A 54,530-nucleotide genomic window follows, 5' to 3' on the forward strand; every position below is an offset into this window, starting at 1 on the left:
GACCTGCCGAGGGCGCTGGCGGAGATCAAGCGGGTCCTGCGGCCCGGCGCGGAGCTGCGGTTCTTCGAGCACGGGCGGGCGGAGGGCCGGGGCCTGGCGACCACTCAGCGGGTCCTGGACCGCACGGTGTGGCCGCTGCTGTTCGGCGGGTGCCACACGGCGCGGGACACGATCGCCGCGATCGAGGAGGCGGGCTTCGAGCTCGGGCCCTACCGGCGGTTCCGGGTGCCGGACCACGGACCGCAGTTGCCGACGTCGCCGTGCGTGCTGGGCGTCGCCCGCCGCCCGGTCATGGACGGGTAGCCGCCACGACGGGGTCCGGTTCTCGCTCCGGGCGCCCGGTCGCGCCGGGGCCGGGTGGCCGGCCCCTCCGGGAGTCGGAGAGCCGCACCGCTCACTCGCTCCAGCTCCGCAGTTCCTCCGCGATGCGCCCGATGTCCGCGCTGCCGTCCTTCACCAGGCGGGCCAGATCGCGTACCTGCTCGGGCGAGGTGACGACCTTCAGTCCGCAGGCGACGAGGTAGCCGTAGGCGACGGCCGAGGCGAACATGGCGTTGGAACGCTCCAGCGCCGGTACGTGCAGCAGCAGTTGCAGCAACGCGGCGGCCCGGGAGGCCGGGTCGCTGTATACGGGGACACCGAATATCTCCGCCTCGTGACGGCTGACGGCGGCGACGAGCGCGCCCCAGTCGGTGACCTGGGGGTCGCCGGGCATCTTGTGCTCCGCGACCATGAGCAGCCAGGCAAGGTCGATCCGCAGGCTCAACGCTTGTCGCCGAACTCCTCGGCGAAGACCGACTCGTACTGCTTCATGAAGTCGGCCGCCGCGTCGACGAACGTGCGTCCCGCTTCGCCGGCGTCCTGTTTGACGAGCTCCTCGATGTAGCGGTTCACGCTCACGCCGCGCTGCATCGCGCGCTGGCGGGCGGTCTCCGCGGTGGACTCGTCCACGCGTACGTTCAACTGTGTCTTCGCCACACCTCGAAGCTAGCGCGAAGGTGCTAGCAGTGCAAGGGCGGCCCGGCCGTATCCCGTCTCACAGCGCGGAAAGACGGTGGCGGTGCCGGTCGCGGGCGTGCTTGGCTCACCGCCATGACCGACCTGCTCATACGCAACGCCGCTCCCGACGAGGCCGAGGCCGTGCTGGCCTTCTGGAAGGAGGCCGCGGAGGGCACGAGCATCACGGACGACGTGGACGGCGTCACGCGGCTCATCGACCGTGACCCCGAGGCGCTCATCCTCGCCGAGTCGGACGGCGTGCTCGTGGGCTCCGTCATCGCAGGCTACGACGGCTGGCGCTGCTCCCTGTACCGGCTGGCCGTGCTGCCCTCCCACCGCCGGCGCGGCATCTCGACCGCCCTGCTCGACGCGGCGGAGAAGCGGTTCGCCGCGGTGGGCGGCCGCCGCGGGGACGCGATGGTCCTCGAGGCCAACGAGCAGGCTCACCGGGCGTGGACGTCCGCCGGGTACGCACGCGAGGACCACTGGCGCCGCTGGGTCAAACCGTTCAGCTGACCCCCACCGCCCGCCTCCACGCTTTTGCCCGTCCTTTACCATGGGCGCACTGTCCACTCCCGTACGAAAGGTGTGAGCGTCCGCCCATGGGCGAGCCTCCTAGTAGCCGACATCGCGCAAACCTTCTCCCCCTGCCGGATCATGGGATGGAGGTGAACCGATGACCGAAGTGCTTCTGCTCGCCGTGGCCGTGCTGCTCTCCGTCGCATGTGGAGCCTTCGTCGCGGCAGAGTTCTCGCTCACGACGGTCGAGCGCAGCGATCTCGAACGAGCGGCGGAGCGCGGGGAACGAGGCGCGGCCGGCGCGCTCAAGGCCGCCCGCAGCCTCACGTTCCAGCTCTCCGGCGCACAGCTCGGCATCACGGTCACCAACCTGGTCGTCGGCATGCTCGCCGAGCCGTCGATCGCCACGCTCATCCGCGGACCGGTCGAGGACCTCGGCCTCTCCCCTGCCGTGGCGTCGTCCGTCGCGCTGGTCATCGGCACGGCCCTGTCGACCGTCGTCCTGATGGTCGTCGGCGAGCTCGTCCCGAAGAACTGGGCCATCTCCTCACCCCTGGCCGTCGCCAAGGTGGTCGCTACGCCGCAGCGGATCTTCACCGCCGCGTTCCGGCCCCTGATCTCCCATCTCAACAACACCGCCAACCGCATGGTGACGCGGCTGGGCATGGAGCCGACGGAGGAGCTGGCCTCCGCCCGCAGCCCCAAGGAGCTCGTCGCCCTGGCCCGCCACTCGGCCAAGGAAGGCGCGCTCGAGGCGGACACCGCGGAGCTGTTCGTCCGTACCCTCGGCCTCGGCGAACTCACCGCGGAGAACGTGATGACCCCCCGGGTGCAGGTCACGGCTCTGGAGGCGCAGGCCACGGCCGAGGACGTCGCCAACGCGACCCGGGCCACCGGCCTGTCCCGCTTCCCCGTCTACCGGGGCAGCCTCGACACCGTGGTCGGCATCGCCCATATCAAGGACGTCCTGGCCGTGCCCGCGGAACACCGCCGGCGGCTGCGCGTCTCGGAACTGCTGCGGGAACCGGTCCTCGTGCCCGAGTCACTGACCGTCGACCGGCTGCTCGACCGGCTCCAGGGCAGGTCCACCATGGCCGTCGTCATCGACGAGTACGGCGGCACGGCCGGTGTCGTGACGATGGAGGACATCGTGGAGGAGGTCGTCGGCGAGGTCCGCGACGAGCACGACCCGCACGAGACGCCCGACCTCGCCCCCGCGGGCGAGGACGCCGACGGACGGATCCTGTGGTCCGCCGACGGCGCCGCGCGCACCGACCAGCTGGCGGCCATCGGCCTCCAGGTGCCCGACGGTCCGTACGAGACGCTCGCCGGAGTCGTCGCCACCGAGCTGGGACGCATCCCGGCCGAAGGCGACCGCATCGACATGGACGGATGGCAGCTCGATGTCGTCGACGCGTCCGGACGGCGAGCGGCGCGGGTGCTGATGCACGCGCCACCGATCGCCGCGGAAGGGGCCGACGAGATCCAGGAGGCCGGACGATGATCGCGATCCAGCTCTTCATCGGCTTCCTGACCCTGGTCGCCAACGCCTTCTTCGTCGGCGCGGAGTTCGCGCTGATCTCCGTCCGCCGCAGTCAGATCGAGCCGGAGGCACAGGCCGGCAACCGCCGGGCCCGCAGCGTCCTGTGGGGTCTCCAGCACGTCTCGGACCTGATGGCCGCCGCCCAGCTGGGCATCACGTTGTGCACGCTGGTCCTCGGCATCGTCGCCGAGCCGGCCATGGCGCACCTGCTCGAGCCGGTCTTCGACGCGGTGGGCGTGCCGCACGGTGCGGTCCACCCGATCTCGTTCGTCATCGCCCTGTCGCTCGCGACGTACCTCCACATGCTGCTCGGCGAGATGGTGCCGAAGAACATCGCGCTCGCGGAGCCGGTGCGCAGCGCGCTGTGGCTGGGCCCGCCGCTGGTCACGCTCGCGCGCGGCCTGCACCCGGTCATCGTCATGGTCAACGCCTTCGCGAACAGCCTGCTCAAGCTGCTGCGTGTCGAGACGAAGAACGAGGTGACCGCCACGTTCTCCGACGACGAGCTGGCGAACCTGGTGCAGGACGCCGGCGAGGCCGGCCTGCTCGACGACCGCTCCGCGGAACGGCTGCGGGACGCGCTCGAACTCGGCCGCCGGCCCGTGCGCGACGTGGTGATGCCCATCGAGCGCGTGGTGTACGCCCAGGCCGGTACGACGCCGGAACAACTGGAGCGGCTGTCCGCGGAGTCGGGCTTCTCACGCTTCCCCGTGGTGGACGCGGGACGGCGCATCCTCGGCTACCTCCATGTGAAGGACGCCCTGGACGCGGCGCCGAGGAACAGGGCGTTCCCCGTGTCGGCGATGCGGCCGATCGCCCGGGTCCGGGCGACGACCCCGCTCGACGACGTCCTCACGGCGATGCGCCGGAGCCGTACGCACCTGGCGGCCGTCCTCGACGAGAACGGCCGGCCGGAGGGCCTGGTCACGATGGAGGACATCCTGCGGGAGCTGGTGGGCAAGCCGGGGTGACGGGCGGGGGCATTTCCAGGCCGCCCGGCGACTGCAGGCCGCGCGCAGCGGGGTACAGGTCCGGGCGGAGCCCAACAAGCCGGGGTGACGGGCGGGGGCATTTCCAGGCCGCCCGGCGACTGCAGGCCGCGCGCAGCGGGGTACAGGTCCGGGCGGAGCCCAACAAGCCGGGGTGACGGGCGGGGGCATTTCCAGGCCGCCCGGCGACTGCAGGCCGCGCGCAGCGGGGTACAGGTCCGGGCGGAGCCCGACAAGCCGGGGTGACGGGCGGGCATTTCCAGGCCGCCCGGCGCTTGAGGGCATCGCGCGGAGCGCGGTACGGGTCCGGGCGGAGCCCGGTTTCGGGAAGGGGCGGGTAGGGGAAACCGCCCCGCGCAGCGGCTACATCGCCATGGCGCCCAGCCATGCGTCCAGCACCGCACCCCCGCCCCGGACCGTGAAACGGTCCTCGTCCGGCCGGCGGCGGCCGTAGACGAGGAGCAGGAGGTCCGCCACGTCCGCCGACACGGTGACGTCGGCCGCCTCCACCGTCGCCGTCCACGAGAAGCCGGCGGCGCTGAACGTGATCGTCCAGGCCGCGCCGGTGTCCCGGGCGAGCAGCCGGACCGAGCCGCCGGCCGACGACGTCAGCCGCTCGGTGATCCAGGTGTAACAGGGCACGTTCTCGAAGAACTCCGCGATGCCGTCCGCCGCCGTCCCCGGCTCGACGCGGGGTTCCTGCCCGAGGGCCAACTGCGCGTCGGCGCAGTGGATCACCGCCTCGAAGAGCAGCCGCCGCGGGTAGAAGGCGACGCGCTGGTCCGCGCCGTGGGACCACATCGGAAGGTCCGGGTCCACCGTGCGCAGGGTGCGCAGGGAGGACTCGGCGGCGTCGGCCATCCACTGCGGGTACGCCGACGGCTCGTCCGGCAGGTCGAGAGGCACTTCACGCGCCCGGACACGCTCGGCGGCCCGGGTGCGTACGACATGCTCCGCCCAGCGGTGCGTCGTGCCGTGGTGCGCGACCAGATCGGCCAGGGTCCAGCCGGGGCAGGTGGGGACGGGCGTCGCCGGGTCCGCGTCCCGTACCGCCGCCGTGAAGTCGGCCACGACGCGCGCGATGGACTCGCAGTACCGCTCGTGCTGGTCGTCGTCGAGGCCGAAGCCGTCCGGCACCCGGAGCAGGCCGTCGCGCCAGCCGCCTTCCGGGTGGCGTCCGGCCGCCGCGCGGACACGTTCCGCGAGCTCGCGGCGGTCCGCGGGAGGGAGCCTGTCCAGCAGGAACGCGGTGGATTCGAGCCACTTCACGGCGGTGTCCGGGTCGAGCACGTCGTCGTCGCAGGTGTCGATCAGGGTCACCACTTCGGCCAGCGCTTCGGCCAGGGTGTTGAGCAGCGCGTCACTCACGAAAGCTCCCCTCCGGGTACGGAACCGACGGACCCTACCGCACGGTAGGATCGCTGCGCCATGGAGATCAGTGCCAACTACACCAGCTACGTCGCGGTCGGTGACTCGTTCACGGAGGGCATGTCCGATCTGCTCCCCGACGGCTCCTACCGCGGCTGGGCGGACGTCCTCGCGGGCCGGCTGGCGGCCCGTACCCCCGGCTTCCGCTACGCGAACCTCGCGGTGCGCGGCAAGCTGATCGGACAGATCGTCGCCGAGCAGGTCGATGTCGCCGCCTCGATGAACGCCGACGTGATCACCCTCGTCGGCGGACTCAACGACACCCTGCGGCCCAAGTGCGACATGGTGCGGGTGCGCGATCTCCTGGAGGAGGCGGTGGAGAAGCTCGCGCCGTCGTGCCGACAGCTGGTGCTGATGCGCAGCCCCGGCCGCCAGGGCCCGGTGATGGAGCGGTTCCGTCCGCGCATGGAGGAACTGTTCGCCCATGTCGACTCGCTCGCGGCACGGCACGGCGCGCTCGTCGTCGACCTCTACGGCTCCGCCGCTCTCGGCGATCAGCGGATGTGGGACGTGGACCGGCTGCACCTGACGGCCGAGGGGCACCGCCGGGTCGCGGAGGCGGTCTGGCAGACGCTCGGCCTGGAGGCCGCGGACGACTGGCAGGCACCATTGCCGCCGGCGCTCCGGGCGAGCTGGGCGGCGCGGCGGGTCGCCGACGCGCAGTTCGCCCGCCGGCACCTGGGGCCGTGGATCGGACGGCGGCTGACCGGGCGGTCCTCCGGCGACGGCAGGCCCGCGAAGCGGCCCGACCTGCTGCCTTACGAGCCCTTCCGCCCGCCGTCGGCCGACGCCTGACGCCCTCGTAGCAAGCTACAACCACGGGCGGGGCGCTGAGCTGCGCAAACCCACAGTAGAATCTGCACACGTGACTGCTGTGTCTGCGAAGCCTCGCATCCCCAATGTTCTTGCCGGCCGCTACGCCTCCGCGCAGCTCGCCGTGCTCTGGTCCCCCGAGCAGAAGGTGAAGCTGGAGCGTCAGCTCTGGCTGGCCGTGCTGCGCGCGCAGAAGGACCTCGGGATCGAGGTACCGGACGCCGCGCTGGCCGACTACGAGCGGGTGCTCGACCAGGTCGACCTGGCGTCGATCGCCGAGCGCGAGAAGGTCACCCGCCACGACGTGAAGGCCCGGATCGAGGAGTTCAACGCCCTCGCCGGCCACGAGCACGTCCACAAGGGCATGACCTCCCGTGACCTCACGGAGAACGTCGAGCAGCTCCAGGTCCGGCTGTCGCTGGAGCTGATGCGCGACCGTACGGTCGCCGTGCTCGCGCGGCTGGGCAAGCTCTCCGGCGAGTACGCGGAGCTGGTCATGGCCGGCCGGTCCCACAATGTCGCCGCCCAGGCCACCACGCTCGGCAAGCGGTTCGCGACGGCCGCCGACGAGCTGCTCGTCGCCCACGGGCGTCTCGAGGACCTGCTGGGCCGCTACCCGCTGCGGGGCATCAAGGGCCCCGTCGGCACCGCGCAGGACATGCTCGACCTGCTGGGCGGCGACGCCGCGAAGCTGGCCGAGCTGGAGCAGCGCATCGCCGCCCACCTGGGCTTCGGCCACGCGTTCACCTCGGTGGGCCAGGTCTACCCCCGTTCGCTGGACTACGACGTCGTGTCCGCCCTGGTGCAGCTGGCGGCGGCGCCTTCTTCGGTGGCCAAGACGATCCGCCTGATGGCCGGGCACGAGCTGGTCACCGAAGGTTTCAAGCCGGGCCAGGTCGGCTCGTCCGCGATGCCGCACAAGATGAACACCCGCTCCTGCGAGCGCGTCAACGGCCTGATGGTCATCCTGCGGGGCTACGCCTCGATGACCGGCGAGCTCGCCGGCGACCAGTGGAACGAGGGCGACGTGTCCTGCTCCGTGGTCCGCCGGGTGGCCCTGCCCGACGCGTTCTTCGCGCTCGACGGGCTGCTGGAGACGTTCCTGACGGTGCTCGACGAGTTCGGCGCGTTCCCGGCGGTCGTCGCCCGTGAGCTGGACCGCTACCTCCCGTTCCTCGCCACCACGAAGGTCCTCATGGGCGCGGTCCGTGCCGGTGTCGGCCGCGAGGTCGCGCACGAGGCGATCAAGGAGAACGCGGTCGCGTCCGCCCTCGCCATGCGGGAGCAGGGTGCGGAGCGCAACGAGCTGCTGGACAAGCTCGCCGCCGACGAGCGGATTCCGCTGGACCGCGCGCAGCTGGACGAACTGATGGCGGACAAGCTGTCGTTCACCGGTGCCGCCGGCGACCAGGTGACCGCCGTGGTCTCCAGGATCGAGGAGATCGCCAAGCAGCACCCGGAGGCCGCCGCCTACACCCCGGGCGCGATCCTCTGACCCGCCCCACCCCGGCAGAGCTGGAGGCCGCCCGCGACCGCGTCATCGACGACGTGGTCGCGGACGGCCTTTCCGTGCTGTTCTGCGGCATCAACCCGGGCCTGATGTCCGGTGCCACCGGACATCACTTCGCCCGCCCCGGCAACCGTTTCTGGCCGGTGCTGCACCTGTCGGGGTTCACGCCGCGGCGACTGCTGCCGTCGGAGCAGCGTGAGCTCCTCGACCACGGGCTCGGCATCACCAACGTGGTGGCACGGACGACCGCCCGGGCCGACGAGGTGAGCGACGAGGAGTTCCGCGAGGGCGGCCGGCTGCTGGCCGCGAAGGTGGAGCGGCTGGAGCCGCGGTGGCTGGCCGTGGTGGGCGTGACCGCTTACCGCACGGCGTTCGGGGAGCGGGCCGCCCGGATCGGGCCGCAGGAACGGACGATCGGCGGCGCGCGGGTGTGGGTGCTGCCCAACCCCAGTGGGCTCAATGCCCATTGGACGCTTCAGGCGATGGCCGAGGAGTACGGCCGGCTGCGGAAGGCCGCCGGCCGGCCCTGAGGGTCGTGTACGCGCGGCAGGCACCGCCCGGCGCTGCGGCAGGGCCCGCCCGGACGGGCTGCCGCTGTCCGTGCCCCGGGGCACGACACCGCCTCGCTTCGCCACTTTCGCGCCACGCGGCGCGAAAGTGGCGCAATCAGATGTTGCCGCTCCGTTTCATGAGGCGCAGCCTGGGAGCTGTGGGAGCGCTCCCACGCCATCATGGGAGCGTCCACGCCGCCGAACCCCCAAGAATCCGGCATTCCCCCACGGAAGAAGGCGATCATGGATTGTCATGCACACCACAAGCGACGCCGTCTGACGCTCGTCCTGACGACCCTCGTCGCGGCGCTGCTCAGCCTGATCCCCTGGAGCGGCACCGCCGTGGCCCATGGATCGGTCGTCGACCCGGCATCGCGCAACTACGGCTGCTGGCTGCGCTGGGGCAGCGACTTCCAGAACCCTGCCATGGCACAGGAGGACCCCATGTGCTGGCAGGCCTGGCAGGCCGACCCGAACGCCATGTGGAACTGGAACGGCCTCTACCGCAACGGCTCCGGCGGCAACTTCCAGGCGGTCGTCCCGGACGGGCAACTGTGCAGCGGCGGCCGGACCGAAGGCGGTCGCTACAACTCGCTGGACACCGTGGGCGCCTGGAAGACCACGGACGTCGGTCCGAACTTCACCGTGAAGCTGTACGACCAGGCCAGCCATGGTGCTGACTACTTCCTCGTCTACGTCACGCGGCAGGGTTTCGACCCCACCACCCAGCCGCTGCGCTGGAGCGACCTCCAGCTGGTCGCCCGCACGGGCAAGTACGCACCCAGCCAGAACTACTCGATCCCCGTCAGTACGTCCGGCTACAGCGGTCGCCATGTCGTCTACACGGTCTGGCAGGCCTCGCACATGGACCAGACCTACTTCCTGTGCAGTGACGTGAACTTCCGCTGATCCACCGGTCACCCGGCCGTCCCGCCGGACGTCGAGCGCCGTCCGGCGGGACCCGCCGCGCCGTCATGTACCGGCGCGGCGCGCCACGCAGCCGGGAGCGCCGCACGGCGACCTGCCCACCGACCGGACCACGCATCCTCGTCACTGGAGCCGACATGCCAAGACGCCGCTGGGCAGGGCCCCTTCTGCTCGCCCTCCTGCTGACCGCTCTCACCCTGCTGCCCGCCGCCACGCCCCCGTCCGCCGCGGCGGCCCTCCCCACCACAGCGGACGCCGCGCGACCCAAGACGGGAGCGGCGGCGGACGCCGCGCCCGTGCCTCTGCCGTCGCTGAGCGCGACCACCACCCAGGTGGCATCCGGGCTGAGACGGCCCACCGCCCTGACCGCACCCGACGACGGCACGGGCAGGCTGTTCATCACCGAGAAGCCCGGTACCGTCCGCGTCTACCACCCGGACACCGGCCTGGACCGTACACCGCTGATCGACATCACGTCGGCCGTGGACCAATCGGGCAACGAACGCGGCCTGCTCGGCATCGCCCTCCCGCCAGACTTCGCCGACAGCCAGGACCTGTACCTGGCGTTCACGGCCCTCCCCGACGGCGCGGTCACGCTCGCCCGCTACCGGCTCAACGAGTCCCGCCTGGAGGTCCTGCTCTCCCAGGAACACGCCGAGTACAGCAACCACAACGGCGGACAGCTTGCGTTCGGCCCCGAAGGCAACCTGTACTGGAGCATCGGAGACGGCGGCGGCTCCGGCGACCCCTTCACGTCCGGCCAGCGGCTGGACACTCTGCTGGGCAAGGTTCTGCGCATCGACGTGAGCCGTGCCTGCGGCGCGCTTCCCTACTGCGTCCCCGCCGACAACCCCTTCGTGGACACGCCCGGCGCCCGTGAGGAGATCTGGCTGTACGGGCTGCGCAACCCGTGGCGGTTCTCCTTCGACGGCGCCGACGGCTCCGTGTGGATCGGCGACGTCGGCCAGGGCCGATGGGAGGAGGTCGACCACCTCCCGCCAGGGCAGGGAGGGCTGAACCTCGGCTGGTCCTGCTACGAGGGCCTGGAGAGATTCGAAGGAGGCCACTGCGCGCCCGGCGGGACATACACGGAACCGGTCTTCACGTACTCGCCCTACACCGGCGGCTGCTCGGTCATCGGCGGGCACGTCTACCGGGGCCGGCAGTACGCCGACCTGGTCGGCGGCACCTACATCGCCACCGACTACTGCTCGTCCACGGTCTGGGCACTGCGCCCCGACGGCAGCGGCGGCTACGAACAGGCCGAGATCGGGGAGATGCCGACCCAGGTGACGTCGATCGGCACGACAGTCGACGGGGAGTTCTACGTGGTCAACGACCTGCCGGGCGGCCTGCACCGCGTGTCGTTCCAGCGGGAGGAACCCACCTGCCGTGTGGACCGCACCGTGAAGACGTGGGGCACCGGAACGACGGTCGACCTCACCGTCACGAACACCGGCAGCACGGCGGTGAGCGGCTGGACGCTCGCGTTCCCGCTGGCCCTCGGGCAGAGAGTCGTCTCCGACTGGAACACCGACCTGACCCAGGGAAGCAACACGATCGCGGCGGCCAATGTCCCGTACAACGCCGACATCGCTCCGGGCGCGAGCATCACCCTGGGGTACCTGGCCGACCACACCGGTGACGCCTCTCCGCCACCTCGGTTCACACTGAACGGCGACGCCTGCGCCGTCGGCCGCTGAGCCGCCGTCACCCCCCGTCTCGCTCAGAGGCGGGGGTGGCGTGCCATGGGAAGTCAGTATCTAGGGCGGGTCGACGTCGGTGACGACGGCGATCAACCGGTGCTCGTCCTCGCCTTCGGCGCGTGAGACGCCCACCGCTATCCAATGGCCCTCGACGCGCCAGAGGTGCAGATCCTCGACGCGGTGGCTCAACTCCCCCCACGGCTGGGGGATCGCCTCTCCGCAGATCGTCCCGATGAACACCGACCACAGAGCGAACCACTGGCCCTCCCCCCAGCGGCTGCTCAACGCGCCCACCAGCGCCTCGCACTCCGCCTCGTACGGCTCGCGCGACCGGCCAGCCGCACGCTCCGCCGCGTCCAGGCCGTCCGCCGGCGTACGCAGCTCCGCCAGGTGGTAGCCGGGACCGCTGTCGCCGAACTCCGACCTGCCGCGCTGTGCCGGGAACGCCCGGCCGCGCAGCAGGTCGATCGCAGCGAGGTGCTGTGCCGTGGTCATGACTCCATTGAACCTGCCGCCACTGACAGTTGGCACACCGTCACCCGCTCCCCGGCTGCCCGTCCCGGTCCCGTGGCGCGACGCGCGCCCGCAGCGAGTACGATCCGGCCAACACGGGCACGAACTGGGAGGACACACGTGGGGCGGCTGACCGGCGGGGACCCGTCGCTGCTGCGGCGCATCAACTCCGCGGTGGTACTGCATTCACTGCGGGGCGCCGACGCCCCCACGCTCACCGACCTGACCAGGATCACCGGACTGTCGCGGCCGACGGTCGAGGGTGTGGTGGAAGGGCTGATCGAGACGGGGCTGGTCGTCGAGTTCGTCCCCGAGGAGGGGGAGGCCCGCAAGCAGGGGCGGCCCGCGCGGCGGTTCAGGTTCCGGGCGGAGGCCGGGCATCTGCTGGGCATCGAGATCGGGGCGCACCGGGTGGCGGCGCTGCTGTCGGGGCTCGACGGGCGCATCATCGGGGCCGGTTCACGGGACGTCTCCGAGCGGGCCGGCGCCGACGACCGGCTGGAGCGGGTCCGGGCGGTCGTCGCCGACCTGCTGCGGCGGACCGGTGTGGCACGGAGCGGTCTGCGTGCGGTGGGCGTCGGCTCACCGGGGATCGTGGAGGCGGACGGGACCGTACGGCTCTCCACGGCGCTGCCGGGCTGGACGGGGCTTCCGCTGGGCGAGCGGCTGCGCAGGTCGTTCCGCTGCCCGGTGCTGGTGGAGAACGACGCGAACGCGGCGGCTGTGGCCGAGCACTGGAAGGGCGCGGCGACGGACTCCGACGACATCGTGTTCGTGCTCGCCGGTCTCAGTCCCGGCGCGGGATCGCTCATCGGCGGGCGGCTGCACCGCGGTTATGGCGGGGCGGCGGGAGAGATCGGCGCGCTGCACCTGCTGGGCCGCGACGAGACGCCCGAGAAGCTGCTGTCGACGACCGGGGAGCCGCTGCACCCGTTGGACGAGCAGGCGGTGGCGGACGTCTTCGCCCTGGCCAAGAGTGGCGACAAGGGCGCGCTGGCGGCCGTCGAGCGGTTCAACAAGCGCCTGGTGCACGATGTGGCGGCGCTGGTGCTGGCGCTCGATCCGGAACTGGTCGTGATCGGCGGCTGGGCCGCCGGCCTGGACGGGGTGCTGCCTCCGCTGCGCGACGAGCTGGCGCGGTACTGCCTCCGGCCGCCGCGGGTGGCGCTGTCCCTGCTGGGCGAGGCCGCGGTGGCGACCGGCGCGCTGCGGCTGGCGCTGGACCACGTGGAGGAGCAGCTCTTCGCCGTCGAGGGCACGGTGACGGCCCGCCGCTGAGTGACGGCGGCGGGGCCGGGGCACTTCAACGTTCGCCCGACCCGCGCCGCCGCGGGTGTCACGGCGGGCCGGTCCGGTGGTCAGGACGCGCGGCGCTGCTGACCGTCGTGGCTGATCTCGACGTCCCCGGTGTCGCCGAAGGTGAGGCGGCAGGTGTCGGCGCGGTACGTCGCGACGGACACCGCGGCGGTGCGCCCTGCGGAGAAGTACCGGGTGGTGACGACGAGGACGGGCGCGCCGGGCAGCCGGTCCAGCTCTCTGGCGTCGACGGCACCGGCGGAGCCGAGCTCGACGGCGCGGTCCTGGCCCTCGAGGTCGAGGCGCTGGAGTTCGCGCAGGACGCTGCGGGCGAGGGCCGGACCGGACGGCGCCTCGATGGCGGGGAGGTCGGGCACCGACGAGGACGGCACGTAGAGCAGTTCGGCGGCGACGGGCTGGCCGTGGTTCACCCTCAGCCGGCGCACGGTGTGCACCGCTTCGTCCGCCTCGGTGTCGAGCAGCCGTGCCACGGCCGCCGACGGCACGGCCACGGTGCACTCGGCCGCCTGCCAGGCGTCGTGTCCGGTGCCCGGCCAGTCCTGGCGCGAGGTGGTCACGTCGACGCCCACGCGCGGCGGGGCGACGGTCGTGCCGACGCCGCGGCGGCGCTGGAGGCGGCCTTCGAGCTCGAGCTGCTCGAGCGCCTGCCTGAGGGTGGCGCGGGCGACACCGAAGCGGGCGGCGAGGTCGCGTTCGTTCGGCAGGATCTCGCCGACGGTGAAGTCGGTGTCGAGCGCCTCGGCAAGCACGGTCTTCAGGTGCCAGTACTTGGGCTCCTGCACCGGTTCCAGCTGCGTGGTCCCCACCCTGATCCTCCGCAATCGCCGTGTCAGCGGCGGCTTTTCCGCGCCCTTGTTTATTAAAGGTTCCTGCACTATCCCTGCGACCATAGGACGGGCCTCCGACTTGGTCAAGACCAATCCTGCGGCTGTCACGCTGCGCAGCGGAACGGATTCGCACAGCGTTCACGCGGCCTTCGTACTGAGAGCCGCGGGGCAGCACAAGACCCCGCGACCGGATAACGGCCACGGGGTCCGACGTGCGAAGAAGAGGTCTCAGTCCGTGTCAGGTCCGGCGAAGGCGGCGAGTTTGTCAGGGTTCCGGACGATGTAGACGCATTGGATGCGCCCGTCCAGCACCTCCATCTGCATGACGGTGTCCGGCTTGCCCCCGGACAGGATGAGGATCGCCGGTGCGCCGTTGGCCTCGACGAAACGGAACTCCGCGTCCGGAACCGGCTGCTGCGAGATCGCGACGACGAAGCGTCCGACCTTGTCCGCGCTCTGCATGACGCGAAGAGGCGCCTTGGTCTTGCCGCCGCTGTCGCCGACCAGCCGCACGTCCGGGGCGAGGATGGAGAGCAGCCCCTCCAGATCACCGCCCGAGGCGGCGGACAGGAACCGCTCCGTGAGGTCACGGCATTCGGCGGGATCCACATCGAACCGGTGCTTGCGCTCGTCCACGTGCTTGCGCGCGCGCCCGGCGAGTTGGCGTACGGCCGCCTCCGACTTCTCGAGCGTGGTGGCGATCTCGGCGTACGGGAAGCCGAACGCCTCGCGGAGCACGAACACCGCCCGCTCCAGCGGGGACAGGGACTCGAGGACCACGAGCACGGCGAGCGACACGGATTCGGCGAGCACCGCCCGTTCCGCCGTGTCGGGGACCGAGGGGCCGAAGTCGGTGACGATCGGCTCCGGCAGCCACGGCCCGACATACGACTCCCGGCGCGACTTGACGTGCCGCAGCCGGTCGATCGCGAGGCGGGTGGTGATCCGCACGAGGTAGCCGCGCGGTTCCTTCACGTCGTCGCGCCGGTCGGACGACCAGCGCAGCCAGGCCTCCTGCACCACGTCCTCCGCGTCGGCGATCCGGCCGAGCATGCGGTAGGCCACGCCGGTCAGCACGGGCCGGTGTTCTTCGAAGAGGTCGGTCACGGTGTCTGTTGCCACCCGTCAATCCCAGCCGACGGCGGGCCCGCTGTCCAGCAGGTTCCTGTGCGGCGCGCGCTACATCGGCGCGTGGGGGCCGGTCCCGTCCCGAACGGCGGCTCGTGGCAGGACCCGGTCATGGGACGGGGCGGCACCACCGATACCCCTCGACCTGAGCCGGCCCCTTGAACTCCAAGCTACTGAACGGTAATTGTTACTGACAGTCTGTCTATCCCAGCGCAGGGAGCGTGCAGTCATGGCCGCAGAGATCTCGTTCTCCGTCGAGACCGCCCGGGGCAGCCGCACGCTGTCCGTCACCTACGAGCGCAGGGGCGCCGGCGAGCCGCTGCTGCTGCTCCACGGCATCGGTCACCACTGGCAGGCCTGGGAGCCGGTGATGGGGATACTCGCCGCCGACCGCGACGTGATCGCGGTCGACCTGCCGGGCTTCGGCGCCTCACCCGCGCTGCCGGACGGCGTCCCGTACGACCTGGCGACGGTCTCCACGATGCTCGGCGCGTTCTGCCGGGCACTCGGGGTCGAGCGGCCCCACGTCGCCGGTAATTCCCTCGGAGGGCTGCTCGCCCTCGAACTGGGCCGCGAGAAGCTGGTCCGCTCGGTGACCGCGCTCTCCCCCGCCGGATTCTGGTCCGAGGCGGAGCGGCGCTACGCCTTCACCACCCTGAGGGCCATGCGGGTGGGCGCACGGTCCCTGCCACTGCCGGTGATCGAGCGGCTGTCCCGGTCGGCGGTGGGGCGTACGGCGCTGGTGAGCACCATCTACGCGCGGCCGGGCCGCCGTTCGCCCGAGGCCGCCGTCGCGGAGACGCGCGCCCTGCGCGGGGCGACCGGCTTCCACGAGACGCTCGCGGCCGGCGGCGGTGTGCTGTTCCGCGACGACATCCGCGACGTTCCCGTCACCATCGGCTGGGGCACCAAGGACCGGCTGCTGCTGCGCCGCCAGGGCCTCCGGGCCAAGTACGTGATCCCCCGCGCCCGCCTCGTCAGGCTGCCCGGCTGCGGGCACGTCCCGATGAGCGACGACCCGGCGCTGGTGGCGCGGGTGCTGCTCGACGGCAGCGCCTGAGCCGGCCGGTGGCGTCGGTCACCGGCACGCCGTATCCGGTCCCGCGCCGCACGGCGGGCCATCGCGGCGACCGGTCCGGCGGACGGCAGCCGGCGGTGAACCGGGCGCTCCCCGCGGCATGGAGAATGACCATGCTCCGCGGCGGCACACCCGCGCGGGAGACGAGTGAATGACCCCGCTCGCCCGACGGCGGCGGGGCGGAAACGGAGCCGTGATGGACCAGCAGCACTTCTCGGAGATCACCTCGTTCCTCGAGGACCGGCTCCGGCCGCTCTTCGATCCGGAGAACGGCAATGACCACGGCTTCGGCATGGACGACACCTCGCGTGCCCTGCGCGCGCTGAGCGGTGCCGTCAAGAGCGCGGCGGCCGTGAAGGGGATCTGCGAGCAACGCGCCGGGGCCGACCCGGAGTTGCGCCGCGTCATCGACCAGACGCTGGCTCACCACTGGGACCAGCTGGTGGGCCTCGCCCGGCACTGGGAGGACCACCCCGACTTCCGGCCCCTGTTCAAGCGCGGTTCGTGGGACTTCGAGCCCGAGCCGGCCGCGGCAGCCGAGGGCTAGAACCGGAGCCGCGGCGCGGCGGACCGACCCGGCGGACGGGGCGGCGGCGCTTCGCGTCAGGGCTGCTGCCGGCGGCGGAGCGCCATGAACAGTCCGACGTACGCGAGCACCCCCGCGCCCGCGGCGATCAGGAAGTAGACCCACCACAGACGGATGTCACCTCCGGGCGTGAGCACCAAGAGGATGACGAGCGTTCCGAGGGCGACCCGGGACGCGCCCGCACCCACCGACATCTGCTTTCGAGGCTCCATGCCGTTGTTCCTGCCCCGTTGTGACGGCCACGACCCCCAGGGGGACGCGGCACGCCGTTCACCCGGAGTTCGCGCAACGGACTCGGCCTGCCGCTAGGCATGGCTCGGCACACCGGCCGTACCGCATGGAGGCGCAGCAATGTCACAGACCCCGCAGAGTTCTCCCCCCGCCCGCCGTTCCGTCCTGCGCGGCACGGTGGCCGCGTCCGCGGCGCTGGCACTGCCCGCCGTGGGCGCGGCTCCGGCGCTTGCGCTTTCCGGACGGCCGCGTGCGGCCTGGGGCGTGCAGACCGGTGACGTCACGGCCACCTCCGGGCTGGTGTGGGTGCGTTCCGACCGGCCCGCGCGGATGATCGTGGAGACGTCCGCCACCGGGTCGTTCCGGCGTGCTCGCAGGTGGCACGGGCCACTGCTCGGCCCCGGGACGGACTTCACGGGGACGACGGCGCTGCGGGGCCTGCCCGCCGGCGAGCAGGTGCACTACCGGGTGACGCTCGCCGACCCGGACGACCACCGGCGTACCGGCGAGGCGGTGTACGGGACGTTCCGTACCGCGCCGGCGAACCGACGGCGCGGCGTGCGGTTCCTGTGGTCGGGGGACATCGCCGGGCAGGGCTGGGGCATCAACCCCGACATCGGCGGCTACCGGGCGTACGAGGAGATGCGCCGGCTGGACCCGGACTTCTTCCTGTGCAGCGGGGACACCGTGTACGCGGACGGCCCGCTCGTGCCGAGCGTGACGCTCCCGGACGGGCGGGTGTGGCGCAACGTGGTCACGGAGGAGAAGTCGAAGGTCGCCGAGACGCTCGACGAGTACCGGGGCAACTTCCGGTACAACCTGCTGGACGAGAACGTCCGCCGGTTCAACGCGCAGGTGCCGACGATCGTGCAGTGGGACGACCACGAGGTGCGCAACAACTGGTACCCGGGGCAGATCCTCGACGACGCCCGGTACAGCGAGAAGGACGTGGACGTCCTCGCCCGGCGTTCGATGCGGGCGTTCGCCGAGTACTTCCCCGTCAGCACGCTCTCCGCCGCCGGGGACGGCAGCGAGGGCCGCATGCACCGGGTGGTCCGCCACGGTCCGCTGCTGGACGTGTTCGTGCTCGACATGCGCACCTACCGCGACGCCAACTCGCCGAACCGGCAGGCGGACGGGGGCGAGGGCATCCTCGGCGCCGTGCAGCTCGCGTGGCTGAAGCGGGAGCTGGACCGGTCGAACGCGGTGTGGAAGGTGATCGCCGCCGACATGCCGCTCGGGCTCGTGGTGCCGGACGGCTCCGCGAACTTCGAGGCCGTGGCACAGGGCGATCCGGGCGCGCCGCTGGGGCGTGAGCTGCAGATCGCCGAACTGCTGCGGCACATCAAGCACCGCCGGATCACCGGCACCGTGTGGCTGACCGCCGATGTGCACTACACCTCGGCCCAGCACTACGCCCCCGAGCGCGCGGCCTTCAAGGATTTTGCGCCGTTCTGGGAGTTCGTCTCGGGGCCGCTGGCCGCCGGCGGATTTCCGGCGAACACGCTGGACGGGACGTTCGGCCCCGACCGGGTCTTCGTGCGGGCGCCGCAGCGGGCGAACGTGTCACCGATGGAGTCCCCGCAGTACTTCGGGGAGGTCGACATCGACGGCGACAGCGGCGAACTGACGGTGCGGCTGCGCGCGGAGGGCGGAACTGTGCTCTTCACCAAGACACTTCAGCCTGGGCGTGTCGGCCAGTGACGGGGTCCGGCGCGGGTCCGGCGGACGCGCGCCGGAGCGGAAACCGGTACGTGTTGCACCATGGAAGCGAACAGTGCACGCCAGAATCGGCCAAAACCGGCCGATAGCGCTCCAGATCGGCGCTTAACCCATCAGTCACAAAGCGTTCGTGATCACGCAACACCGGTCGGTCACAGTGAAGCCATGACAGATGTGACTTCCGCGAAGAGCGCCCGCCGTCCGCACCACTGGCGGCGGGACCTCGTCGAACTGGCCGCCATGTTCACCGCCGTCGCGGTCGCCGACACCATCGCCAAACTCATCGGGCACACTCCCGACGGGCCGTTCCTGCTCATCGCCTCGGCGGTGGCGCTGGCCGCGACGGCCACGTTCCACACATGGTGGGCACGGCGCCACAGTCATGCGCCGCCTCCGGACGCGGCGGACGCCCAGGCCCCCGCCGCGTCCCGGGAGACAGCCGGGGAGCAGACCCGCGGGACCACCCTGTGGCGGATGCGCACCACCGTCCAGGACACCCCCGGCAGCCTCGCCGCCCTGTGCAACGCCCTGGCCCGCCTCGACGTGGACATCCTGACCCTGCAGACCCATCCCCTGGCCGACGGGACGGTCGACGAGTTCCTGCTGCGGGCCCCCGCGTCCCTTCAGGCCCCGCAGCTCACCCGCGAGGTCGCCGCGGCCGGCGGCAGCGGCACCTGGACGGAGCGCGCCGACGCGCACGACCTCGTCGACACGCCCACCCGGGTGCTCGGCCTCGCCACCCGTACCGCCCTGGACGCCGCCGAACTGCCTCTGGCGCTCCGGCAACTGCTCGGCCGCTGCACCATCCGGTCCCGCCCGGCCGTCTCCCCCACGGGCCGCGCCACCGGCGAGATGCCCCCGGTCGAGGGCGTCCTCGAGGAGACGGTGATGCACCTGCGTGACCCGAACGGCGGCGCGATCATCGTCGAACGCGCCTATCTGCCCTTCACCCCCACCGAGTTCGCCCGCGCCCGCGCCCTCGTCGAGCTCGACGCGCGCCTCGGTCCCCGCGTCCCCCGCAGCCAGGACATCCTCACCCTCCCCGAGGGCAACGAGATCTCCGTGCGCCGCGCCGACCAGGACGATGTGGACGCCGCTCTCGCCATGCACGAACGGTGCTCCGCCCGGACGCTCGAGATGCGCTACCACGGCCCCGTCCGGGACGCGGACCGCTACCTCAACCACCTGCTGAGCCCGCGTTTCGGCCGGACCCTGGCGGTGGAGACGGCCTCCGGCCGGCTCGTCGCCCTCGGCCACCTGCTGTGGGACGGCGACGAGACCGAGGTGGCGCTGCTCGTCGAGGACGACTGGCAGCGCCGCGGCATCGGCTCGCAACTGCTGGAGCGGCTGGCGGACATGGCGGCCGAGGCGGGCTGCGACAGCGTGTACGCCGTCACCCGGTCGTCGAACACCGCGATGGTCGCCGCCATGCGCGGGCTCGGCCTGCCCCTCGACTACCAGATCGAGGAAGGGACCCTGGTGGTCACCGCCCGACTGGATGCGGCTCCCGGCCGTCCGCGCTCCCGCTCCGAGCGGACGGAGCGGACCGGGCAGGGCGAGCGCTGAGCGCCTCCGTCAGGTCCCGCCACAGGTCCTCGACGTCCTCGAGCCCGACCGACATCCTCAGCAGCCGGTCGCTGACGCCGGCCGATCGCCGGTCGTTCACATCGACGATGCGGTGGCTGATGGAAGCCGGGTGCTGGATCAGGGTGTCGACGCTGCCGAGGCTCACCGCCGGCGTGATCAGCCGTACCCCGGCGATCACGTCGTGCGGGTCCCCGTACACCTCGAAGGAGACCATCGCCCCGCCGATGCTCGGGTAGTGGACCCGGGCGACCCGCGGGTCGGTGGTGAGCCTACGGGCGAGGTCGGCGGCCGTGGTGGACGCGGCCCGCACCCGCACCGGCAGCGTCGACAGCCCGCGCAGCAGCAGGTATCCGGCCATCGGGTGCAGCACGCCGCCGGTCGCGAAGCGGACCTGGCGCAGCTTGCGGGCGAACTCCTCGTCGCAGGCGACCACACCGCCCATCACGTCGCCGTGGCCGCCGAGGTACTTGGTGGCGCTGTGCAGGACCAGCCGGGCGCCCTCTTCCGCGGGGCGCTGGAGCACGGGGGTGGCGAAGGTGTTGTCGACGAGCAGCGGCACCGAGCCGCAGGCGTGCCGTACGGCCCGCAGGTCCACTTCGGCGAGCGTCGGGTTGGCCGGGGTCTCGACCATGACCAGTCCGGTGTCGGGCCGCAGGGCGTCGGCGATGCCGGCCGGGTCGGTCCAGGTGACCTCGGTGCCGAGGAGTCCGGCGTTCAGCAGATGGTCGCTGCAGCCGTACAACGGCCGGACGGCGACGACGTGACGCAGGCCCATGCTCGCCCGCACCAGCAGCACGGCGGTCAGGGCCGCCATGCCACTGGCGAAGGCGACGGCGCTCTCCGTGCCCTCGAGCTTGGCGAGCGCCGTCTCGAACCGGGCGGTGGTGGGGTTGTCCAGCCGTGCGTAGACGGGCGGACCCTCCGGCCGGGCTCCGGTCGTGGCGAACGCGTCGATCCGCGCGGCCTCGCCGGCGGCGTCGTACGACGGGTAGGTGGTCGACAGGTCGATCGGCGGGGCGTGCAGGCCGAGCTCCGCGAGATCCTCGCGTCCTGCGTGCACGGCATCGGTGGCCAGGGCCCGGGTCACGGGCGCGGCCGAGGCTGCGTTCTCCATGGCCGCACTGTGAACAGTTACCGGGAGGTAGCGGATCTTCTCCGTGCTACGTTCGGCAAATGGCTGATCCTGTCGCACTGGACCCGATCGATCTCCAGATTCTCCGCCTGCTGCAGAACGACGCCCGGACCACGTACCGGGACCTCGCGGCGGAGATCGGCGTGGCCGCCTCGACCTGTCTGGACCGGGTCACCAGGCTGCGCCGCTCCGGCGTCATCCTCGGGCACCGCCTCGCGCTCGACCCGGCACGGCTGGGCAGGGGGCTCCAGGCGCTGCTGTCGGTCCAGGTACGGCCGCACCGGCGGGAACTGATCGGCCCGTTCGTCGAACGCATCCGCGCGCTTCCGGAGTCCCTGGCGCTGTTCCATCTCACCGGCCCCGACGACTACCTCGTCCACGTCGCGGTGACCGACATGGCGGATCTTCAGCGTCTGGTGATCGACGAGTTCACCTCGCAGCGCGAGGTGGCCAGGGTCGAGACCCGCTTGATCTTCCAGCAGTGGGAGTGCGGGCCGCTGCTGCCCCCGGCGGCACCCACGGGCGGATGATCCACTTCGAGCCGGATGTCAGGCGACCGGGCCCCATTGGTGGTGACGAGGGGCACGTCTTCGTACGAGGATGGCCCCATGCCAGACACTTCCAGCAGCCCGCTGCCCCGTCAGGTCGCCGACGCCTACGTCGACGCACTCATCGAACTCGATCCGGCCCTCGGTACCTACCTGGGAATCAAGGAAAGTTCAGGGCTCCTCCCCGACTTCTCGCCCGCGGGGACCCAAGCGCTCGCCGACCTCGCCCGCGAGACCCTGGCCCGGCTCGACGACGCGGAGAAGCTGCCGGGCGCCGGCAGTGACGTCGAGCGCCGCTGCGGACGGCTGCTGCGCGAGCGCCTCACCGCCGAACTCGCCGTCCACGACGCGGAGGAGAGCCTGCGCGCCGTCAGCAACATCCACTCCCCCGCCCACACGGTCCGCGAGACCTTCACCGTCACTCCGGCGGAGACCGAAGAGGACTGGGCGGCGATCGCCGAGCGGCTGCGCGCCGTCCCCCGGGCGCTGGAGGGCTACCGGGAGTCCCTCGCGCTCGGCCTCGAGAAGAAGCTGTACGGCGGCCCGCGGGCCACGGCCACCTTCATCGAGCAGCTGACGGAATGGAGCGGCGGCGGCACCGGTCGCGGCTGGTTCGAGGAGTTCGCGTCCGCCGGCCCCGCCGCGCTCCGCCTCGAACTGGACGTCGCCGCCGGTGCCGCGACCCGGTCCGTGGCGGAACTGCGCGACTGGATGCGCGACGTGTACGCCCCCGCCGTGGCGGACGCCCCCGACACCGTCGGCCGCACGCGATACGCCCGCTGGTCCCGCTACTTCAACGGCACCGACCTCGACCTCGACGAGGCCTACGCGTACGGCTGGTCCGAGTACCACCGGCTGCTCAGCGAGATGAAGAAGGAAGCGGAGAAGATCCTTCCGGGCGCGGGCCCCTGGGAGGCGCTCGCCCACCTCGACGTGCACGGCGAGCACATCGAGGGCGAGGAGGAGGTGCGGGTCTGGCTCCAGCAGCTGATGGACGAGGCGATCGAGGCGCTCGACGGCACCCACTTCGAACTCGCCGAGCGGGTACGGAGGGTGGAGTCCCGTATCGCACCGCCAGGAGGAGCCGCCGCGCCGTACTACACGGCACCGTCGGAGGACTTCTCCCGGCCGGGCCAGACCTGGCTGCCCACGATGGGAGCGACCCGGTTCCCCGTCTACGACCTGGTGTCGACCTGGTACCACGAGGGCGTCCCCGGCCACCACCTCCAGCTCGCCCAGTGGGCCCATGTCGCCGACCGGCTCTCCCGCTACCAGTCCTCCGTCGGACAGGTGAGCGCGAACGCCGAGGGCTGGGCGCTGTACGCGGAACGCCTGATGGACGAGCTGGGCTTCCTCAAGGACGCGGAACGCCGCCTCGGCTACCTGGACGCCCAGATGATGCGTGCGTGCCGGGTCATCGTCGACATCGGCATGCACCTCGAGCTGGAGATCCCGGCGGACTCGCCGTTCCACCCGGGCGAGCGCTGGACGCCGGACCTGGCTCAGGAGTTCTTCGGCATGCACAGCGGCCGGCCGGCGGACTTCGTGGAGAGCGAACTCACCCGGTACCTGTCGATGCCGGCCCAGGCCATTGGCTACAAGCTCGGCGAACGGGCCTGGCTGCTGGGCCGCGAGAACGCGCGCCGGGCGCACGGGGAGGCGTTCGACGCGAAGGCGTGGCACATGGCGGCGCTCTCGCAGGGGTCGCTGGGGCTGGACGACTTGGTGGAGGAGCTGTCCCGCCTGTGACGGTGGGGGGCGGGGCGGGTGGCCGCTGCGCGGGGCCGTTCCCCCCGCCCCTTCCCGAAACCGGGCTCCGCCCGGACCCGGCACCGCGCTCCGCGCGGTGTTTCGGGGGCTCTGCCCCCGCACCCCCGCGCCTCAAACGCCGGCGAGGCTGAAGTTGCCTCCGCCGCCGACGTGGCTGGATGCCGCGCAGCGGCATTTCCAGCCCGCCTGAGGGCACCTCCCACGGCCGCCAGGCCGTAGGGGGAGATTGAGGGCACCGCGCGGAGCGCGGCACGCCGCCCGCAGAGCGGCACGGGGTCCGGGGCTGCCCCGCCACGCGGCGGAGCCGCACATCGGTACAGCGGGAAGGGGCGGGTAGGGGAACAGGCCCCGCCCAGCGGTCCCCCCGCCCGCGCAGCGTCAGCGGCGGAACCCGCCCTCCGAGTCGATGACCTGCCCCGTGATCCACTCCGCCTCGTCCGTCGCCAGCCACGCGATCAGGCGGGCCGGATCGTCCGGCATGCCCCACCGGCCGGCCGGGAACATCGACGCGATGGCCTCGTACACCTCGCCGTCCAGGTAATCCGTGTCCACCGGCCCCGGGTTGACGCAGTTGACGGTCACGGCGAGGCCGGCGAGCGAGGTCGCCAAGGAGCGGGTCACGGAGGCCAGTGCGCCCTTCGCGAGGGCGTAGGCGATCTCGCCGGGCATACCGCCCGCGATGTCCTGGCCCGAGGTCATCATCACGACGCGGCCGCCCGGCGTCCGCGCCGGCAGTGTGGCGCGCGACCGCGCGTACGCCTGGACCAGCAGGATCACGGAGCGGGCGTCGACCGCCCAGTGCGCGTCGAGCATGGCGGCGTCGATCCCGTCCAGCGGACCGTCGAAGCCGCTCAGCGCGTGGTTGGCGACCAGGATGTCGAGACGGCCGCCGAGCGCGTCCGCGGCCGTGGCCAGCAGTTCGGCCGGGGCGTCGGCGTCGGACAGGTCCGCGGGACCGTGGCACACGAGCGCCTCGGGGTCCCCGAGGGCCTCCCGCACGCCCGCGGCGACCGCTTCGGGCCCGCCGGGCTCCGCGCCCCACGGCTGGGCGGCGTCGTGCGGGACGTGGTGGTGGAGGTAGACGCTCGCGCCGTACGCGGCGAGGCGCCGAGCCACCGCGTAGCCGATGCCGCCCGTGCGGCTGGCCCCGGTGACGAGGGCGGTGCGGCCGCGCAGCGGGAGGGGGTCCCGGCGCAGCGACTCGGTGGAGGGAGACGGCATTCTGGGCATGGCCATGCATCATGATCGATACACCGGGCGTTGTCATGCGGTTTCCGGGACCGGCGCTCCGGGCGAATCCGGTACCGCGGCGCAGTCCTGTACAGCACCCTTCGGAGCATGCGGCTGGGCCGTCGTCGAGGCCAACGCCGCCTGGGCGAGCGGCCATTACGCCTGCGACGTGGACGCCGTCCTCGATGTCGTCCTGCGGGCGGCCCGGCCGCGCGGGGAGGCTCCGGCGAGGGACGCCGGCTTCCTGCGGCACTCCCCCTCCGTCGTGCGCCGTTGAGCGGGTGACGACGGGATGCTCGGCCGGCGGCGGCGTCCGAGCCCGCCCACGAGTCCGTCCGGGGCCGAAGCGGCCTGCACGAGGGCCGCCGGCGCGCGGCCCCAGAGCGGTTCAGCAGCCGCAGTCGTCCGCGCCGACAGGTGCGGTCAGCGGGTCGGCGTCGCGGACGGTACGGCCCTCCCACGTCTCGAACGCGAAGCCCTCCCTGGCCCAGTACTCGAAGCCGCCGAGCATCTCCTTGACCTGGAAGCCCAGTCGGGCGAGGGCGAGTGCCGCGCGGGTGGCTCCATTGCAGCCGGGGCCCCAGCAGTAGGTGACGACCGGCACGGACCTGTCGAGGAGTTCCCCGGCCTGCTCGGGAATCAGCGCGGTCGGCAGGTGCACCGCGCCCGGAATGTGGCCCTGGTCCCAGGACTCGGTGGAGCGGGAGTCCAGGACGACGAATCCGGGGTCGCCGCCGGCCGAGAGCGCGGCCGCCACGTCGGAGACGTCGGCGTGGAAGGCCAGGCTCGCACCGAAGTAGGCCGCCGCGGCGGCCGGGTCGGCGGGCGGCACCCGCAGGACGGGGTTGGCCGGCTGTGTCACGGGGGTGTTGCTCTGCGTCGTGGTCATGTCCAGAAATCTACGGTCGGTGATCGTCTCCAGGAAGTGGGATTCCCCGGCACTCGCCTTGATCGGCCGGGCGATCCCCTGTTGTGTGTGGCCATGACGGGATATTCACCGGACGCCACCGACTGGCGCATACTCGAGGCCCTCCAGACCCGGGGCAGGGCCAGCTTCGCGGAGTTGGCGCGGGCCGTCTCCATGTCGCCGAGCGCCGTCACCGAGCGGGTGCGGAGGCTGGAGGAGGCGGGCGTCATCCAGGGGTACGCGGCGGTCGTGGACCAGGAGCGGATCGGGCTGCCGATCCTCGCCTTCGTACGGTTGCGCTACCCGAACGGCAATTACAAGCCGTTCCACGACCTGCTGGACGCGACGCCCGAGATCCTCGAGGCCCACCATGTCACCGGCGACGACTGCTTCGTGCTGAAGGTCGCCGCCCGCTCGATGAGCCACCTCGAGCAGGTGTCGGGGAAGATCGGCGCGCTGGGGTCGGTGACGACGAGCGTCGTCTACTCCTCGCCGCTGCGCGGCCGCCCGATCAGTCGCTGAGGGCGGCCTCCGTCCGCAGCCGCACGGCCGACCCGCCACGGTCCTTGACGACCTCCAGTTGCGCGGGGATGCGCCGGCGCAGATCGCCGACATGGCTGACGATGCCGACGCTGCGGTCACGTTCGCGGAGCGAGTCGAGGACGTCGAGCACCTCGTCGAGGGTCTGGTCGTCGAGGCTGCCGAAGCCCTCGTCGATGAACAGGGTGTCGAGCCGCATGCCGCCGGCCTCGTCGGTGACCACGTCGGCGAGGCCGAGCGCGAGGGCGAGCGAGGCGAAGAACGTCTCGCCGCCGGACAGGGTCGCGGTGTCGCGTTCCCTGCCGGTCCAGGCGTCGACGACGCGCAGTCCGAGGCCGGCGCGTTTCCCGCCGGTGCGGGCGTCGGAGTGGATGAGGGTGTACCGGCCGGAGGACATCCGCTGCAGCCGTACGGTGGCGGCTGCCGCGACCTGTTCCAGGCGGGCGGCGAGCACATACGACTCGAGGCGCATCTTGCGTTCGTTGTCGGCGGAGGTTCCGGCGGTGAGGGAGGCGAGGCGGGCCACCAGGTCGTACTCCCCGCGCAGCGGGCGCAGCGCGAGGGTCTCCGCGGTGGCCTGCCGGGACAGCCGGTCGAGTTGGGCGCACCTGTCGCGTGCGGCGTCGAGCGCCGATGCGGCGTCACGCATTGCGCGTTCCGCGGCCTCGTGGACGGCGCGGGCCGTCCCGGGCGCCGCGGCGGGCCCGGCCGCGGCGGCGCGGGCGTCGTCCTCCGCCAGCCGGTCGGCGACGGCGGCGGCCTCCGCCTGCCAGGCGTCGATACGGTGCTGGATGTCGCGCTGCTCGGCGTCGGTCAGAAGTCGCGCCGCCGCGTCCGCGGGTGTGTCGAAGCCGGCGCGGAAGGCGGCGTCGGAGAGCCGGTCGTCGGCCTCCTTCAGGCGCAGTGCGGTGCTGTCGACGGCGCGGACGGCGTCCGCCGCCGCGGTCAGCAGACCGGCCCGGCTCTCCAGCTGCGCGGCGCGCTCGGCGACGCTGCGGGCGCCGTCCCGCGCTCGGGTCAGGTCGTCCTCGAGCAGTGCCAGTTCCTGGTCGAGGGCCTCCCGCCGGGAGGTGCGGGCGGCGCTGCGCCGCTCCGCATCCTGCCGGGCGGTGACCCGCTTCTCGTACTCCCGCTCCGCGCGTTCAAGTGCCTCGCGGGCGCCGTGTGTTCCGGCCGCCAGGTCGCGCGCGCCGGCGTACTCCCGCTCCAGTTCCTCCACCGCGCCGCGCAGGTCCGCCACCGCCGGGTCCTCGCCGGACCGGGGCAGGGGGACGGTCGTGCCCGGCCGGGAGTGCCCGGCGGACGAGGACTCCGGGCCGCGGGCCCTGGCAGCCGCCGAGGCCCGGGACTCGCCGAGCACGGCCAGCTCCCGTTCCGCGTCCTCCTTGGCCTTCCGCGCCTGTACGTACCGGTCGTAGGCCGTGTCCTCCGCGGCACGGTCCACGTGTCCGGCGCCCGCGCGGGCCGGCGCCGGGTGCTCCACGGAGCCGCAGACGGCGCAGGCCTCGCCCTGGACGAGCGCGGAGGCCAGTTCCGTGGCGATGCCCTGGAGCCGGCGCTCCTTCAGGTCGAGCCAGGTCGCCTTGGCCTCGTTGGCGCGCTCGTGCAGGGTGCGCAGCCGTTCGGCGGCCTTGTCCGCGCGAGCGGCGAGGTCGTCGCGTTCCTGCGCTGCGCGCAGTCGTTCGCGGGCCGGTTCGAGCCGGCCCGCGAGGTGTTCGGCCCGGGTGGCGGCCTCCTGCGCGGCCGTGATCCGTTCCTGGTGGCCGCGGCGGACGCCGTCCCACCCGGCGAGCCAGTCCGCCGCCTCGGCGAGGATGTCGTCGTCGGCGCGGGCCTGCCGGTCGAGGTCGGCCAGTTCGCGGGTGATGTCCGAGGCGCGGGCCTCGGCCCTGCGGGCGACGTCCAGGCCGCCGAGCTCCTGGCGCAGCGCGCGTTCGGCTCCGGTGAGCCGGTCGGCGCCGGCGTCGGCGAGTTCGGCGGGCAGTGCGGTCCGGGTCCGTTCGCGTTCGGCGGCCGCCGTGCGGTGTTCGCGCTCAGCGGCGTCGCGCATCCGCAGCGCCGGCTCGACGAGCGCGGCCTTGCGGGCCCGTTCCAGCCGGGCGCACCGGTTCTCGTGCTCCGCGCGCCGCGTCTCGAGGGCCTTGGAGCGCTCCAGCGCCTCCGCGTACCGCCGCTGGAGCCGGTCCAGTTCCTGTTCGGCCTCGAGGGCCCGGCGGGCGGCCGCCTGCCGGCTCTCGGCGGCGGCGAGGGCGTACTCGGCGATGTCGAGCCGCTCACGGGCGCCGGAGCGGGCCACCGCCGCCCATTGCAGGACGGCGTCCGCGAGGCCGGGGTCGCCGGGCTGCTGCTCGGGGCAGGTCCACTCCGCGGCCGCCGGGCCGGCGGCCTGCTCGATCCGGTGGGCGACGGCGAGCAGCCGTTCGTCGCCCGCCTTCACCTGGTGTTCGGCGGCGCGCCGCAGTTCGGCGAGGTGGTCCTCGACGGCGGCGAACCGGCGTGTGTCGAAGAGTCGTCCGAGGAGCTTGCCGCGGGCCTCCGCGTCGGCCCTGAGGAATCGTGCGAAATCGCCCTGCGGCAACAGGACGACCTGGCAGAACTGCTCGCGGCTCATCCCGAGGAGCTGGGTGATCTCCTCACCGATCTCCTGGTGCGACTTGCTGAGTGGCCGCCATTCGCCGCTCGCCGTGTCGTACTCGCGCAGCGTGCTGTGCGCCCGCTCGGTGACGAACCCCTTGCCGCGGGCCTTGGGGCGGGGCTGCGCCGGGCGCCGGGTGATCTCCAGCCGCCGCCCGGCGACGGTCAGTTCGAGGCTGACCTCGGTCGGCGTGCCGGCCGGGGCGTGGTCGCTGCGCAGCGATGTCCCCGGGCTCTGGCGCGCGCCGGGCACCGCGCCGTACAGCGCGAAGCAGACGGCGTCCAGCACGGACGTCTTGCCCGCCCCCGTCGGCCCGTGCAGCAGGAAAATGCCGGAGCTGGCGAGGGCGTCGAAGTCGACTTCCTGGGTGGCGCCGAACGGCCCGAACGCGGTGACGGCGAGTCTGTGCAGTCTCACCGGGCCACCTCGCGCACAGCGGCGTCGACCCGTACGTCCTCGAAGGCGGCGCGCAGGACGGTGCGCTCGCCGTCGTCGGGGCCGTTGCCGCCGCGTACGTGGGCCACGAAGTCCTCCGCGATCTGCTGGTCGCTGCGCCCGCGCAGGCGCTGGGCGTAGGAGGCGAACGCGTCCTGCGGAGCGCGGTCCGGCTCGAACACCAGGCTGAGGATGTGCGGGAAGCGCCGGGTCAGCCGCGCCATCGGATCCGCCGGGCGCACGACGTCGGTGAGGGTGGCCTCCACGAACGACTCCTCGTGCCGCTCGAGCTCCGGGCCGTCCAGGAGCTCCTCGATGGTGCCGCGCAGCCGGGCGAGGGGGCGTGGCACGGGGCAGTCGATCCGCTCGGCGGTGACGGCTCCGGAGGCGTCGAGGTCGACGAGCCACATCGTCTTGCGGTGGTCGGTCTCGGAGAAGGAGTACGCGAGCGGGGAGCCCGAGTAGCGGATCCGTTCGGTGATGGTCTGGCAGCCGTGCAGGTGCCCGAGGGCCACGTAGTCCACGCCGCGGAAGACGCCGGAGGGGACGGCGCAGGCACCACCGACGGTGATGTCCCGCTCGCTGTCGCTCTCCTCGCCGCCCATGACGAAGGCGTGCGCGAGCACGACGGACCGGGTGCGTTCCTCGCGGGCGGCGAGGTCGTCCCGTATCCGCTCCATCGCCGCGGCCAGCACCGTCTCGTGGGCGGCCTTCTCCGTCCCGAACTCGTTCCTGACGAGGGACGGTTCGAGATAGGGCAGGCCGTAGCAGGCCACCGGGCCGTGTTCGTCGGCGAGCAGAACGGGGGTGCCGCAGCCCGCCGGGTCCGTGCGCAGATGTATGCCGGCCCTGTCGATGAGCCCTGCCCCGACGCCGAGGCGGCGGGCCGAGTCGTGGTTCCCGGAGATCATCACCGTCGGCACCCCGGCGTCCGCGAGCCGGTGCAGCGCCTGGTCGAACAGCGCTACGGCGGCGAGCGGCGGGACGGCCCGGTCGTACACGTCTCCCGCCACCAGCACCGCGTCGACCTCGCGCTCGCGCACCGTCGCCACCAGGTGGTCGAGGAACGCGGCTTGGGCGTCGAGCATGCTCACCCGGTGGAACGACCGGCCCAGGTGCCAGTCCGACGTGTGCAGGAGTCTCATGATCGGTGAGCGTATCGGTGGGGTCGGACAATGCGGGCGGCTTCACGCATCTCCGTACGCCTCGCCCCCGAGTTCCAGCCCGGCCGTGCCCGCCGTGACGTCCGCCAGCCATGCGCGGAAGGCGTCGACGTCGGCGTCGGGCAGCCCGATCCCGATGCGGACGGCGTCCGTGTATGTGACGTCGCGCACCTGACGGCCGGTCGCCCGGAGGTCGTTCTCCAGCTTCCCGGCGCGCTGGTGGTCGACGGTGACGGTGGCGAGCCGGAACCGCTTGCGGGTGACGGTGCCGAGCGCGTCCAGTGCCTCGCCGACGACCCCGCCGTACGCCCTGATCAGCCCGCCCGCGCCGAGCTTGACGCCGCCGTAGTACCGGGTGACGACGGCGGCGACGTACCGGATCTCCCGGCGCATCAGCATCTGCAGCATGGGCACCCCGGCCGTGCCGCCGGGTTCGCCGTCGTCGCTCGCCTTCTGCACGGCCGCGTCGGCGCCGACGACATAGGCGAAGCAGTTGTGCGTGGCGGTCGGGTGCTCCCTGCGGATGCGCGCGACGAAGGCCTGGGCCTCCTCCTCCGTGGCGGCCGGGGCCAGCGCGCAGATGAAGCGCGATCGGTTGATCTCGGTCTCGTGGACACCCTCGCGGGCGACCGTCCGGTACTGCTCCTGCATCCGGCCACCCTATGCGCCGTCCGGGGCGGGTCCCGCCACCGGGGAATCGTGCGGGCCTCCCGCCCGTTCTCGTGGCATGTACGCAGACGCAGAGACGATCCGCAGAATCCTGACGGCCACGGGTGACACCTGGGCGGTGGTCGGCCTGTCCAACAACGAGGGGCGGGCGGCATACGGCGTGGCCGAGGTGCTCCAGCGCTACGGCAAGCGCATCGTGCCGGTGCACCCGAAGGCCGAGACGGTCCACGGCGAGAAGGGGTACGCGAGCCTTGCCGACATCCCGTTCCCGGTGGACGTCGTCGACGTGTTCGTGAACTCGGGCCTGGCCGGCGCGGTGGCCGACGAGGCCGTCGGCATCGGCGCGAAGGCCGTCTGGTTCCAGCTCGGCGTGATCGACGAGGAGGCGTACGCGCGCACCAGGGCGGCCGATGTGGACATGGTGATGGACCGGTGCCCCGCGATCGAGATCCCGCGGCTGGGCTGAGCCGCCGCAGCTCCCGGGCGGGGCGCGCGCCCCGCCCGGGCCGGTGTCAGATGCCGAGGCCCTCGACGACCACGGCGCCGGGCAGGGCGGCGAACGCCTTGCCCGGCAGGATCAGCTTGCCGCGCCGGCGGCCGCTGCCGACGAGGACCCACTCGGTGTCGACGACGGCCGGGTCCACCAGCAGCGGCCAGTCGGCGGGCAGCCCGAGCGGGGTGATCCCGCCGTACTCCATGCCGCTCTCGCCGGTCGCGGTCTCCATGGGCGCGAACGACACCTTGCGGGCGCCCAGTTGTCTGCGCACGGCACCGTTGACGTCGACGCGGGTGTGGGACAGGACCAGGCATCCCGCGAGCGTGGTGGCTCCTCCCCGCTTCCCGGCGACGACGACGCAGTTCGCCGACTGCTCGAGCAGCTCGCGACCGTGGTGCTCGACGAAGACGGCGGTGTCGGCGATCTCCGGGTCGGTGTCGACGTAAAGGATCTGCTCGGCCGGCACGTCGCCGTGCCAGGCTCGCACGGCCGCCGCGACGGGTGCGACGAGGAGATCGAGGCAGTCGGGTGCGGGGGTGGCGTCGTCGAAGTTCCCGATGGGTGCGCGCATGTGCCGCACGTTAACACCACGCCGTACGGCGGCGATCGGGTGATTCAGCGGACGGGCGGGACGGAGACGGCCATGATCACCTCGACGGCCTCTGCGCCCTCGTTCCGGTAGGCGTGCGGGACGTTCGCCTCGAAGGTGGCCGAGGTGCCGGCGGGGACGGCGTGAGCCTGTCCGTCGACGACGAGGGTCAGCTCCCCGGCGGTGACGTGCAGCAGTTCCGTCGTCCCTTCGGGGTGCGGGTCGGAGGCGCTCTCGTCACCGGGCATCAGCCGCCAGGACCACAGCTCCAGCGGCCCGCCGCGCTCGTTGCCGACGAGGAGCGTGGTGGAGCTGCCGGTGGAGGTGGACCACATACGGACGGCCTGCTCCGGGGGGACGATGCGGACCTGGGCGCCCTGCTCGTAGTCGAGGAGCGTGGTGATGCTGACGCCGAGGGCGTCGGCGAGTTTCACCGTCGTACCGACGCTGGGGTTGGTGCGCGCCTGCTCGATCTGGATGATCATTCCCCGGCTGACCCCGGAACGGGCGGCGAGAGCGTCCAGGGTGAAGCCCCGCTCGCCACGCCAGTGCTTGAGGTTGCGGGCGAGCGACTGCGTGAGCTGGTCGAGGTCCGACACGTTCCGTCCAATATCTTGGATGACAGAGTTCAATGAATTGCACTACCGTGTGGTGCACCAATTCGTTCACCGCACTGTACTGCGAGGCATCGCATGACCGCACTCTTCGCCCTGGCCACCAGCCTCCTGTGGGGACTGGCCGACTTCGGCGGCGGCCTGCTCACCCGACGGACGCCCGCGCTCACCGTGGTCGTCGCCTCCCAGTCCGTCGCGGTCGTGGTCCTCGGCGCGATCGTCGTCGCGACCGGCGGCTTCGCGGAGGCCGGGCCGCGCCTCTGGTACGCCGTGGCGGCCGGCGCGGTGGGACCGGTGGCGATGCTGTGCTTCTACAAGGCCCTCGCGCTCGGCCCGATGGGCGTGGTCTCACCCCTCGGCTCCCTCGGCGTCGCCGTCCCCGTCGGCATCGGGCTCCTGCTGGGCGAGCGGCCCGGAGTGCTCCAGTTCGCGGGGATCGCGGTGGCAGTGGCCGGCATCGTCCTCGCGGGCGGACCCGAGTTGCGCGGCGCGCCGGTGCAGCGCCAGGCGGTCCTGATGACGCTCGTCGCGGCCTTCGGGTTCGGCGCCGTACTGGCTCTGATCGCGGAGGCGTCGACCACGCTCACCGGACTGTTCCTGGCGCTGTTCGTCCAGCGCGTGACCAACGTCGCCGTCGGCGGGGCCGCCCTGTGGGTGTCGGTCAGGCGCGGCGGCCGGGCGCTGCCGGAGGACGGAGGCCTGCGGACCGTCCTGCGCTCGCTGCCCGCGCTCGCCTTCGTCGGCCTCGCGGACGTGGCGGCCAACGGCACGTACTCGATCGCCGCGCAGACCGGGCCGGTCACGGTGGCCGCGGTGCTGGCCAATCTGTATCCGGTGGTGACGGTCTTCGCGGCGCTGCTGATCCTCAAGGAACGGCTGCGCGCGGTGCAGGCCGCCGGCGCCGGGCTTGCACTGGTGGGCACGGTCCTGCTGGCGAGCGGCTGATCAGCGCCCTTCGAGCTCGGACACGGCCCGGCCGGGAGCCGCCGCCCCCGGCACCGTCCCCGCCTCGGCACTCGTCCGCCGCACAGCCACGCCGTCGACGCCCGTCCGCGGCAGTTCCTTCTCGAGCGCCGCGAGCGCCCGCAGCTGCTCCGGGGTGACGCCCTCCGGGATGGGCACCGGCGCGGGCGTACGCAACGGCGGCTGCCAGCCGCCCGCCTCGTCCCACCGCCGTACGACGCGGGCGGGGGCGCCCGCCACCACCGAGTGGTCGGGCACCTCGCCCCGCACGACCGCGCCCGCCGCCACCACCACGTTGCGGCCCAGCCGGGCGCCGGGAAGGATCACCGCGCCCGTCCCGAGCCAGCAGCCGGGGCCGATCGAGACCGGATCGGTGCGGGGCCACTGCTTGCCGACCGGCTCGTGCGGGTCGTCGTAGCTGTGGTTCGTCGAGGTGATGTAGACGTACGGACCGCAGTACGTGTCCGAGCCGATGGTCACCCGGGTGTCGGCGATGACATGACTGCCGCGCCCCAGGACCACCCCGTCCCCGAGGGTCAGGATCGGATCGGGGCCGAGATCCAGGCCCGGCATCATCCCTGCGGTCAACGTCACCTGCTCGGCGATGATGCAGTGCTCGCCCAGCTCGATCCACGGTTCGCCGAAGACGGTCCCCTGCGGGAAGGCGAGCCGGGTGCCGCCCCCGATCCGCCGGAAGTCGAGCCGCCCGGGGCGGTCGGCCGTGACGGCGCCCGCCTCCTGCACCAACTGCCAGCCGCGGTGGACGGCACGTGCGAGCCCGCGGCGCCACCAGGCGGCAGGCGATGAGAACGTGTTTCTGTTCTTCGGCACCCGCCCACGGTAGTCGGCCCTGGCCTCCCGACGGGCGTGACGTGCTGTGATGTTCACCCCAAGAGCCACCCGCCGCCCACCGTTTACCACGGGAAGCGGCTCTCGCAGGCCACTTCGCGCGCAACTCCACCGTTCTGTGGACAGTGCGCGCACTCCCGAGTCCGCGACCTCCCCCGTGGCTAGCATGAGCACCGCACGCTCCCGGAGGATCACCGTCAGTGATCGGCGTCAACACGTCGCCCGTGGCAGGCGATTCGGGCCGATGCGCCGGCCGGCCGCCTGTTTCCCACAGCTCTTCCCGCACTCGAGCAGCGAGGGATCGCGGAATGTCAGTGGCTCCCACACCACACCGGACACGTACGTCACGGCGTTCCCCCGTGCCTCTTCCGCTGACCGCGCTGCTGGCGGCCGCCCTGGCCGGTGGAGCGGTCGTCGTGGCCGCTCCCGCCTCCGCCCGCGCATGGGTGGCCGCGACGGTCTGCGTCGCCTGGCTGGGCGTCGCCGCCGGCACCGCGTCGGCGACGCTGCGCCGGCACCGGGGCGCGAACGACGCCGCGAGCGGCGAACTGCGCACGCTCCAGGCCCGGTCGGCGCAGCTCGCCGCCGAATCGGCGCACCTGCTCAACGTCACCGTCCCCTCCGTCGTGAAGCGGCTGCGCGACGGCGCCACCGTCGAGGACACCCTGAACGGCACACCGCGTCCGAAGGACGCGCAACTACGGCGCCTGCTCGAGGCCTTCGCCGGCGAGGTAGGCGCGGCGGAACACCGCGCACGGGCCTCCGCGGCGAACTGCGCTGCGGCAGTGCGGCAGTTGGCACTTGCCGCGGACGGCGTCGACCGGATGACGACGGTCGCCCTGCCGGCCGCGGTGGCGCATCTGCGCACCGGCGCGTCGGCAGACACGGTGATGGCGGGCCTGGACCGGCCCGTGGACTCCCGGCTGCGGGTGCTGCTCGAGACGACCGTGCGGGAGCTGGCGCTCAGCGAGCGACGCGCCGCGGCCGCCCAGGGCGCGAGCGCGAAGGCCCTCAGCCGGGTGCAGGCGAAGGCCGTGACCATGCTCGCGGATCTCCGTGAGATGCAGGACCGGCACGGCGAGGAGGTCTTCGGCGACCTGCTGAAGCTCGACCACAACGCCTCCCAGCTCGGCCTGATGACCGACCGGCTGGCGCTCCTCATGGGCGGCCGGGCCAGCCGCGCCTGGAACAAGCCGATCCCCATGGAATCCGTCCTGCGCGGCGCGGTCGGGCGCATCGCCGCGTACCAGCGGGTGCGGCTGCACTCCTCCAGCACGGCCGCCGTCGCCGGTTTCGCCGCCGAGGGCGTGATGCACCTGCTCGCCGAACTGATGGACAACGCGGCGAACTTCTCCCCGCCGGTCGACGAGGTCCACGTCTATGTCGAGGAGCGGACGGCGGGCCTGGTCGTCACCATCGAGGACAGCGGCCTGAGGATGTCGGACGCGGCGATGCGGCGGGCCGAGGAAGCGGTGTCCGGCAGGATCACCGACCTCGCCACACTTCAGGGCACCCGGCTCGGGCTGGCAGTGGTCGGCAGGCTGGCCGTGAAGTACCGCATGAGCGTCAGCTTCCGGCCGTCGTCGCGCGGCGGTACGGGTGTGGTGGTGCTGCTGCCGCCGCAGCTGCTCGCGCAGCCGCGCAGCGGCCTGCCGGAGCAGGCGGCGACCGGGCACGTGACCCCGGCCCACGGCATCACGGTCCCCCTGCCCGACGCCCCCACGACATCCGGGGCAGGCACGACGGGAACGACTTCGTGGGACAGCGCGGCGGCGACCCCCGCAGGCGGGGAGGGCACCGTCGGAACGACCTCCTGGGACAGCACCGCAGCAGCCACCACGTCCGGGCCGGGCACGGTCGATACGTGGCAGGCCACGGCATCGACCCCCGCGACCGAGCCCGAGACCACCGGAGCGACCACCTGGGACAGCACGGCAACAACCACAACACCCGGGCCGGACACGGTCGGAACGACTTCGTGGGACAGCACGGCAGCGACCACAGCAACCGAGCCCGACACCACCGCAACAAGCTCCTGGGACGGCACCGCAGTAACCACAACAGCCGGGACCGGCACGGCCGGAGCGACCCCGTGGGAAGGCACGGCCGGGATCACGTCGGCTGCGGGCGCGGGCGGCGGCAGCGTGCCCGTCCCGCCGCAGGGTGTGCGGCGGGTGGCGACGCCCGGCGGGCTGCCGGTGCGGCCGGCGGGCCGCACGATGGCGGCGGCGGACCGCGGCCGCGACCCCGGCACGGGCCTTTCGGAGGGCTACGCCGGGACCGGCCGTGACGCGGGCACCCAGTTCGACGCGTTCCACCGCTCCCGCCGTCCCGGGAACTCCGGGTCCCCCGCCGCGGAAACGGGCCTGTCGTTCCCGCCCGGGCCGCCCACGCACACGGACCCGCACGGCGGTCCCCCCGAAGAGACGTCCGGCCCGTAGCGCCGCCGCAGCGGCGCCGTCCGTACCCGTCCCGTACACCGGAACACCGGAACCGACAGGAGGCACAGGCCGACACCCGGTCCTCACCGGACGCCCGGCCCACCCCGATCATGCAGACCACCGACACCAGTCTCACCTGGCTCCTGGAAGGCCTGCTGGAGCGCACACCCGGCACCCGGCACGCCCTCGTACTTTCGCGCGACGGGCTGAAGCTCTGCTGGACCAGGCATCTCACCCGTGACCAGGCCGATCAGCTGGCCGCGATCTGCTCCGGCATCCAGGCCCTCGCCCAGGGCGCGTCGATCGAGTTCGGCAGCGGCACCGGCGGTGTCCGGCACTCGATGACCGAGTTCCACGGCGGCCTGCTGTTCATCGTCGAGGCGGGCGCCGGCGCGCACCTCGCAGTCGTCGCGGCGGACGGCGCCGACCCGGGCATGGTCGGCCACCGGATGACCGAGCTGGTCGAACAGATCGGCGACCGTCTGCGGGCGGCGCCGCGGCTGCCGGCCCAGGACAGTCCCCGCTCATGATTCGGCGTCCCGTCGACATCGGTGAACCGGACCGGCTCTACACCGTCACCGGCGGACGCAGCCGTGCCGACGACGACTCGTTCGACCTGGTCACGTTGATCGTCGGCGAATGCGAACCGTGCCCCGGCATGCAGTCGGAGCACGTACGGATCCTCGAACTGTGCCGCGCCCCCACGGCGGTCGTGGAGGTCTCGGCCGCGCTGCGGCTGCCCGTGACGGTCGTCCGGATCCTCCTGGGCGACCTGCTGGTCACGGGCCGCGTCACCGCCCGCCATCCGCCGGTCGACCGCTTCCGCGGCTCGCTGCCCGACTCCGACCTCTTGAAGGAGGTGCTCGATGGACTCCGCAACCTCTGAGCTCCCCGGCCTGACGCCGTTGGGCAGGGATTCGGAGAGCGGCCTCAAGATCGTGATCCTGGGCGGCTTCGGTGTCGGCAAGACGACGCTCGTCCGGTCCGTGAGCGAGATCCGCCCGCTGAACACGGAGGAGGTGATGACACAGGCCGGCGTCGGCATCGACGAGACCGCGGGAGTGGCGACGAAGAAGACGACCACCACCGTGGCCTTCGACTTCGGCCGGATCAGCCTCAACGACCGCATGGTCCTCTACCTGTTCGGCGCACCTGGGCAGGAACGCTTCTGGTTCCTGTGGGACCGGCTGTTCGCCGGCACGCTCGGCGCGGTCGTCCTCGTCGACACCCGGCGCATGAGCGACTCCTGGTACGCCATCGACCGGCTCGAGCACCGCGGCACTCCGTTCGTCGTGGCGGTCAACCGGTTCGACGACGACCCGTCCGTCTACTCCCTGACCGAGATCCGCCAGGCCCTGGCGCTCGACCCGCACGTCCCGCTGGTCGAGTGCGACGCGCGGATCCGCTCCTCCGGCAAGCACGTCCTGCTCAGCCTCGCCGACCACCTCCATGAACTGGCCACGGCCCGGGAGACGACACCATGAACGACCCCATCGGCACCACGGCACGCGCGCCGCACCCGCCCGGCTGCCCCGCCCACGAGGAGGCGGTCCGGCTCCGCGGCCACGCGTTCCAGCAGGACCCGGCGGAGCTGTACCGGTCCCTGCGCGGCCGTTACGGCTCCGTCGCGCCGGTCCTGCTGGAGGGGGACGTTCCGGTGTGGCTGGTCCTCGGCTACAGCGAGGTCACGTACGTCACCTCCCACGACGAGCTCTTCGCCCGCGACTCACGGCGCTGGAACCAGTGGGGGGCCGTTCCGGCCGACTGGCCGCTGCTGCCGTTCGTCGGGCATCAGCCGTCCGTGCTCTTCACCGAGGGAACGGAGCACCAGCGGCGCGCCGGGGTCGTCACGGAAGCGCTGGAGGCCGTCGACCAGTTCGAACTCGCCCAGTGGTGCCGCGAGATCGCCGAACTGCTCATCAACGCGTTCGCCGGCAGCGGGCAGGCGGACCTGACGACGGCCTACGCGCATGCCCTTCCGATGCGCGCCGCCGTGCGGATGTGCGGGATGCCGGCCCACGGGGCGGACACCGAAGGCCTGGTACAGGACCTGCGGATCTCGTTGGACGCGGCGGAGAACGACGATCCGGTCGCCGCGTACGCCCGCGTCCAGGAACGCATCCAGCGGCTGGTGGAGGACAAGCGCCGCGCGCCCGGGCCCGACGTCGCCTCCCGGATGCTGGCGCACCCGGCCGCCCTGACGGACGAGGAGGCCGTACAGGACCTGGTCGTGGTCCTCGCCGCGGCCCAGCAGCCGACGGCCGGCTGGATCTGCAACACGCTGCGGCTGCTGCTGACCGACGACCGCTTCGCGCTGAACGTGTCGGGTGGCCGGCTCAGTGTGGGCCAGGCGCTCAACGAGGTGCTGTGGCTGGACACCCCGACGCAGAACGTCATCGGCCGCTGGGCGGTGCGCGACACCACGCTCGGCGGCCGCCGGATCCGGGCCGGCGACTGCCTGGTGCTGGGGCTCGCGGCCGCCAACACCGATCCGCGGATCTGGCCGGAGGAGCACATCGGCGCCGAGAACTCGGCGCACCTGTCCTTCGGCCACGGCGAGCACCGGTGCCCTTATCCGGCACCGATGCTCGCCGATGTGATCGCCCGTACCGCGGTGGAGACGCTGCTGGAGCGGCTGCCGGACGTGGTCCTCGCCGTGGGGCCGGACGAACTGGCCTGGCGGCCGTCGGTCTGGATGCGGGGACTGGCCTCGTTGCCGGTGAGCTTCACACCGGTCGTGGCCCTCGGGGAGTACGGGAGCGGGAATCAGCGGTAGAGGAGCGGTCCCCCGCCGACCTGCGGCGGCCCGCTTCCCGTTCGGCTCACCGCGCCCCTGGAGGAGCGGCGGCGGCGCGGGGCTGGAGATCCAGCCACGGCCGGCGACCCGGTCCGGTCGGGTGCGTACCCGTGACGCCCATGACCACCGAGTAGAGGCTGGTCTCCGCGGCGATGAAGAGACGGTTGCGCTTGGCTCCGCCCCAGGCGATGTTGGCGACCGCCTCGGGGACGTCGAGCCGCCCGATCAGCGTGCCGTCGGGGTCGTAGCAGTGCACTCCGTCGTCCATCGCCGCGGCCCAGAGCCGGCCGGCGTCGTCGAAGCGGAGGTTGTCGAAGCGGGCGTTCCGCCGGGCCCCCGCCTCGGCGAAGATCTCGCCGTCCGACAGGGTGCCGTCCTCGCGTACGTCGAAGACCCGGATGCATCCTGCCCGGGTGTCGGAGACGAAGAGCTGCCGCTCGTCGGCCGAGAAGACGAGACCGTTCGGGGCGCCGAAGCAGTCGGCGGCCAGCCGCACTTCACCGGAATCGGGATCGACGCGGTAGACGTTGTTGGAGCCGATCTCGCTCTCGGCGCGATGGCCCTCGTAGTCGCTGGTGATACCGAAGTCCGGGTCGGAGAACCAGATCGACCCGTCGGACTTCACCGCCGCGTCGTTCGGGCTGTTCAGGCGCTTCCCCTGCCAGCGGTCGGCCAGCACCGTGACGGTGCCGTCGTGCTCGGTCCGCGTCACCCGGCGGTTGCCCTGCTCACAGGTGACCAGCCGGCCCTGCCGGTCGAGGGTGTTGCCGTTGGTGTGCCCTGCGGTGCGGCGGAAGACGCTGACGGCGCCCGTCTCCTCGTCCCAGCGCAGCATCCGGTCGTTGGGGATGTCGCTCCAGACCACCTGCCGCCAGGCGGGCAGGTAGATCGGCCCCTCGGCCCAGCGGCAGCCGCTGTACAGGACCTCCGGGCCGTCATCGCCGTTCATGCAACGCCCGGTCCGGAACCGGTCGTCGAACATCTCGTACAGCGCGGGGCGCTCACTGGCCATGCGCACACTCCCCTTCAGATGCTGAATCTCATTCAGTCTAGAAGGGAGATTGCATGATGAAATATGGACACCGCAAGGTGAATCCGAACGGAGAGTTGTGGATCACACCTCGTCCGCAAGGAGCCGGCCGTACGGTGCCCTTCGGTGGGCCGGCGGTTCAGCCGGCCACCGGGGTGAAGCGCACGGGCAGGGACCTCGGCCCGCGGGTGAACACGCCCTGCTCACGGGGGACGAAGCCGTCGGCGAGGCGCAGGTCCGACATGGCGTCCAGCAGTTGGCCGACTCCGGCCCTGACCTCGGCCCTGGCGAGCAGCGCGCCCACACAGAAGTGCCGGCCGAGCGCGAAGGCCAGATGGTCGGCGGCCGCGGAGAACGCGGTCGTCGCGGTGAGGTCGTCGCGGAAGATGTCGAAGCGGTCGGGGTCGCGGTACCGCTCGCCGTCGCGGTTGGCCGCGCCGATCAGACAGGTCACCGTGGCACCCGCGGGGATGGTGCCGCCGCTGACGGTGACCTCCGCGGCGGTCTGCCGCATGATCATATGGACGGGGGGTGTGAAGCGCAGCGTCTCGGCGAGGGCGCGGTCGATCAGGCTCCGGTCCTCGCGTACCGCGGCCAACTGGTCCGGGTGGACCAGCAGATTGGCGAACATGCCGGCGATGGCCTTGTCGGTGGTCTCACCGCCTGCCGCGAGCAGCAGGCTGCAGAACGCCTTGATGTCCTCATCGCTCATGCGCACGCCGTCCACCTCCGCCGCGCAGAGCGTGGAGAGCAGGTCCTCGCCCAGGTTCTCGCGGCGCTCCTGGATGATCGGGATCATGTACTCGGCGAACTCGACGCGGGTCCGCTCACCGGCCGCGGCGATGTCGGGGTCCCTGGCGAGATTGCCGAAGTAGGCGACGACGGACGTGTACCAGCCGTGGAAGCGGTCGTGGTCCGCCTTGTCCAGACCCAGCATGTCGGCGATGACATTGACGGGGAACCGGGTGGCGAAGGAGTCGACGAGATCGACCTCGCCCTTGTGCCGGAAGGCGTCGATCAGCTCGCGGGCGTTGCTCTCGATGACCGGCAGGAACCTGTCCCTGAGGTCGCTGCCCCGGAAGGCGGGAGCGACGAGCGCCCTGCGCACGGCGTGCTCCCGTCCGCTGAGCTGCACGATCGTCTTTCCGTGGACGGGCTCGAGCTGCCAGTCGTAGTTCTCGGTGGTGAACACCGACTCCTTGTCCTTGAAGGCGCGCTCCACGTCCTCGTAGCGGGAGACCAGATAACTGCCGGTGGGTTCGTGCCAGATCAGCGGGGCGTACTCGCGCATCGCCCGATAGGCGGGGTAGGGGTCGGCGGCGAACTCGGGCGACAGGATGTCCGGGATGTGCTGTGCGGTGGCCATGGGGCTCCCTCGTCAGCAACGGGCAATGCGCGAAAGGCTATTGAGCCGCCGCCGAGGACGACAGACGGCAAGGCGGCGCGCACGGGTGCGCCTCCGCGCGCGAACCCGCGCCCCCTGCCGCACGTCGCGGGATCGAGGGGCTTACGGTGCAGGTAGGCGCGGGACGACCGGTGAGGCACGAGGGAGCAGGCATGACGGAGCGGGCATTGGTTGCGGGTGTGGGCGGCAAGGAGCCCGACGTCGCCCCGGAGGCGTTCACAGCGCCGACGTCGGTCGTGATGGGTGACGTGACCGTCGCCGCGGGGGCGAGCGTCTGGTACCAGACGGTGCTGCGCGGCGACTGCGGGCCGATCGTGATCGGCGCGGGGAGCAACATCCAGGACAACTGCACCGTCCACAGCGACCCCGGCTTCCCCGTCACCGTGGGCGAACGTGTCTCGGTCGGCCACAACGCGATCCTGCACGGCTGCACGGTGGAGGACGACGTCCTCGTCGGCATGGGAGCCACGGTCCTCAACGGGGCGCACATCGGCGCAGGTTCGCTGATCGCGGCACAGGCCCTCGTACCGCAGGGCATGCGGGTGCCGCCCGGCTCCCTGGTGGCGGGGGTGCCCGCGAAGGTGCGGCGGGAACTGACGGAGGAGGAGCAGGAGGGCATCAAGCTCAACGCGGCGGTCTATCTGGACCTGGCCGCCCAGCACCGGGACGCGCACAAGGACTGAGGTCCGAGAGCCCGCCGCGCGGGAGCGGGGCCCGCACAGGCCGAGGCGGCGCGGGGCACACGTCGGGCCGGGTGCGTCACGGCGCGCGAAAGGCCGCCCGGTCACCTCAGGGGTGCCGGGGCGGCCCGGTGCGGTGCGGGACCGCGCTCAGCTGTTGGGGCGCAGGGTCCAGACGATGTGCATCTCGCCGGTCACGGCACCGTCGGCGCGCTGGATGGCGACCGTGACGGGGAACTCGGGGCGCTCCCCCGCGTCCAGTTCCTTGACGACGTCGGCGACGGGGCGGCCGAGCGTCGCGGTCGCCGTGAGGACACCCTTGGCGAGCTTCTTGTAGCTGGTCTCCGCCTTCACCGGAAGCGGCACCGAGCGGCTCAGCTGGTCACCGAACGCGGCCAGGACGACGGCGCCGCTCGCCGACTCGGCGAGGGTGAACATCGCGCCGGCGTGCGGCCCGCCGACATGGTTGTGGTACTCGGGCTGGTCCGGCAGCCGGAGCACGGCTCGCTCCGCGGTCGTCTCCAGGTACTCGAGATTGAGGGTCTTGACCATGGGGACGGTGGCGGCGAGCAGTTCGCCGATGGACATCTGGTCTGCGCTCATGCCGGGATGTTACCCACGAGTAGGCATTCTTGGCCATCCCCGGCGGGCCCCGGACGTGGAAGAGCCACGGCCGCACCTCTATGGTTACTGGCCATGTGGCCAGGACAGCAGCCGCCCGGGGGCGAGCAGAACCCGCAGGACCAGAACCCGTACCAGCAGCCGGGGTACCAGCAGCCGAATCCGTATCAGCAGCCGGGATACCAGCAACCGGGGTACCAGCAGCCCAATCCGTACCAGCAGCCGACCGTGCCGCAGTACGCCGTGCCCGGCCAGACGCCGGGAGCACCGCAGCCGGCGGGTGACGACAAGAAGAAGACGACGATCATCGCGATCGTGGCGGCCACCGCGGTCGTCGCGACCGCGGTCGTGACCGGCATCGTCGTACTGCCGGACGACGAGAAGTCGTCGGGCAAGAGCGGCGACGTCGCCGCCTCGAAGCCGGCCGACCCGAACGCCTCTGACAAGCCGAAGGGCTCCGAGGAGCCGGCCCCGGCGCCGACGGGCAACCCGCGCGGCGGCGAGGCCAAGCCCACCATCGCGGGCTGGAAGGTCGTCACCAACCCCAAGCACGGCACCCAGTTCGACGTGCCGGCGGAGTGGGAGGTGGCGAGCTCCGGCATGGCCACCGGATTCGAGGACGAGAAGAAGGGCGACGGCTCGCCCGTCGTCATGATGTCCGCGCCCGCCCACTTCAAGAGCAAGTGGTGCCTCTTCGACTCCGACAAGGACGGCAGCGAAGAGGACTACGGGCTCGCCAGCACCGGCACCAAGGGCGGCAAGGGCGCCAAGAGCACCGCGGAGGCCGCCTACAACGAGGCCGGCAACTGGGCCTGGGCCGCCTACGCCCAGACCGATCCCAAGGGAACCGTCAAGGTGACCAAGGCCGTGGACTACACGACGAAGTCGGGCCTCAAGGGCAGCCTCTCCACCGCCACGGCCAACGGCGTGAAGAAGGACAACAAGTGCGAGACCGACGGTAAGTCGATCGCGTTCAGCTTCAAGAACACCAAGGGCGACTTCACGAGCTGGGTGCTGTACTCCAACACCGGAGTGCCGGACGAGGTGCCCGACGCCACGATCCAGCAGATCCTCAGCACCGTACGGCTGGCCGGCAGCTCGGGCTGAACCGCTGACCGGCTTCCACGGGCAGCGGCCCAACAAGTCGTTTGGCAAGTCCGGGCGGCACCAGGGATAGTCCTCCGGTGACATCTCCCGCTGCCGCGCCACGCCGCACATCGCGCCGCCCCGAGTGGGCGGGCCGCAACTACACACTGCTGACCGCCGCCGCGATCATCACCAACCTGGGAAGCCATGGTGCGCTGATCGCGGCGGCGTTCGCGGTGCTTCAGGCGGGCGGCGACGGCGGGGACGTCGGTCTGGTGGCCGCTGCCCGCACCCTCCCGCTGGTGCTGTTCCTGCTCATCGGCGGCGCGATCGCCGACCGGCTTCCGCGACACCGGGTGATGGTCGCGGCCAACGCCCTCAACTGCGTCTCGCAGGCGCTGTTCGCCTTCGTCGTACTGTCCGGCGAACCGCAGCTGTGGCAGATGATGCTGCTGACCGCGCTGTGCGGCACCGGCCAGGCGTTCTTCAACCCCGCCGCAGAAGGCATGCTGATGTCCAGCGTCAGCGGCGAGCAGGCGAGCCGGGCCTTCGCACTGTTCCGGATGGCCATGCACGGCGCGGCCATCGGCGGGGCCGCGCTCGGCGGGGCGATGATCGCCGCGATCGGACCGGGCTGGGTCCTCGCCGTGGACGCCGCGGCCTTCGCGGTCGCGGGCGCGCTGCGGGCGTTCCTGGACGTGAGCCACATCAGGCCCCGGGAAGCGGGCGGCGGGCTGCTCGCCGACCTGCGCGACGGTTGGAAGGAGTTCGTCGCCAGACCGTGGCTGTGGGCGATCGTGGCCCAGTTCTCGGTGGTCGTCGCCGTCGTGGGCGCGGCCGAGTCCGTCTACGGGCCGCTGGTCGCCAGGGACGAACTCGGCGGCGCGGCGCCCTGGGGCGTGGCACTCGCGGCGTTCGGAGTGGGCACGCTCGGCGGGGCACTGCTGATGATGCGGTGGAAACCGCGACGGCTGCTGCTCGCCGGGACACTGTGCGTCTTCCCGCTCGCGGCGCCGTCCGCGGCCCTCGCTGTGCCGCTCCAGGTGGAGGGCCTCGCGGTGGTGATGTTCGTCAGCGGCGTGGCGATCGAGGTGTTCGGTGTCGCCTGGATGACCGCGCTGCACCAGGAGATCCCCGAGGACATGCTCTCCCGGGTCTCCGCCTACGACTGGTTCGGCTCGGTCGCGATGCTGCCGCTCGCCACGGCGCTCGCCGGCCCGGCGGAATCCCTCTTCGGGCGGCGGGCGTCCCTGCTGGGCTGCGCGGCGCTGGTGGTGGTCGTGACGGCGGCGGTGCTGTTCGTGCCGGACGTGCGGAACCTGAGGCGGCGGGGGGCGACGGTCGCGGCGGGTGGGCCGTCGGCGCCGACGCTGTCGAAGGAAGCGGCGCCGCAGGCGTAGGGGGCGGGCGCGTGACGCCTGCGGCGGGCCGTTCCCCACCCCGCCCCTTTCCCGTAACCGGGGCAAGCCCCGGACCCGCCCGCACTCCGCGCGGTGTCCTCGAACGCCGGACGGGCTGACTTTGTCAGCCCCGCCGGCGATTGAGGCGCGGGGGTGCGGGGGCACCGCGCGGAGTGCGGTGGCGGGTCCGGGCGGAGCCCGGTTTCGGGAAGGGGCGGGTAGGGGCACAGGCCCCGCGCAGCGGCACGTCACCCCACCGTGAACGCTCCGTCCGGCGGCTCCGGCGACCGTACCGCCGTCGTGTCGTCCACCGGCCCCGCGTCGCCCCGCAGCCGCGCGAGCGCCGCCCCCTGCTCGACCCGCGCCGGGAACGCGTCGGATGCCGTCCGCCGTGACAGCGGCGCCGTGTCGATCGGCGACTGTGAGGCGAGGAGCACCGCGTTGCCGAAGCGGCGCCCCCGCAGTACGGACGGTTCCGCGATCAGGGCGAGCTCGGTGAACACCTCCGCGAAGGTGGCCAGTTGGGAGCGGAGGAAGGTGAACGGCGCGCCGTCGGCGAGGTTGGCGGCGTAGACACCGCCCGGCCGGAGCACCCGTTCCGCGGCCCTCGCGTACTCGACCGTGGTCAGGTGCGCCGGGACCCGGGAGCCGCCGAAGACGTCCGCCACCACCATGTCCATGGAGTCCGCCGCCGCCCCCTCGACCCACTTCCGCGCGTCGTCCCGGTGGACGGTGACGCCGGACCCCTCGGGCAGCGGCAGATGCTCGGCGACCAGGGCGACGAGCCCGGCGTCGTACTCGACCACGTCCTGACGGGAGCCGGGCCGTGTCGCGGCGATGTAGCGCGGCAGGGTGAGGGCGCCGCCGCCGAGGTGCAGTACGGAGAGCGGTGTGCCCTCGTCGGCCACGCAGTCGACGACGTGGCCGAGCCGGCGCAGGTACTCGAACTCGAGGTGCGTGGGATCGTCCAGGTCGACGTACGACTGCGGGGCGCCGTCGACGGTCAGCAGCCAGGCCCGCTCATGGTCCACGTCGGGCATCAGCTTGGCGGTGCCGCCGTCGACGGCGCGCAGGACGGGGATCGGCTCGTTCACCGGACCATTGTCCCCGTCCTGCCGCCCCCGGTTTCAAAGCACGGTCGTCACCGTGCCCGCGCCGACCGTGCGGCCGCCCTCGCGGATGGCGAAGCCGAGCCCCGGCTCGAGCGGGACGTCCCGGCCGAGCTCGACGGTCAGCGCGACCGTCTCGCCGGGCCGGGCCACGCCCGCCGCGCCGAGGTCGATGTCGCCGACGACGTCCGCGGTGCGGATGTAGAACTGCGGCCGGTAGCCGGTGGAGACGGGTGTGGTCCGTCCGCCCTCACGGGCCGACAGCACGTACACCTGCGCGGTGAAACGCCGGCTCGGTACGACGCTTCCGGGCGCGGCGACGACGTGACCGCGCCGGACCCGGTCGCGGTGGAGGCCGCGCAGCAGCAGTGCCACGTTGTCCCCCGCCTCCGCCGACTCCATCGGCTTGCCGAAGGTCTCCAGTCCTGTCACCACGCTCTCGGTGTCCGCGCCGAGCACCTGCACGCGGTCGCCGACCCGTACGGTGCCCCGCTCGACGGCCCCGGTGACGACGGTCCCGCGCCCCGTGATGGTGAGCACGTTCTCCACGGGCAGCAGGAACGGCGCGTCGGTGTACCTGACGGGCATCGGCACGTAGGTGTCGACGGCGTCGAGCAGTGCCTCCACGGCGGCCGTCCAGCGCGGGTCGCCCTCGAGCGCCCGCAGCCCGGAGACGCGCACGACCGGCGCCGCGTCGCCGCCGTACCCGTGTGCGGTCAGCAGTTCCCGGACCTCCAGCTCGACGAGGTCGGTCAGCTCGTCGTCGCCCGCGTCGGCCTTGTTGATGGCGACGACGATGTGGTCGACGCCCACCTGGCGGGCGAGCAGGACGTGCTCCGCGGTCTGCGGCATGACGCCGTCGAGCGCCGAGACGACGAGGATCGCCCCGTCCAGCTGGGCGGCGCCGGTGACCATGTTCTTGACGTAGTCGGCATGGCCCGGCATGTCCACGTGGGCGTAGTGGCGGGTGTCGGTCTCGTACTCGACGTGCGCGATGTTGATGGTGATGCCCCGCGCGGCCTCCTCGGGCGCCCGGTCGATCCTGTCGAAGGGCACGAACGTGCCGCTCCCCCGCTCGCTGAGCACTTTCGTGATGGCGGCGGTCAGGGTGGTCTTGCCGTGGTCGACGTGGCCCATGGTGCCGATGTTGAGGTGCGGCTTGGTCCGCACGTATGCCGTCTTGGGCATGGCGCGATGGTTCCTTCCCGGAACTCGAAGTGTGGGACCCCTGGGCCTGGCCGACCCTCCCCCTGCGGGGTCCGCCGGACGATCCGGGAAGGGTCAGCTTCGGGCGCCGCCGAGGGGCGCTGCGGCAGCATCGGCTGCGGGGAGAACGGCAGCCTTCGGCGCGTCCGCGAATGCGGACCGCGCTGCGAGGAAGGCGTACCGGAACATGGGTGAATGATCGCCCGGTGCGGGTGCGGCCGTCGAACGGTTTTCCCGGCACGGGCGCCCGCCACAAGCAGTGCGATCAGCCGGCAGCGGCGCCCGTCAGAGGTGCTTGAGCGCCTCGCGGACGGACAGCGGCGACAGGCGGTCGCGGGCGCCGTCGACGAACTGCCGTACGGCGTCGGGGTCGGTCCTGGCGTACTCGCGCAGCGCCCAGCCGATCGCCTTGCGGACGAAGAAGTCCGGGTGACCGGCCCGGCGGAGGCTGTGGTCGAACAGCCTGGCGCTGTCCGTCGCGGCCCGGAAGCGCAGTTGGTGCAGGAGTGCCGTGCGCACCACCCACATGTCCTCGTCTTCGATCCATTCGTCCATCACTTCACCGAGCACCGGATCGGCTGCCACCAGGGGCCCGACGACATGGGCGGCGAGCGTGTCGACGGTGTCCCACCAGGGCACGGTGGTGACGAGCCGGCGTGCCACGGGCAGGAAGCCGGAGGAGCAGCGGCCGGCGTGACGGCGGAGATAGTCGGCGGCGAAGTAGTGGTACTCCCGCTCGGGCAGTTCCCAGCAGCGCAGCGCCACGGCCGTGCAGTCGGCCTCGTCGGGCCGGGGCGTGCCGGCGAGGACCGTGCGGGACAGCTTTCTCCGTTCGGGCGTGGGGATCCCGAGGAACGGGGCGACGCCCTTCATGTACGCGGCGGCCTTGACGGCGCGGTCGGCGTCCCCCGCGGCCGGGTACACGACGACGAGCCGGGCCATGACGGTGTCGGCGAGATCGCTTCGCGGTACGACGTGCGTCATACGGCACACAATAAGGCGATCACGGGCGGCTGTCGGTTAGTCTCCCCGGATGCTCGACCCCGTCCCCAGGCCGGCATCCGGTCTCGCCTTCCGCTGCTCCAGGGCCCTGTTCTCGCCCTGGTCGCGGCTGTCCCTTCTCGCGGTGGTGCTGGCCTCCGCGGCGGTGACGGTCCTGCTCTACGAGCCGCAGCGGCTGCTCTCGGCGGGCTGGCCGCCGCAGTTGGGCGGGCCGGCGGCCGTGGTGCTGTTCGGCGTCGGGTACGGGGTGTGCACGGCGGCGTTCGTGCCGCGGCCCATCCTCAATCTGGCGGCGGGGGCGCTGTTCGGCTCGCAGGCCGGGCTCGCGGCGGCGCTCGCCGGCACGGTGCTGGGGGCCGGAATCGCCTTCACGCTGGGCCGGTTGCTCGGTCAGGAAGCGCTCCGGCCGCTGCTGCGTGGCCGCTGGCTGAAGGCCGCCGACGGTCAGCTCAGCCGGCACGGTTTCCGTTCGATGCTGGCGATCCGGCTGTTCCCGGGTGTGCCGTTCGCCGCCGCCAACTACTGCGCGGCCGTGTCCCGCATGGGCTATGTGCCCTTTCTCCTCGCGACCGGTCTGGGCTCGATCCCCAACACGGCGGCGTACGTCGTCGCCGGCAGCCGGGCGGGTTCGCCCACGTCGCCGGCCTTCCTGATCGCGATGGGCTTCATCGTGGTGACGGGCCTGGCCGCGGCAGCGGTCGCCTGGACCAAGCGCCACCGCCTGCGCGGCACCGAAAGCCGGGGCACCGACGGCACCGAAGGCCGCACGGCCGAATCCCGAGTAGTCGACACTGCCGAAGCCCACGGTGCCGAAGGTCCCGGCACCGACAGCCGCGTCGCCCAAGGCACCGAACGCATCAGCGGCGTAGGAGTCCCCGGCCGCTGACGCACGCGCGCCGGGACGCCGCCGGCCGGCCGACCGTCGGCGTGTTCGGACCCGCGCGTGACGGGCGCGGGCGGGTACGTCTGCCGACTCCGCGGCGGGGGCTGCGGCAAGCGCTTCATTTTGGGGCGCTACGCTGCCACCCGGCGCCGGCCCGATGACGTACGTGAGTCGTATCTCACGGGTCATGTGCCTTCGCGCGCGCCTGACAGACCGTGATCAGCTCTTGGGTGGCGTAGCTTTCATGTCTTGGTTCGAATCATTCATCCTCGGGCTCGTCCAGGGGCTGACGGAGTTTCTTCCCATCTCCTCCAGCGCGCATCTCCGGCTCACCGCCGCGTTCGCGGGCTGGCACGACCCGGGGGCCGCGTTCACCGCGATCACCCAGATCGGCACGGAGACGGCCGTCCTCATCTACTTCCGCAAGGACATCGCGAGGATCGTGTCCGCGTGGTTCCGCTCGCTCACCGACAAGGCGATGCGCAGCGACCACGACGCGCAGATGGGCTGGCTCGTGATCGTCGGCTCCATCCCGATCGGTGTGCTCGGCGTCACGCTGAAGGACCAGATCGAGGGGCCGTTCCGCGATCTGCGGCTCATCGCCACGACCCTGATCGTGATGGGCATCGTCCTCGGCTTCGCGGACCGGCTCGCCGCCCGCGACGAGGCCGGCGGCCGGCACCGGGTGGTCAAGGAGCGCAAGACGCTGAAGGACCTGAGCGTCCGCGACGGTCTGATCTACGGCGTCTGCCAGGCGATGGCGCTGATCCCGGGCGTCTCCCGCTCCGGCGCCACGATCAGCGGCGGTCTGCTGATGGGCTACACCCGTGAGGCGGCGGCCCGTTACTCGTTCCTGCTGGCGATCCCCGCCGTACTCGCCTCGGGACTGTTCGAGTTGAAGGACGCGGGCGAGGGCGGCCATGTGTCCTGGGGGCCGACGATCTTCGCGACGATCATCGCCTTCGGTGTGGGCTACGCGGTGATCGCCTGGTTCATGAAATTCATCACTACCAAGAGCTTCATGCCGTTCGTGATCTACCGGATTCTGCTCGGAATCCTGCTGTACATCCTGGTGGGGACGGATGTGCTGAGCCCGCACGCGGGTGAGTCGGCGGGCTGAGCGAGCAGTTCGCGGGGAAGACGGACGCCGGGCGAAGGCCGTAACCTGGCAAACATGTCCGCCTTTCCCCGCGAGTCCGAATCCGAAACCTTGTTGTCCGCATCCGAGCTGAACGCACGGATCCGAGAGCTGTGGGCCGACGGCGCACTCCCCGAGGACCGGCGTCCGGAGTACGAGGCACTGGTGGTGGAGTGGGCCGCTGCGGCACGCGAGGACGTACAGCGCGCCGCGTAGCGCACAGCGGGCGGCAGCCGCGCCCCGTGAGGCCGCGGCCCGCCCACGCCGCGCGTGACCGGGCAGCCGCCCTCCCCCGCTCGGCTAGCCTGAGTGCACGATGAACCGTCTGACCACCCCATGGGGCGCGTACGAGCTCGCCCGCTTCCCCGAGGACCCGCGCGACACGCTCCGCGCCTGGGACGCCGCCGACGAGTACCTGCTGCGCCATCTGCACGGCATCGACGACGCGCCACCGACGGACCTGTCCGGCACGGTGGCCGTCGTCGGCGACCGGTGGGGCGCCCTGGTCACCTCCCTCGCCGCCCACGGGACGGGCGAGACCGTCCAGATCACCGATTCGTTCCTCGGCCAGGAGGCGACCCGCGGCAATCTGCGCCGAGCCGGCGTCGAGCCGGGCGCGGTGAGGCTGCTCACCGCGCGGGACGAACCGCCGGAGCACATCGACGTGCTCCTGATCCGCGTGCCGAAGAGCCTCGCGCTGCTCGAGGACCAGCTGCACCGGCTGGCGCCGTCCGTGGACGCGGACACCGTCGTCGTCGGCACGGGCATGGTCACGGAGATCCACACGTCCACGCTGAAGCTGTTCGAGCGCATCCTCGGGCCGACAAGGACGTCACTCGCCGCGAAGAAGGCCCGGCTGATCTTCTGCACCCCCGACCCGGCCCTCCCCCGGCTCCCGAGCCCGTGGCCGCTGCGGTACGCCCTGCCGTCCGACACGGGCGTCCTCGCGGGCCGCACCGTCACCAACCACGCGGGCATCTTCTGCGCGGAACGCCTCGACATCGGCACCCGCTTCTTCCTGCGCCACCTGCCGCGGGGCCGCGGCCCGGCGCGGATCGTGGACCTGGGCTGCGGCAACGGCGTGGTCGGCACGGCGGCCGCGCTGGCCGAGCCCGGCGCCGAGGTGACGTTCGTCGACGAGTCGTACTCCGCCGTGGCCTCGGCGGAGGCCACCTTCCACGACAATGTGCCGTCCGGCACAGCGGAGTTCCTCGTCGGCGACGGGCTGTCCGCCCTCCCGGACGCATCGGTGGACCTCGTGCTGAACAACCCGCCGTTCCACTCGCACCGCGCGACGACCGACACGGCGGCCCGGCGGATGTTCGCCGACGCGCGCCGCGCGCTGCGTCCCGGCGGTGAGCTCTGGGTCGTCGGCAACCGGCATCTCGGTTACCACGTGCGGCTGCGGCGGCTGTTCGGCAACTGCGAAGTGGTCGCCGGCGACCCCAAGTTCGTCGTGCTCAAGGCCGTACGGAGCTGATCCTCGGCGGGCCGCTCCGGCCTCGGCCTCCTGCCAACGGCTGTACGGGACACGGGAGATCTCGCGCACACCGCCGAGCGTGCCCACACGCCCCACCGAGCCGGATCGGCGGCGCGAGCCCGGTGACTCCGGGCGTCCCTCCGCCGTGGCCTCCTCGCCGACCGCTTGCATGCACGACCTGCCGAAGACGGCGGTCGAGTCGCAGCGTGCTGCGGGAGTGGAGTGTGGCCGGTTGCCGACGCCGTGCGGGTGACGGGTGCGCACGGCTCTTGGCCTGGCAGGCCGCTTGGCCGACACTGACCCGATGACACAGCGCGTGGATCTCGCGACCGTGATGGACAGGCTTGCCGTCGACGATGTCGTCACCGACTACGCGGTGGCCGTCGACGAGGGCGACTGGGACGCCTACCGTGCGCTGTTCACCGGCGACGGCCGGGCCGACTACCGCGGCTCCGGCGGTATCGAGGGGGCGGCGGCCGAGGTCGCCGAGTGGCTGGCGCGTGCGATGCGGCTCTTTCCCGTCCGCCAGCACCTCATCGTGAACCGGCGGGTGACTTTCCAGGACCTGGACGGGTATCCGGGTGACCGGGCCGAGGTGCGCGCCGACTACCTCAATCCGATGCGGACCGAATCGGGTGACGAGTTCGTGTCGGGCGGTCGCTACGGATTCGTTCTGATCCGCGAGGAGGCCGGCTGGCGGCTGCGGTCCGTGGTGATCGAGGAGAGGTGGCGACGCGGCGGCGGGAAGCCCGGCGAGGCCTGACGCGGCACGGCAGCGGCGCCCGGCGACACCGGGCACCGGAGGGCGGGACCCGGCGACGCCTGACACGACGGAGTCGCGCTGTCGGCAGAGAGACGAGCCACGGCGCGTCGTCGGTGGCGCATGGGGCGGTTGAGGCGCACTGTTCGCCGACGCCGATCTTCGCGCACACTGGTGGTGAACGGCTCGTGGCCCCTCGAGGCCGGACGAGGAGGCGCTGCATGCGGATTCCGGTCGGCAGGCGGGACAGGACGCGGCACGACGGGTGGCACGAGCAGTTTCTCCGTTCGCGGGGATCGCGGGGCGCCGTCGCGTTCGTGACCGGTGCACTGCCCGCGCTCGCCTTTCCGGAACCGTCGCTCTGGTGGTTCGCCTTTCTCGCGCTGGTCCCGTGGATGCTGCTGCTGCGCACCGCGCCCACCGCCCGCCGTGCGGCGTTCGAGGGCTGGCTCGGCGGTGCCGGTTTCATGATGGCCATGCACCACTGGCTGCTGCCGAGCCTCCATGTCTTCCTGCTGGTGCTGGCGGCGCTGCTGGGGCTGTTGTGTGCGCCGTGGGGGGTGCTCGTGCGGGTCATGCTCGGCGGGACGCCTTCGACGGCCCGTGCGGCGGTGGCCGTCGGCGCCGTCCCCGCGGGCTGGCTCATGATCGAACTGGTTCGCTCCTGGGAGGGGCTCGGCGGCCCGTGGGGCCTGCTGGGCGCGAGTCAGTGGGAGGTGTCGCCGGCCCTGCGGCTCGCCTCGGTCGGCGGTGTCTGGCTGGTGAGCCTGCTGGTCGTGGCCGTCAACACGGTGGTCGTGCTGCTCGTGGCGGTCAGGAGCGCCCGTAGGGCCGCTGTGGCGGCGGTCGTCCTCTGCGCGACCGGCGTGACCCTGGTGTGGGCGTGGGCGCCGCAGCCGCGTGAATCCGGCCGGGTGAGGATCGCGGTGGTCCAGCCGGGCGTGGTCGGCGGCATGCTCAGCGCGGAGCGGCGTTTCG

The 54,530-nt window shown here is 72.3% G+C and carries 55 protein-coding genes and 1 pseudogene (2 of these 56 running past the window's edge); 34 read left to right on the forward strand and 22 right to left on the reverse strand.

What is annotated here, in order from left to right; genetic code table 11:
- On the forward strand, positions 1 to 303 hold the end of the coding sequence (locus tag ACTMTU_RS26360; RefSeq protein WP_441265931.1) for a class I SAM-dependent methyltransferase. The gene continues 381 nt to the left of window position 1, outside the view; 303 of the gene's 684 nt are visible here — the last part of the coding sequence; its start codon lies off the left edge, out of view; it ends in the stop codon at positions 301 to 303.
- Positions 304 to 394: 91 nt separating this feature from the next.
- Here ACTMTU_RS26360 and ACTMTU_RS26365 read toward each other — a convergent pair whose 3' ends face one another.
- Both ACTMTU_RS26365 and ACTMTU_RS26370 read right to left on the reverse strand, forming a co-directional pair.
- The gene (locus tag ACTMTU_RS26365; protein ID WP_159694203.1) at positions 395 to 766 is read right to left on the reverse strand and encodes a fic family toxin-antitoxin system, toxin component; all 372 of its coding nucleotides are present in this window, start codon (positions 764 to 766) and stop codon (positions 395 to 397) included.
- Positions 763 to 978 carry a hypothetical protein gene (locus ACTMTU_RS26370; RefSeq protein WP_005320324.1) on the reverse strand — a complete coding sequence of 72 codons (216 nt, stop codon included), beginning with the start codon at positions 976 to 978 and terminating at the stop codon, positions 763 to 765. The genes ACTMTU_RS26365 and ACTMTU_RS26370 overlap by 4 nt, the downstream gene beginning before the upstream one ends.
- Before the next feature lie 114 nt (positions 979 to 1,092).
- Here ACTMTU_RS26370 and ACTMTU_RS26375 point away from each other — a divergent pair, with 114 nt between their 5' ends.
- From ACTMTU_RS26375 to ACTMTU_RS26385, 3 genes are all read left to right on the forward strand, one after another.
- Positions 1,093 to 1,515 carry a GNAT family N-acetyltransferase gene (locus tag ACTMTU_RS26375; protein ID WP_441265932.1) on the forward strand — a complete coding sequence of 141 codons (423 nt, stop codon included), beginning with the start codon at positions 1,093 to 1,095 and terminating at the stop codon, positions 1,513 to 1,515.
- A gap of 160 nt (positions 1,516 to 1,675) precedes the next feature.
- Positions 1,676 to 3,022 (forward strand): hemolysin family protein, encoded by a 1,347-nt coding sequence (locus tag ACTMTU_RS26380; RefSeq protein ID WP_441265933.1) that lies wholly within the window; start codon positions 1,676 to 1,678, stop codon positions 3,020 to 3,022.
- Positions 3,019 to 4,032, forward strand: coding sequence for a hemolysin family protein (locus tag ACTMTU_RS26385; protein ID WP_441265934.1), 1,014 nt, complete (start codon positions 3,019 to 3,021; stop codon positions 4,030 to 4,032). The genes ACTMTU_RS26380 and ACTMTU_RS26385 overlap by 4 nt, the downstream gene beginning before the upstream one ends.
- Positions 4,033 to 4,413: 381 nt before the next feature.
- Here the strand turns inward: ACTMTU_RS26385 and ACTMTU_RS26390 are convergent, their stop codons facing one another.
- On the reverse strand, positions 4,414 to 5,418 hold the full coding sequence (locus ACTMTU_RS26390; protein WP_441265935.1) for a maleylpyruvate isomerase family mycothiol-dependent enzyme: 1,005 nt from the start codon (positions 5,416 to 5,418) through the stop codon (positions 4,414 to 4,416).
- Positions 5,419 to 5,478: 60 nt separating this feature from the next.
- Here ACTMTU_RS26390 and ACTMTU_RS26395 point away from each other — a divergent pair, with 60 nt between their 5' ends.
- The 5 genes from ACTMTU_RS26395 (at position 5,479) to ACTMTU_RS26415 (ending at position 10,982) form a co-directional block, all read left to right on the forward strand.
- On the forward strand, positions 5,479 to 6,273 hold the full coding sequence (locus tag ACTMTU_RS26395) for an SGNH/GDSL hydrolase family protein (protein WP_441265936.1): 795 nt from the start codon (positions 5,479 to 5,481) through the stop codon (positions 6,271 to 6,273).
- Between the two features lie 70 nt (positions 6,274 to 6,343).
- Positions 6,344 to 7,786 (forward strand): adenylosuccinate lyase, encoded by a 1,443-nt coding sequence (gene purB / locus ACTMTU_RS26400; protein ID WP_005320314.1) that lies wholly within the window; start codon positions 6,344 to 6,346, stop codon positions 7,784 to 7,786.
- A complete protein-coding gene (gene mug, locus ACTMTU_RS26405) occupies positions 7,783 to 8,331 on the forward strand; it encodes a G/U mismatch-specific DNA glycosylase (protein WP_441266001.1) in 549 nt (182 codons plus the stop codon). The genes purB and mug overlap by 4 nt, the downstream gene beginning before the upstream one ends.
- 264 nt (positions 8,332 to 8,595) lie before the next feature.
- Positions 8,596 to 9,261: a lytic polysaccharide monooxygenase auxiliary activity family 9 protein gene (locus ACTMTU_RS26410; RefSeq protein ID WP_441265937.1), complete on the forward strand. Its 666-nt coding sequence runs from the start codon at positions 8,596 to 8,598 to the stop codon at positions 9,259 to 9,261.
- 155 nt (positions 9,262 to 9,416) lie between these two features.
- Positions 9,417 to 10,982: a PQQ-dependent sugar dehydrogenase gene (locus ACTMTU_RS26415; protein WP_441265938.1), complete on the forward strand. Its 1,566-nt coding sequence runs from the start codon at positions 9,417 to 9,419 to the stop codon at positions 10,980 to 10,982.
- A 60-nt stretch (positions 10,983 to 11,042) separates the two neighbouring features.
- On the opposite strand, the gene ACTMTU_RS26420 is transcribed toward ACTMTU_RS26415, so the two are convergent.
- Positions 11,043 to 11,480 carry a hypothetical protein gene (locus tag ACTMTU_RS26420; protein ID WP_441265939.1) on the reverse strand — a complete coding sequence of 146 codons (438 nt, stop codon included), beginning with the start codon at positions 11,478 to 11,480 and terminating at the stop codon, positions 11,043 to 11,045.
- Positions 11,481 to 11,618: 138 nt separating this feature from the next.
- Here ACTMTU_RS26420 and ACTMTU_RS26425 point away from each other — a divergent pair, with 138 nt between their 5' ends.
- Entirely contained in the window at positions 11,619 to 12,776 is a 1,158-nt protein-coding gene (locus ACTMTU_RS26425) for an ROK family transcriptional regulator (RefSeq protein WP_441265940.1), read from the forward strand.
- Positions 12,777 to 12,856: 80 nt separating this feature from the next.
- Here the strand turns inward: ACTMTU_RS26425 and ACTMTU_RS26430 are convergent, their stop codons facing one another.
- Both ACTMTU_RS26430 and ACTMTU_RS26435 read right to left on the reverse strand, forming a co-directional pair.
- Positions 12,857 to 13,621 (reverse strand): GntR family transcriptional regulator, encoded by a 765-nt coding sequence (locus tag ACTMTU_RS26430; protein WP_441266002.1) that lies wholly within the window; start codon positions 13,619 to 13,621, stop codon positions 12,857 to 12,859.
- Between the two features lie 249 nt (positions 13,622 to 13,870).
- Complete coding sequence (locus tag ACTMTU_RS26435; protein ID WP_441265941.1) at positions 13,871 to 14,764, reverse strand: RNA polymerase sigma-70 factor; 894 nt, start codon at positions 14,762 to 14,764, stop codon at positions 13,871 to 13,873.
- Between the two features lie 235 nt (positions 14,765 to 14,999).
- Between ACTMTU_RS26435 and ACTMTU_RS26440 the strand changes: the two genes are divergently transcribed.
- Together ACTMTU_RS26440 and ACTMTU_RS26445 are read left to right on the forward strand one after the other, a co-directional pair.
- Positions 15,000 to 15,830, forward strand: a complete 831-nt coding sequence (locus ACTMTU_RS26440; protein ID WP_441265942.1) for an alpha/beta fold hydrolase — start codon at positions 15,000 to 15,002, stop codon at positions 15,828 to 15,830.
- Positions 15,831 to 16,044: 214 nt separating this feature from the next.
- On the forward strand, positions 16,045 to 16,395 hold the full coding sequence (locus tag ACTMTU_RS26445) for a hypothetical protein (RefSeq protein WP_441265943.1): 351 nt from the start codon (positions 16,045 to 16,047) through the stop codon (positions 16,393 to 16,395).
- Positions 16,396 to 16,451: 56 nt separating this feature from the next.
- On the opposite strand, the gene ACTMTU_RS26450 is transcribed toward ACTMTU_RS26445, so the two are convergent.
- Complete coding sequence (locus ACTMTU_RS26450) at positions 16,452 to 16,646, reverse strand: hypothetical protein (RefSeq protein ID WP_441265944.1); 195 nt, start codon at positions 16,644 to 16,646, stop codon at positions 16,452 to 16,454.
- A 139-nt stretch (positions 16,647 to 16,785) separates the two neighbouring features.
- On the opposite strand from ACTMTU_RS26450, the gene ACTMTU_RS26455 reads away from it, so the two are divergent.
- Positions 16,786 to 18,369: an alkaline phosphatase D family protein gene (locus ACTMTU_RS26455; RefSeq protein WP_441265945.1), complete on the forward strand. Its 1,584-nt coding sequence runs from the start codon at positions 16,786 to 16,788 to the stop codon at positions 18,367 to 18,369.
- A gap of 183 nt (positions 18,370 to 18,552) precedes the next feature.
- Positions 18,553 to 19,953, forward strand: a complete 1,401-nt coding sequence (locus tag ACTMTU_RS26460; RefSeq protein ID WP_441265946.1) for a GNAT family N-acetyltransferase — start codon at positions 18,553 to 18,555, stop codon at positions 19,951 to 19,953.
- Here ACTMTU_RS26460 and ACTMTU_RS26465 read toward each other — a convergent pair.
- Entirely contained in the window at positions 19,871 to 21,088 is a 1,218-nt protein-coding gene (locus ACTMTU_RS26465) for a trans-sulfuration enzyme family protein (RefSeq protein WP_441265947.1), read from the reverse strand. The two genes, ACTMTU_RS26460 and ACTMTU_RS26465, sit on opposite strands and share 83 nt — an antisense overlap.
- 59 nt (positions 21,089 to 21,147) lie before the next feature.
- Between ACTMTU_RS26465 and ACTMTU_RS26470 the strand changes: the two genes are divergently transcribed.
- Positions 21,148 to 21,636, forward strand: a complete 489-nt coding sequence (locus ACTMTU_RS26470; RefSeq protein WP_441265948.1) for an Lrp/AsnC family transcriptional regulator — start codon at positions 21,148 to 21,150, stop codon at positions 21,634 to 21,636.
- A gap of 78 nt (positions 21,637 to 21,714) precedes the next feature.
- The gene (locus ACTMTU_RS26475) at positions 21,715 to 23,403 is read left to right on the forward strand and encodes a DUF885 domain-containing protein (RefSeq protein ID WP_441265949.1); all 1,689 of its coding nucleotides are present in this window, start codon (positions 21,715 to 21,717) and stop codon (positions 23,401 to 23,403) included.
- 399 nt (positions 23,404 to 23,802) lie between these two features.
- On the opposite strand, the gene ACTMTU_RS26480 is transcribed toward ACTMTU_RS26475, so the two are convergent.
- Positions 23,803 to 24,654, reverse strand: a complete 852-nt coding sequence (locus tag ACTMTU_RS26480; protein WP_441265950.1) for an SDR family oxidoreductase — start codon at positions 24,652 to 24,654, stop codon at positions 23,803 to 23,805.
- Between the two features lie 4 nt (positions 24,655 to 24,658).
- Here ACTMTU_RS26480 and ACTMTU_RS26485 point away from each other — a divergent pair, with 4 nt between their 5' ends.
- Complete coding sequence (locus tag ACTMTU_RS26485; RefSeq protein WP_441265951.1) at positions 24,659 to 24,931, forward strand: hypothetical protein; 273 nt, start codon at positions 24,659 to 24,661, stop codon at positions 24,929 to 24,931.
- 111 nt (positions 24,932 to 25,042) lie between these two features.
- Here ACTMTU_RS26485 and ACTMTU_RS26490 read toward each other — a convergent pair whose 3' ends face one another.
- A complete protein-coding gene (locus tag ACTMTU_RS26490) occupies positions 25,043 to 25,543 on the reverse strand; it encodes a rhodanese-like domain-containing protein (protein WP_441265952.1) in 501 nt (166 codons plus the stop codon).
- Positions 25,544 to 25,636: 93 nt separating this feature from the next.
- Between ACTMTU_RS26490 and ACTMTU_RS26495 the strand changes: the two genes are divergently transcribed.
- Entirely contained in the window at positions 25,637 to 26,083 is a 447-nt protein-coding gene (locus tag ACTMTU_RS26495) for an Lrp/AsnC family transcriptional regulator (protein ID WP_441265953.1), read from the forward strand.
- On the opposite strand, the gene ACTMTU_RS26500 is transcribed toward ACTMTU_RS26495, so the two are convergent.
- From ACTMTU_RS26500 to ACTMTU_RS26510, 3 genes are read right to left on the reverse strand one after another with little or no spacing between them, the layout of a single operon-like run.
- A complete protein-coding gene (locus tag ACTMTU_RS26500) occupies positions 26,073 to 29,153 on the reverse strand; it encodes an AAA family ATPase (RefSeq protein WP_441265954.1) in 3,081 nt (1,026 codons plus the stop codon). The genes ACTMTU_RS26495 and ACTMTU_RS26500 overlap by 11 nt on opposite strands.
- On the reverse strand, positions 29,150 to 30,316 hold the full coding sequence (locus ACTMTU_RS26505; RefSeq protein ID WP_441265955.1) for an exonuclease SbcCD subunit D: 1,167 nt from the start codon (positions 30,314 to 30,316) through the stop codon (positions 29,150 to 29,152). Before ACTMTU_RS26505 ends, ACTMTU_RS26500 begins: the two co-directional genes overlap by 4 nt.
- Before the next feature lie 42 nt (positions 30,317 to 30,358).
- Positions 30,359 to 30,985, reverse strand: coding sequence for a YigZ family protein (locus tag ACTMTU_RS26510; RefSeq protein WP_441265956.1), 627 nt, complete (start codon positions 30,983 to 30,985; stop codon positions 30,359 to 30,361).
- 76 nt (positions 30,986 to 31,061) lie between these two features.
- Here ACTMTU_RS26510 and ACTMTU_RS26515 point away from each other — a divergent pair, with 76 nt between their 5' ends.
- Positions 31,062 to 31,469, forward strand: coding sequence for a CoA-binding protein (locus ACTMTU_RS26515; RefSeq protein ID WP_441265957.1), 408 nt, complete (start codon positions 31,062 to 31,064; stop codon positions 31,467 to 31,469).
- Between the two features lie 46 nt (positions 31,470 to 31,515).
- Here the strand turns inward: ACTMTU_RS26515 and ACTMTU_RS26520 are convergent, their stop codons facing one another.
- Positions 31,516 to 32,070 (reverse strand): YbaK/EbsC family protein, encoded by a 555-nt coding sequence (locus tag ACTMTU_RS26520; RefSeq protein ID WP_441265958.1) that lies wholly within the window; start codon positions 32,068 to 32,070, stop codon positions 31,516 to 31,518.
- A gap of 44 nt (positions 32,071 to 32,114) precedes the next feature.
- Positions 32,115 to 32,687: a helix-turn-helix domain-containing protein gene (locus ACTMTU_RS26525; RefSeq protein WP_441265959.1), complete on the reverse strand. Its 573-nt coding sequence runs from the start codon at positions 32,685 to 32,687 to the stop codon at positions 32,115 to 32,117.
- A 93-nt stretch (positions 32,688 to 32,780) separates the two neighbouring features.
- Between ACTMTU_RS26525 and ACTMTU_RS26530 the strand changes: the two genes are divergently transcribed.
- A complete protein-coding gene (locus tag ACTMTU_RS26530; RefSeq protein ID WP_360037644.1) occupies positions 32,781 to 33,647 on the forward strand; it encodes a DMT family transporter in 867 nt (288 codons plus the stop codon).
- Here ACTMTU_RS26530 and ACTMTU_RS26535 read toward each other — a convergent pair whose 3' ends face one another.
- Positions 33,648 to 34,496 carry a DapH/DapD/GlmU-related protein gene (locus ACTMTU_RS26535; RefSeq protein ID WP_441265960.1) on the reverse strand — a complete coding sequence of 283 codons (849 nt, stop codon included), beginning with the start codon at positions 34,494 to 34,496 and terminating at the stop codon, positions 33,648 to 33,650.
- Between the two features lie 377 nt (positions 34,497 to 34,873).
- Here ACTMTU_RS26535 and ACTMTU_RS26540 point away from each other — a divergent pair, with 377 nt between their 5' ends.
- From ACTMTU_RS26540 to ACTMTU_RS26560, 5 genes are all read left to right on the forward strand, one after another.
- Complete coding sequence (locus ACTMTU_RS26540) at positions 34,874 to 36,955, forward strand: ATP-binding protein (RefSeq protein ID WP_441265961.1); 2,082 nt, start codon at positions 34,874 to 34,876, stop codon at positions 36,953 to 36,955.
- A gap of 110 nt (positions 36,956 to 37,065) precedes the next feature.
- Positions 37,066 to 37,485, forward strand: a complete 420-nt coding sequence (locus tag ACTMTU_RS26545) for a roadblock/LC7 domain-containing protein (RefSeq protein WP_441265962.1) — start codon at positions 37,066 to 37,068, stop codon at positions 37,483 to 37,485.
- Positions 37,482 to 37,841: a DUF742 domain-containing protein gene (locus ACTMTU_RS26550; protein ID WP_441265963.1), complete on the forward strand. Its 360-nt coding sequence runs from the start codon at positions 37,482 to 37,484 to the stop codon at positions 37,839 to 37,841. The genes ACTMTU_RS26545 and ACTMTU_RS26550 overlap by 4 nt, the downstream gene beginning before the upstream one ends.
- Positions 37,822 to 38,439: a GTP-binding protein gene (locus ACTMTU_RS26555; RefSeq protein WP_441265964.1), complete on the forward strand. Its 618-nt coding sequence runs from the start codon at positions 37,822 to 37,824 to the stop codon at positions 38,437 to 38,439. The genes ACTMTU_RS26550 and ACTMTU_RS26555 overlap by 20 nt, the downstream gene beginning before the upstream one ends.
- Positions 38,436 to 39,731 (forward strand): cytochrome P450, encoded by a 1,296-nt coding sequence (locus ACTMTU_RS26560; protein ID WP_441265965.1) that lies wholly within the window; start codon positions 38,436 to 38,438, stop codon positions 39,729 to 39,731. Before ACTMTU_RS26555 ends, ACTMTU_RS26560 begins: the two co-directional genes overlap by 4 nt.
- A gap of 46 nt (positions 39,732 to 39,777) precedes the next feature.
- Here the strand turns inward: ACTMTU_RS26560 and ACTMTU_RS26565 are convergent, their stop codons facing one another.
- Both ACTMTU_RS26565 and ACTMTU_RS26570 read right to left on the reverse strand, forming a co-directional pair.
- On the reverse strand, positions 39,778 to 40,764 hold the full coding sequence (locus tag ACTMTU_RS26565; RefSeq protein ID WP_441265966.1) for an SMP-30/gluconolactonase/LRE family protein: 987 nt from the start codon (positions 40,762 to 40,764) through the stop codon (positions 39,778 to 39,780).
- Between the two features lie 157 nt (positions 40,765 to 40,921).
- Positions 40,922 to 42,148: a cytochrome P450 gene (locus ACTMTU_RS26570; protein ID WP_441265967.1), complete on the reverse strand. Its 1,227-nt coding sequence runs from the start codon at positions 42,146 to 42,148 to the stop codon at positions 40,922 to 40,924.
- A gap of 191 nt (positions 42,149 to 42,339) precedes the next feature.
- Here ACTMTU_RS26570 and ACTMTU_RS26575 point away from each other — a divergent pair, with 191 nt between their 5' ends.
- On the forward strand, positions 42,340 to 42,870 hold the full coding sequence (locus ACTMTU_RS26575) for a gamma carbonic anhydrase family protein (RefSeq protein WP_441265968.1): 531 nt from the start codon (positions 42,340 to 42,342) through the stop codon (positions 42,868 to 42,870).
- Between the two features lie 147 nt (positions 42,871 to 43,017).
- Here the strand turns inward: ACTMTU_RS26575 and ACTMTU_RS26580 are convergent, their stop codons facing one another.
- On the reverse strand, positions 43,018 to 43,470 hold the full coding sequence (locus tag ACTMTU_RS26580) for a DUF4442 domain-containing protein (protein ID WP_189470077.1): 453 nt from the start codon (positions 43,468 to 43,470) through the stop codon (positions 43,018 to 43,020).
- 93 nt (positions 43,471 to 43,563) lie between these two features.
- On the opposite strand from ACTMTU_RS26580, the gene ACTMTU_RS26585 reads away from it, so the two are divergent.
- Together ACTMTU_RS26585 and ACTMTU_RS26590 are read left to right on the forward strand one after the other, a co-directional pair.
- The gene (locus ACTMTU_RS26585) at positions 43,564 to 44,595 is read left to right on the forward strand and encodes a hypothetical protein (RefSeq protein WP_441265969.1); all 1,032 of its coding nucleotides are present in this window, start codon (positions 43,564 to 43,566) and stop codon (positions 44,593 to 44,595) included.
- Between the two features lie 77 nt (positions 44,596 to 44,672).
- Positions 44,673 to 45,974, forward strand: coding sequence for an MFS transporter (locus tag ACTMTU_RS26590; RefSeq protein ID WP_441265970.1), 1,302 nt, complete (start codon positions 44,673 to 44,675; stop codon positions 45,972 to 45,974).
- Between the two features lie 248 nt (positions 45,975 to 46,222).
- Here ACTMTU_RS26590 and ACTMTU_RS26595 read toward each other — a convergent pair whose 3' ends face one another.
- From ACTMTU_RS26595 to ACTMTU_RS26605, 3 genes are all read right to left on the reverse strand, one after another.
- The gene (locus ACTMTU_RS26595; RefSeq protein WP_441265971.1) at positions 46,223 to 47,068 is read right to left on the reverse strand and encodes a spermidine synthase; all 846 of its coding nucleotides are present in this window, start codon (positions 47,066 to 47,068) and stop codon (positions 46,223 to 46,225) included.
- 33 nt (positions 47,069 to 47,101) lie between these two features.
- Entirely contained in the window at positions 47,102 to 48,271 is a 1,170-nt protein-coding gene (gene tuf, locus ACTMTU_RS26600) for an elongation factor Tu (protein ID WP_441265972.1), read from the reverse strand.
- A 303-nt stretch (positions 48,272 to 48,574) separates the two neighbouring features.
- Complete coding sequence (locus ACTMTU_RS26605) at positions 48,575 to 49,273, reverse strand: DNA alkylation repair protein (RefSeq protein WP_441265973.1); 699 nt, start codon at positions 49,271 to 49,273, stop codon at positions 48,575 to 48,577.
- Positions 49,274 to 49,322: 49 nt separating this feature from the next.
- Here ACTMTU_RS26605 and ACTMTU_RS26610 point away from each other — a divergent pair.
- The 6 genes and pseudogenes from ACTMTU_RS26610 to lnt form a co-directional block, all read left to right on the forward strand.
- Positions 49,323 to 50,018 (forward strand): annotated as a pseudogene (locus ACTMTU_RS26610) (TVP38/TMEM64 family protein); the annotation flags it as partial.
- 400 nt (positions 50,019 to 50,418) lie between these two features.
- On the forward strand, positions 50,419 to 51,294 hold the full coding sequence (locus tag ACTMTU_RS26615) for an undecaprenyl-diphosphate phosphatase (RefSeq protein ID WP_441265974.1): 876 nt from the start codon (positions 50,419 to 50,421) through the stop codon (positions 51,292 to 51,294).
- 54 nt (positions 51,295 to 51,348) lie between these two features.
- Entirely contained in the window at positions 51,349 to 51,528 is a 180-nt protein-coding gene (locus tag ACTMTU_RS26620) for a hypothetical protein (RefSeq protein WP_005320253.1), read from the forward strand.
- 100 nt (positions 51,529 to 51,628) lie between these two features.
- Positions 51,629 to 52,792, forward strand: coding sequence for a methyltransferase (locus ACTMTU_RS26625; protein WP_441265975.1), 1,164 nt, complete (start codon positions 51,629 to 51,631; stop codon positions 52,790 to 52,792).
- A gap of 304 nt (positions 52,793 to 53,096) precedes the next feature.
- The gene (locus tag ACTMTU_RS26630; protein WP_441265976.1) at positions 53,097 to 53,555 is read left to right on the forward strand and encodes a nuclear transport factor 2 family protein; all 459 of its coding nucleotides are present in this window, start codon (positions 53,097 to 53,099) and stop codon (positions 53,553 to 53,555) included.
- A gap of 218 nt (positions 53,556 to 53,773) precedes the next feature.
- Positions 53,774 to 54,530: the start of an apolipoprotein N-acyltransferase gene (gene lnt, locus ACTMTU_RS26635; protein ID WP_441265977.1), read on the forward strand. Its footprint extends 878 nt past the window's final position; 757 of the gene's 1,635 nt are visible here — the first part of the coding sequence; it begins with the start codon at positions 53,774 to 53,776; its stop codon lies off the right edge, out of view.

Origin of the sequence: Streptomyces sp. OZ13 (assembly GCF_052068155.1) — a bacterium.
GTDB lineage: Bacteria > Actinomycetota > Actinomycetes > Streptomycetales > Streptomycetaceae > Streptomyces.

Bases quoted from the DNA above. Each gene is read 5' to 3' on its own strand.
- ACTMTU_RS26375 (WP_441265932.1), top strand. From the start codon at position 1,093: ATGACCGACCTGCTCATACGCAACGCCGCTCCCGACGAGGCCGAGGCC.
- ACTMTU_RS26380 (WP_441265933.1), top strand. From the start codon at position 1,676: ATGACCGAAGTGCTTCTGCTCGCCGTGGCCGTGCTGCTCTCCGTCGCA.
- ACTMTU_RS26385 (WP_441265934.1), top strand. From the start codon at position 3,019: ATGATCGCGATCCAGCTCTTCATCGGCTTCCTGACCCTGGTCGCCAAC.
- ACTMTU_RS26395 (WP_441265936.1), top strand. From the start codon at position 5,479: ATGGAGATCAGTGCCAACTACACCAGCTACGTCGCGGTCGGTGACTCG.
- ACTMTU_RS26410 (WP_441265937.1), top strand. From the start codon at position 8,596: ATGGATTGTCATGCACACCACAAGCGACGCCGTCTGACGCTCGTCCTG.
- ACTMTU_RS26415 (WP_441265938.1), top strand. From the start codon at position 9,417: ATGCCAAGACGCCGCTGGGCAGGGCCCCTTCTGCTCGCCCTCCTGCTG.
- ACTMTU_RS26420 (WP_441265939.1), bottom strand. From the start codon at position 11,480: ATGACCACGGCACAGCACCTCGCTGCGATCGACCTGCTGCGCGGCCGG.
- ACTMTU_RS26440 (WP_441265942.1), top strand. From the start codon at position 15,000: ATGGCCGCAGAGATCTCGTTCTCCGTCGAGACCGCCCGGGGCAGCCGC.
- ACTMTU_RS26445 (WP_441265943.1), top strand. From the start codon at position 16,045: ATGGACCAGCAGCACTTCTCGGAGATCACCTCGTTCCTCGAGGACCGG.
- ACTMTU_RS26450 (WP_441265944.1), bottom strand. From the start codon at position 16,646: ATGGAGCCTCGAAAGCAGATGTCGGTGGGTGCGGGCGCGTCCCGGGTC.
- ACTMTU_RS26455 (WP_441265945.1), top strand. From the start codon at position 16,786: ATGTCACAGACCCCGCAGAGTTCTCCCCCCGCCCGCCGTTCCGTCCTG.
- ACTMTU_RS26460 (WP_441265946.1), top strand. From the start codon at position 18,553: ATGACAGATGTGACTTCCGCGAAGAGCGCCCGCCGTCCGCACCACTGG.
- ACTMTU_RS26465 (WP_441265947.1), bottom strand. From the start codon at position 21,088: ATGGAGAACGCAGCCTCGGCCGCGCCCGTGACCCGGGCCCTGGCCACC.
- ACTMTU_RS26470 (WP_441265948.1), top strand. From the start codon at position 21,148: ATGGCTGATCCTGTCGCACTGGACCCGATCGATCTCCAGATTCTCCGC.
- ACTMTU_RS26475 (WP_441265949.1), top strand. From the start codon at position 21,715: ATGCCAGACACTTCCAGCAGCCCGCTGCCCCGTCAGGTCGCCGACGCC.
- ACTMTU_RS26480 (WP_441265950.1), bottom strand. From the start codon at position 24,654: ATGCCCAGAATGCCGTCTCCCTCCACCGAGTCGCTGCGCCGGGACCCC.
- ACTMTU_RS26485 (WP_441265951.1), top strand. From the start codon at position 24,659: ATGCATCATGATCGATACACCGGGCGTTGTCATGCGGTTTCCGGGACC.
- ACTMTU_RS26490 (WP_441265952.1), bottom strand. From the start codon at position 25,543: ATGACCACGACGCAGAGCAACACCCCCGTGACACAGCCGGCCAACCCC.
- ACTMTU_RS26495 (WP_441265953.1), top strand. From the start codon at position 25,637: ATGACGGGATATTCACCGGACGCCACCGACTGGCGCATACTCGAGGCC.
- ACTMTU_RS26505 (WP_441265955.1), bottom strand. From the start codon at position 30,316: ATGAGACTCCTGCACACGTCGGACTGGCACCTGGGCCGGTCGTTCCAC.
- ACTMTU_RS26510 (WP_441265956.1), bottom strand. From the start codon at position 30,985: ATGCAGGAGCAGTACCGGACGGTCGCCCGCGAGGGTGTCCACGAGACC.
- ACTMTU_RS26515 (WP_441265957.1), top strand. From the start codon at position 31,062: ATGTACGCAGACGCAGAGACGATCCGCAGAATCCTGACGGCCACGGGT.
- ACTMTU_RS26520 (WP_441265958.1), bottom strand. From the start codon at position 32,070: ATGCGCGCACCCATCGGGAACTTCGACGACGCCACCCCCGCACCCGAC.
- ACTMTU_RS26530 (WP_360037644.1), top strand. From the start codon at position 32,781: ATGACCGCACTCTTCGCCCTGGCCACCAGCCTCCTGTGGGGACTGGCC.
- ACTMTU_RS26545 (WP_441265962.1), top strand. From the start codon at position 37,066: ATGCAGACCACCGACACCAGTCTCACCTGGCTCCTGGAAGGCCTGCTG.
- ACTMTU_RS26550 (WP_441265963.1), top strand. From the start codon at position 37,482: ATGATTCGGCGTCCCGTCGACATCGGTGAACCGGACCGGCTCTACACC.
- ACTMTU_RS26555 (WP_441265964.1), top strand. From the start codon at position 37,822: ATGGACTCCGCAACCTCTGAGCTCCCCGGCCTGACGCCGTTGGGCAGG.
- ACTMTU_RS26560 (WP_441265965.1), top strand. From the start codon at position 38,436: ATGAACGACCCCATCGGCACCACGGCACGCGCGCCGCACCCGCCCGGC.
- ACTMTU_RS26565 (WP_441265966.1), bottom strand. From the start codon at position 40,764: ATGGCCAGTGAGCGCCCCGCGCTGTACGAGATGTTCGACGACCGGTTC.
- ACTMTU_RS26570 (WP_441265967.1), bottom strand. From the start codon at position 42,148: ATGGCCACCGCACAGCACATCCCGGACATCCTGTCGCCCGAGTTCGCC.
- ACTMTU_RS26575 (WP_441265968.1), top strand. From the start codon at position 42,340: ATGACGGAGCGGGCATTGGTTGCGGGTGTGGGCGGCAAGGAGCCCGAC.
- ACTMTU_RS26580 (WP_189470077.1), bottom strand. From the start codon at position 43,470: ATGAGCGCAGACCAGATGTCCATCGGCGAACTGCTCGCCGCCACCGTC.
- ACTMTU_RS26585 (WP_441265969.1), top strand. From the start codon at position 43,564: ATGTGGCCAGGACAGCAGCCGCCCGGGGGCGAGCAGAACCCGCAGGAC.
- tuf (WP_441265972.1), bottom strand. From the start codon at position 48,271: ATGCCCAAGACGGCATACGTGCGGACCAAGCCGCACCTCAACATCGGC.
- ACTMTU_RS26605 (WP_441265973.1), bottom strand. From the start codon at position 49,273: ATGACGCACGTCGTACCGCGAAGCGATCTCGCCGACACCGTCATGGCC.
- ACTMTU_RS26615 (WP_441265974.1), top strand. From the start codon at position 50,419: ATGTCTTGGTTCGAATCATTCATCCTCGGGCTCGTCCAGGGGCTGACG.
- ACTMTU_RS26620 (WP_005320253.1), top strand. From the start codon at position 51,349: ATGTCCGCCTTTCCCCGCGAGTCCGAATCCGAAACCTTGTTGTCCGCA.
- ACTMTU_RS26625 (WP_441265975.1), top strand. From the start codon at position 51,629: ATGAACCGTCTGACCACCCCATGGGGCGCGTACGAGCTCGCCCGCTTC.
- ACTMTU_RS26630 (WP_441265976.1), top strand. From the start codon at position 53,097: ATGACACAGCGCGTGGATCTCGCGACCGTGATGGACAGGCTTGCCGTC.